Here is a 53,187-nt window from a genome sequence, read left to right on the forward strand (position 1 = left end):
CGCCCACAAAAAAGCCGATGCAGTGCATCGGCTTTTTGTTTTGCGGCATAGGCCGCAGGTAAAGCTTATACGTTGAAGCGGAAGTGCATCACGTCGCCATCCTTGACGATGTATTCCTTGCCTTCCAGGCGCCATTTACCGGCTTCCTTGGCACCGGCTTCACCCTTGAACTGGATGAAGTCGTTGTAGGCGATGACTTCGGCGCGGATAAAGCCTTTTTCGAAGTCGGTGTGGATCACGCCAGCCGCTTGCGGGGCAGTGGCACCGACCTTGACGGTCCAGGCGCGTACTTCTTCAACACCGGCGGTGAAGTAGGTCTGCAGGTGCAGCATTTCGTAGCCGGCACGGATCACGCGGTTCAGGCCAGGCTCTTCCAGGCCCAGGGCCTCGAGGAACATGTCTTTCTCTTCGCCGTCTTCCAGCTCGGCGATTTCCGCTTCGATCTTGTTGCACACCGGAACAACCATCGCGCCTTCTTCTTCGGCAATGGCCAGGACCACGTCGAGCAGCGGGTTGTTCTCGAAACCGTCTTCAGCCACGTTGGCGATGTACATCACCGGCTTGGTGGTCAGCAGGTGGAAGCCCTTGATCACAGCTTTCTCGTCGGCGCTCATGCTCTTCATCAGGCTGCGTGCCGGCTTGCCCAGGGTGAAGTGGGCAATCAACTGCTCCAGCAAGGCTTTCTGGACCACTGCGTCCTTGTCGCCGCCCTTGGCGTTACGCGTGACCTTTTGCAGTTGCTTCTCGCAGCTGTCGAGGTCGGCGAAGATCAGTTCCAGGTCGATGATCTCGATGTCGCGTTTCGGGTCGACGCTGTTGGAGACGTGAATCACGTTCTCATCCTCGAAGCAGCGGACCACGTGGGCGATGGCATCGGTCTCGCGGATGTTGGCGAGGAACTTGTTGCCAAGGCCTTCACCTTTCGAAGCGCCGGCTACCAGGCCCGCGATGTCGACGAACTCCATGGTGGTCGGCAGGATGCGCTTTGGATTCACGATGGCCGCCAGGGCGTCCAGGCGTGAATCGGGCATCGGCACGATACCGGTGTTCGGTTCGATGGTGCAGAAGGGGAAGTTCTCCGCCGCAATACCGGATTTGGTCAGGGCGTTGAACAGGGTGGACTTGCCGACGTTAGGTAGGCCGACGATGCCGCAATTGAATCCCATGGTGTTTCCCCTCGGGTAAAGAGTCAGGCCTTCTGGCTGTGCAGGTTTTTCATCGCACGGTTCCATTCACCGGCGAAGATATCCGGCAGCACGCCGAGGGCAAAATCGATGCTGGCATCGAGTTTTTCCTGTTCGGCGCGTGGCGCACGACCCAGGACGAAATTTGAAACCATACTGGCAACGCCCGGGTGGCCAATGCCAAGCCGCAAGCGGTAGAACGTATTCTGATTGCCCAACTGCGCGATGATGTCGCGCAGGCCATTATGCCCGCCATGGCCGCCGCCTTGCTTGAGCTTGGCAACGCCGGGTGGCAGGTCTAGTTCGTCATGGGCCACCAGGATTTCTTCGGGTTTGATCCGGAAGAAGCCCGCAAGCGCCGCGACAGCCTGGCCGCTGCGGTTCATGTAGGTGGTGGGAATCAACAGACGAACATCCTGACCCTGATGCGAAAAGCGTCCGGTCAGGCCGAAATATTTGCGATCGGCCACAAGATTGACGCCTTGGGCGTGGGCGATGCGCTCAACAAAAAGGGCCCCCGCGTTATGCCGGGTCTGTTCGTATTCGGCGCCTGGATTTCCCAGGCCAACGATCAGTTTAATGGCAGTCACGACAGGGGCCCTTCCTTTGGAGTTGTGGATAACATCGCCGTTGGTGCGGCGAAAGTGGACGACAAAAACTCATTAACCGTTAGAGGCCAACTTCGCATTCTCGCCCGCTTTCTCGCTACGTTCCGGTCCGCGATGTTTCCTCAAGCTCCGGCATTACAGAGTGAATTACTCTGCAGCGCCTTCTTCAGCTTCTGGTGCAACGCGTGGAGCGTGTACGTTTGCAACAGCTTTATCGTCACCGTGAGCCAGTGCAACGAACTCAACGCCTTTAGGAGCCTTGAGGTCGGACAGGTGAACGATTGCGCCGATTTCCAGAGCCGACAGGTCGACTTCGATGAACTCAGGCAGGTCTTTCGGCAGGCAGGTCACTTCGATCTCGGCGATAACGTGCGAAACTTCGCCGCCTTTCTTGACCGGAGCTTCTTCACCAACGAAGTGCACAGGCACGATAGCGGTCAGTTTCTGACCAGCTACTACGCGTACGAAGTCAGCGTGCAGCACGTGGCCTTTAGCTGGGTGACGTTGCAGTGCCTTGATGATGACGTTCTGCTTGGTGCCGCCAACGTTCAGCTCGATGATGTGGCTGTAAGCCGCGTCGTTTTCGAGCAGTTTGGCGATTTCTTTAGCCAGCATGCTGATGGATTCAGGGGCTTTTTCGCCACCGTAAACTACAGCTGGAACCAGGCTTGCGAGACGACGCAGGCGGCGGCTCGCACCTTTCCCCAGGTCGGAACGCAGTTCAGCATTCAAAGTAAAATCGTTCATGTTGTATCTCCAAAATAACCACATTCGCCCTAGCGTTTGCGACCAGCGCTAAAGGCGATATGGGCAAAAAAGCCCCGCCCCAACAGAATGCTGGGGCGGGGCGCTTTTCGTCAGGTTGATGCTGCTAAGGTTTGACCCTTAACGGAACATCGCGCTGATCGATTCTTCGTTGCTGATGCGGCGAACCGCTTCGGCAACTACCGGTGCGATATCCAGTTGACGGATACGCGAACAGGCTTGAGCGGCAGCGGACAACGGGATGGTGTTAGTCACCACCAGTTCGTCCAGCATTGAGTTCTCGATGTTCTCGATCGCTCGGCCCGACAGCACAGGGTGTGTGCAGTAGGCGAAGACTTTTGCTGCACCGTGCTCTTTCAAGGCTTTCGCCGCGTGGCACAGGGTGCCGGCGGTGTCGACCATGTCATCAACCAGAATACAGGTACGCCCTTCGACATCACCGATGATATGCATCACTTCAGAGTGATTGGCTTTCTCGCGGCGTTTGTCGATGATCCCGAGATCCACGCCCAGGGATTTGGCAACAGCCCGTGCACGCACGACGCCACCAATGTCCGGGGACACGATCATCAGGTTTTCAAAGCGCTGGTCTTCGATGTCATCCACCAGGACGGGGGAGCCGTAGATGTTATCTACCGGAATATCGAAGAACCCCTGGATTTGGTCAGCGTGCAGGTCAACCGTGAGAACACGGTCGATACCTACCACGGTCAGCATGTCAGCAACGACTTTCGCGCTGATAGCCACACGTGCGGAACGCGGACGGCGATCCTGACGGGCATAACCAAAGTAAGGGATTACAGCTGTGATTCGAGTCGCTGAGGAGCGGCGGAAGGCATCAGCCATCACGACGAGTTCCATCAGGTTATCGTTGGTCGGAGCGCAAGTCGGCTGAATAATGAAGACATCTTTACCGCGGACGTTTTCATTGATCTCGGCTGTAATTTCGCCGTCGGAGAATTTACCGACAGAGATGTCACCGAGAGGGATATGCAGCTGACGTACAACACGCCGAGCCAGATCGGGGTTAGCATTCCCCGTAAAGACCATCATCTTGGACACGCGCAGTACCTAGAGGCTGAGGGTAACCTGGATGAGTATAGAAAATGGCAGGGGCGGCTGGATTCGAACCAACGCATGGCAGGATCAAAACCTGCTGCCTTACCGCTTGGCGACGCCCCTGTATCTGTTGCAACGAGTACCCAGTACTCGGTTCCTTTAGAGCAGACTTTGCAGCTTGCGATGCAACATCGAAACGTTGCTTCCCTTTGCTACAAACCCTGTAAGGGTCTCTGTAAGAAGGGCCGAGACTTTATCAGCTTCAGCTTTGCTTGGGAAGCCCCCAAACACACAACTTCCAGTTCCGGTTAATTTTGCTTCGGTAAAATTACCTAACAAATTCAAAGCGTTACGTACATCTGGATAACGCCTTGCTACAACCGGTAAGCAGTCATTTCGACTGTTTCCCTTGGGAACGGGGCGCACTTTAATGGGAGGAGAGTTACGTGTCAACAGTGGATCTGAAAAAATTTCTGCTGTACTTACAGATACTTGCGGAACAAGCACGACATACCACGGCTCTTCGGGGTCTACAGGGGTGAGTTTCTCCCCCACGCCTTCGGCAAAAGCGGCGTGCCCACGCACGAAAACCGGGACGTCCGCGCCCAGTGTCAGGCCCAGCGCCGCCAGGCGATCGTGGTCCCAACCCAGTTGCCACAAGTGATTCAGGCCGAGCAATGTCGTTGCGGCATTTGAGCTGCCGCCACCGATGCCGCCGCCCATGGGCAGGATTTTTTCGATCCAGATGTCGATGCCCAGTGGGCAACCGGATTGTTCCTGGAGTTTTTTCGCGGCCTTCACAATCAGGTTGCTGTCGTGAGGCACGCCGTCGAATTCGGTGTGCAACTGGATCACGCCGTCATCGCGAACGGCGAAGGTCAGCTCATCGCCGTAGTCGAGAAATTGAAAAATCGTCTGCAACTCGTGATAGCCGTCTTCACGGCGACCGAGAATGTGCAGCATCAAATTCAGTTTGGCCGGGGAGGGCAGGGTCAGGCGTTGCTCGTTCATCTCACTGCCCCAGCTTGCGCGGTTGCCAGTCCTTGATCACCAGCGTGACGTCAAGGTCGGTGCCATGCAGCTTGATGCGCTCGGGCAGCCAGTAACCGTTCTGTTGCACATAGCTCAGGTATTCGACCTGCCAGCCATCCTGTTCCAGCGAAGCCAGGCGGCTGTCGCCATTGAGGCTCAGGCGGCTCTTGCTGTCTGGCGCAGGAAGACCGCGTACCCACCACACCAGGTGCGATACGGGGAGTTTCCAGCCCATCTGTTCTTCCAGCAGGGCTTCCGGCGTTGGCGCTTCATAGCGGCCCTGATTGGCCACTTCCAGGCTGACTTGCCCCGGCCGGCCGGTCAGGCGTGCCGCACCGCGGCCCAGCGGGCCAGACAGGCGAATGTCGTAATAGTCCTGGCGTTGCAGCCAGAACAAGGTGCCGCTGCCCGAATCTTTCGGGGCGCGAATGCCCACCTTGCCCTCGATCTGCCAGCCATCAAGGCTGCTCAGTTGATCCTTGTGCTGCTGCCACTGCGCCGGGTTGCCCGGGCCTTCGACAGATTCACGGGTGCCAAGACCGGAACAGCCGGCAAGCAGGGCAATAAAGCTGAAAACGATAACGTGGCGCAAAAACATAAAATTAAAGGGTCTCGGATCCGGTCAGGCGCTTGATGGTGCTGCGCAGGATTGGGCTTTCGGGCTGTTCCTTGAGGAACTTCTCCCAGATTTGTCGCGCTTCACGCTGCTTGCCATTGGCCCAGAGCACTTCGCCCAGGTGTGCGGCGACTTCCTGGTCGGGGAAGCGCTCCAGCGCCTGGCGCAGCAAGCGTTCGGCTTCGTCCAGGTTGCCCAGGCGGTAATTCACCCAGCCGAGGCTGTCGAGTACGGCCGGGTCTTCCGGGTTGAGCTGGTGAGCCTTTTCAATCAGCTCCTTGGCTTCGGCGTAGCGCGTTGTACGGTCGGACAAGGTGTAACCCAGGGCGTTCAGTGCCATGGCATTGTCCGGGTCGCGCTTGATGATCAGGCGCAGGTCTTTTTCCATCTGCGCCAGGTCATTGCGTTTTTCCGCCTGCATGGCGCGGGTGTACAGCAGGTTCAAGTCGTCCGGATATTGCAGCAAGGCTTGCTGGAGGATTTTCCAGGCGCGATCGCCCTGCTTGTTGGCCGACAGGGTCTCGGCCTGGATCAGGTACAGCTGGATCGCGTAGTCCGGTTCGGCATCCCGTGCGGCAGCCAGGCGTTTTTCCGCCTCGTCGGTGCGGCCGTTGTTCATCAGGATATCGGCCTGGCGCAGTTGCGCCGGCAGGTAGTCATTGCCGGCGCCGACCTGAGCGTATTCAAGCAATGCAGCCTGCGGGTCGTTACGCTCTTCAGCGATGCGGCCCAGGTTCAGGTGCGCCGAATCCACGTGGCTCTCGCGGGCGATCAGGTCTTCCAGGTAACCCTTGGCCTCATCCCAGGCCTTGGCTTCCAGGCACACCAGCGCCAGGGAGTAGCGCAATTCGTCATCGTCCGGGTATTGCTGCACGAGGTTGGCGAACTGCACCTTGGCGTCTTCCATGCGGTCCTGTTCAACCAGCATGCGGGCATAGGTCAGCAGCAGGCGCTTGTCGCCCGGGTACTTCTTGATGCTTTTTTCCAGCAGCGGAATCGCTTCCTTGCCGCGGTTGAGGTTTTGCAGCAGGCGGGCGCGCAGCAGGATCGGCGCGATCTCGCCCTCTTCCGGCGGGTGTTGCTCCAGCAGCTTCAGCGCAGCCTCGGGCTCATCATCCTGTTGCAACAACAGCGCCTTGCCGAAAATCAGCTGGCTGTTGTTCGGGTGTTTTTGCAGCAGGCGGTCGAAACTCTTCATCAGGCCGTTGCGGGTGTCCTGATCGGTGTCGGCGGCCGACAGCGCGAGGAAGTCGAAATGCGTGTCGCCCTTGCCCTGCAGGACCTTCTCCATATACACCATGGAGTCGTCATAGCGCCCGGCGCGGGCCAGTTGAATGGCCGCTGCCCGTTGTGCCTCGAGATCGTCCGGGGCGTTTTTCGCCCAGATCAGCGAGGAGTCCAGGGCCGCCTGATCGGCGCCCAGGTACTCGGCGATGCGAAACGCCCGCTCCGAAATCCCCGGATCCTGAGTATTGATGGCCTGGGTCACGTAGTTATCCAGGGCAATGTCGAAACGATTGCGCTGGCCGGCCAGCTCCGCGCTCAGCAGGCTGAAGATCGTCTCTTCACTGAACGAGGAATAAACCTTGGGCTTTTCAGGGGCGGGGGTGCTGTCTTCTACCGGCGGCGTACCGTCCGGCGACACGGGTGCCATGGCCTGGCAGCCGCTGAGAAAGACAAAAGCAAGGAGCAACGCGGAAGATCTATTCATATAGGAAGAGGACGACTAACCTGCGGTCGGATCATCATGACACAAGCCTTCGGCCAAACATAACCGTGTAGGAGCGAGCTTGCTCGCGAAGAACCAGAGGACAACGCGTTTTATCCCGTAAGCCAGCGTTATCGTTAACGACCATCGCGAGCAAGCTCGCTCCTACAGATGGCCTTTATAGGCGTAAGCTACTAGGACAATAGCCTACGGTGGTTGTTCTGAATCATTCGAAGTAGGACAATTGTCGGCTTCCCGACATCATCAGCGATATTGAATGGCCTTCCTTGCACTCGGTATTAACCACAAGACTGCTTCTGTAGACGTCCGCGAGCGCGTGGCTTTTACTCCCGAGCAGTTGGTTGAGGCCTTGCAGCAGCTCTGCCGGCTCACCGACAGTCGCGAAGCTGCGATCCTTTCGACCTGTAATCGCAGCGAGCTCTATATAGAGCAGGAACATCTTTCAGCGGATGTGGTGCTGCGCTGGCTGGCCGATTACCACCATTTGAGCCTCGATGAGCTGCGCCAAAGCTCATATGTGCACGAAGAAGATGCGGCAGTTCGTCACATGATGCGCGTCGCCTCCGGGCTGGATTCGCTGGTGTTGGGCGAACCGCAGATTCTCGGCCAGATGAAGTCCGCCTACGCCGTGGCCCGCGAGGCCGGCACCATCGGCCCGCTGCTGGGGCGCCTGTTCCAGGCCACCTTCAACTCCGCCAAGCAGGTGCGCACCGACACCGCCATCGGTGAAAACCCGGTGTCCGTGGCGTTTGCCGCCGTCAGCCTGGCCAAACAGATTTTCAGTGACTTGCAGCGCAGCCAGGCCCTGCTGATCGGCGCCGGCGAGACCATCACCCTGGTCGCCCGCCACCTGCACGAACTGGGCGTAAAGCGCATTGTCGTCGCCAACCGTACCCTGGAACGCGCCAGCATCCTGGCCGAGCAGTTCGGTGCCCACGCGGTGTTGCTTTCCGACATCCCGGCCGAGCTGGTGCGCAGCGACATCGTCATCAGCTCTACTGCCAGCCAGTTGCCGATCCTCGGCAAGGGCGCGGTGGAAAGCGCCCTGAAACTGCGCAAGCACAAGCCGATCTTCATGGTGGATATCGCCGTTCCCCGGGATATCGAGCCTGAAGTCGGCGAGTTGGACGACGTTTACCTCTACAGCGTCGACGACCTGCACGAAGTGGTCGCCGAAAACCTCAAGAGTCGCCAGGGCGCTGCCCAGGCTGCCGAGGAAATGGTCAGCACCGGTGCCGACGATTTCATGGTGCGCCTGCGTGAACTGGCGGCAGTGGACGTGCTCAAGGCCTACCGTCAGCAAGGCGAACGCCTGCGGGACGAGGAATTGATCAAGGCCCAGCGTATGCTCGCCAACGGCAGCAGCGCCGAAGACGTGCTGATGCAGTTGGCGCGCGGCCTGACCAACAAGTTGTTGCACGCTCCCAGTGTCCAGTTGAAAAAGCTTACCGCCGAAGGCCGCCTCGATGCGCTGGCCATGGCCCAGGAACTCTTTGCCCTCGGTGAGGGCGCGACAGAAAGCTCTTCGGATAAAAAACCGCAATGAAAGCGTCACTGCTCAATAAACTGGACGTCCTTCAGGACCGTTTCGAAGAACTGACCGCCTTGCTCGGCGATGGCGAGGTCATCTCCGATCAGACCAAGTTCCGCACCTATTCCAAGGAATACGCGGAAGTTGAACCGATCGTGGGCACCTATAAACAGTTGCTCAAGGTTCAGGCTGACCTCGAAGGCGCCCAGGCGCTGCTCAAGGACAGCGACCCGGACATGCGCGAAATGGCCGTTGAAGAAGTGCGAGAGGCCAAGGACAAGCTGATCGAACTGGAAGGCGACCTGCAACGCATGCTGTTGCCCAAGGACCCGAACGATGGGCGCAACGTGTTCCTTGAAATCCGCGCCGGCACCGGCGGTGACGAAGCGGCGATTTTCTCCGGCGACCTGTTCCGCATGTATTCGCGCTATGCCGAGCGTCGCGGCTGGCGTGTGGAGATCCTGTCCGAGAACGAAGGCGAACACGGCGGCTATAAAGAAGTCATCGCCCGGGTTGAGGGCGAGAATGTCTACGGCAAACTGAAGTTCGAATCCGGCGTGCACCGCGTGCAGCGTGTGCCGGCCACGGAATCCCAGGGCCGTATCCACACCTCGGCGTGCACCGTGGCCGTGTTGCCCGAGCCCGACGAGCAGGAAGCCATCGAGATCAACCCGGCAGACCTGCGGGTCGACACCTACCGCTCATCGGGCGCCGGTGGCCAGCACGTCAACAAGACCGACTCGGCGATCCGTATCACTCACTTGCCTTCGGGCATCGTGGTGGAGTGCCAGGAAGAACGTTCCCAGCACAAGAACCGTGCGCGGGCCATGTCCTGGCTGTCGGCCAAGCTGAATGACCAGCAGACCAGCGCCGCCGCCAATGCGATTGCCAGCGAACGTAAGCTGCTGGTGGGCTCGGGCGACCGTTCCGAGCGCATTCGTACCTACAACTTTGCCCAGGGCCGGGTCACCGACCACCGCGTCAACCTGACGCTGTACTCCCTGGATGAAATCCTCGCCGGTGGCGTCGATGCGGTAATCGAGCCATTGTTGGCTGAATACCAGGCCGACCAGCTTGCGGCGATAGGTGAATAAATGACCATTATTGCCAGTTTGTTACGCGCCGCCGACCTGCCGGACTCGCCGACTGCGCGCCTGGACGTGGAATTGTTGCTGGCCGCCGCCTTGGGCAAGTCCCGCAGCTACCTGCACACCTGGCCGGAAAAAATCGTCAGCAGTGAACACGCGCTGACCTTTGCCGACTACCTGCAACGCCGTCGTGCCGGCGAGCCCGTGGCCTACATCCTCGGCCAGCAAGGCTTCTGGAAGCTCGACCTGGAAGTGGCACCGCACACGCTGATCCCGCGTCCGGAAACCGAGATGCTGGTGGAAGCCGCCCTGGAATTGCTGCCTGCCACACCGGCCAAGGTCCTGGACCTGGGCACCGGCAGCGGCGCGATTGCCCTGGCCCTGGCCAGCGAACGCCCGGCCTGGCAAGTCACGGCGGTCGACCGCGTGCTGGAAGCCGTGGCCCTGGCCGAACGCAACCGCCAGCGCCTGCACCTGAACAACGCCACGGTGCTGAACAGCCATTGGTTCAGTGCCCTCGAAGGCCACACTTACAACCTGATCATCAGCAACCCACCTTATATAGCCGACACCGACCCGCACCTGGTGGCCGGTGACGTGCGCTTTGAACCGGCCAGCGCGCTGGTATCCGGGCATGACGGCCTGGACGACCTGCGGCTGATCATCGCCCAGGCGCCTGCGCACCTCGACGCCGCGGGTTGGTTGCTGCTGGAACACGGTTACGACCAGGCGCCCGCCGTGCGCGACCTGCTGCTGGGGGAAGGCTTTGAAGAAGTCCACAGTCGCATCGACCTGGGCGGCCACGAACGCATCACGTTGGGACGCCGCCCGTGATGAACGACCAGGAGCTGTTGCGCTATAGCCGGCAGATTCTGTTGCAGCATGTCGACATCGAAGGCCAGTTGCGCCTGAAAAACAGCCGCGCGCTGATCGTCGGCCTGGGTGGCCTCGGTTCGCCGGTGGCGCTGTACCTGGCGGCGGCGGGTGTGGGTGAGCTGCATTTGGCGGATTTCGACACTGTCGACCTGACCAACCTGCAACGCCAGATCATTCACGACACTGATAGCGTCGGCCTGAGCAAGGTCGACTCGGCGATTCGCCGCCTGAGCGCGATCAATCCTGAAATACAGCTGGTTGCCCATCGCAGCGCGCTGGATGAGGATTCCCTCGCGGCCGCCGTGGCGGCGGTCGATGTGGTACTGGACTGCAGCGACAACTTCTCCACCCGCGAAGCGGTCAACGCTGTGTGTGTCGCTGCCGGCAAGCCTTTGGTGAGCGGTGCGGCGATTCGCCTCGAAGGCCAGCTGTCGGTGTTCGACCCTCGTCGCGCCGAAAGCCCCTGCTACCACTGTTTATACGGGCACGGCAGCGACGCCGAACTGACCTGCAGCGAAGCCGGTGTCATCGGCCCGCTGGTGGGTTTGGTCGGCAGCCTGCAAGCCCTGGAAGCCTTGAAATTGCTGGCCGGTTTCGGCGAGCCGCTGGTGGGGCGGCTGTTGTTGATCGACGCCCTGACCACGCGTTTTCGCGAGTTGTGGGTCAAGCGCGATCCCGGTTGCAGCGTCTGCGGTAGCCAACATGGTTAAGGATGCGCCGATTGGTGTGTTCGACTCCGGTGTCGGCGGTCTGTCGGTGCTGGACGAAATCCAGCGTCTGCTGCCCCATGAGTCGCTGCTGTACGTGGCGGATGGCGGGAATATCCCCTACGGCGAGAAAACCCCGGCGTTCATCCTCGATCGTTCGCGACAGGTGGCGGCGTTCTTCCGTGAGAAGGGCGCCAAAGCGTTTGTGATTGCCTGCAACACGGCGACCGTTGCGGCGGTTGCCGATTTGCGCCAGGACTATCCCGACTGGCCATTGGTGGGCATGGAACCGGCAGTCAAACCCGCGGCTGCCGCGACCCGCAGTGGCGTCGTCGGCGTGCTGGCGACCACCGGCACCCTGCAAAGCGCCAAGTTCGCCGCCTTGCTCGACCGCTTCGCCACCGATGTGCGGGTGATCACCCAACCCTGCCCGGGGCTGGTGGAGCTGATCGAAACCGGCGACCTGGACAGCCCGGCCCTGCGCCTGCTGTTGCAAGGCTACGTGGAGCCGCTGATTGCGGCCGGTTGCGACACCATCATCCTTGGCTGCACCCACTACCCGTTCCTCAAGCCCCTGCTCGCCGAGATGCTCCCGCCGACGATCATTTTGATCGACACCGGGGCGGCAGTAGCGCGTCAATTGCAACGTCTTTTGAGTGATCGCGAACTGCTGGCCACTGGCAGTCCGCCGCCTGTACAGTTCTGGACCAGCGGCGATCCGCAGCATCTAAGAAATATCCTACCGACCCTATGGAAATCTCCCGGAGTTGTGCGTAGTTTTGGCGTGTGAAAAAAACGTGAAATAACGCCTTTATCCGCTGAACTTCTGGCTATACGGCAGCTTCTATAGCAAGTTAGCCGGTACAAAATCATACAACTTCGTTCGGAAGGGATGTTTCTCTATGAAGCGCTTGTTCTGTTTGGCTGCGATTGCGGCCGCAATGTTGGGGCACTCTTTTTCCGCACAGGCGGCAGGCCTGGAACTTGGGGTGGGAAGTACGAGCGATTCGACCATGACCTATCGGTTGGGGCTGACCTCGGACTGGGATAAAAGCTGGTGGCAGACCGATACGGGGCGCGTGACCGGGTACTGGAGCGGCGCCTACACCTACTGGGACGGTGACAAGCGCGCCAGTGTCAGCAGCCTGTCGTTCTCGCCCGTGTTTGTGTATGAGTTTGCCGGGGAGAGGGTGAAGCCGTACATCGAGGCCGGCGTGGGTGTGGCCGTGTTCTCCCGCACGCGGGTTGAAGACAACAATATCGGCCAGGCTTTCCAGTTTGAAGACCGGCTGGGCTTTGGCTTGCGCTTTGTCGGTGGCAGTGAAGTGGGCATTCGGGCCACCCATTACTCCAATGCCGGGATCAGCAGCAATAACGATGGTGTAGAGAGTTATTCGCTGCACTACACGCTGCCACTGTAGTTTTTTAAGAACACTGCAAAACCATTGTGGGAGCGGGCTTGCTCGCGAAAGCGGTATATCAGCCACGAATCAGTTGACTGACACACCGCTTTCGCGAGCAAGCCCGCTCCCACATTGGCTACTCATTGGTTCCGAAATCAGCGATACACCGTCGCAATCCCCTGGCGCTCATCGATGCACTCCGGCGCGCCCATCTCGAATTCCCGGCAGATCAGCGGCCGCTTCTCGTAAATCGTGCACATCATCGTGTCGCGATCCAGCGCCGCGCACCAGCCGTCATCCAGGCGCAGCATGACTTCGCCGCCCCAATCGTCGGTATCGATAAAGCGATCGGGCACGCCGGTATCAGTGATCAGCATGACTTCCAGCTGGCAGCAGCACGCGGCGCAGGTGGAGCAGGTGACGGCAGGTTCGGCGATTTGGGTATGGGGGATGTTGGTCATAGGCGCGCAGTGTAAGGCAAGCGGCTCATAGGTGTGTGAAAGGCCTGACGGACGTCAATGTGCCAACTGCCTGGCGACCCAATGCAACAACGGAAAAATCATCCCCCAGAGTAACGCCAGGCCGATGACGGTCGGCACGGTGCCATAGCCGAAACTCACCCCCGCCAGTTGGCTGCCCGCGTAATAGGACAGCGGCCCACCCACCGCCCCCAACAAACTCGCAAGCCACCAGGGCTGCGCGCTCCAGGCCAGGCAATGGCGTAGCGTGGTCGCTAGCAATGCCCACAACAGGATCAGCCACAATGGTGCCAACGGTCCGGGCAGGCTGAAATGAAACACGCCGAATGCTCGTAGCACGGTGTCGATCACGGTGCCCAACAAGGTGACGGCAAGAATCACCTGGCCTTCCGCTGACCACGAACTTATCCACAGCAGGTGGATTACCAGCACCGCCAACCCCACCAACAGCCACAGACTGTCGCCGCCCAGCACACAGGCAAACCAGCCGCACTGGAACAGCACGGCATTTGCCAGTGGTTTAAGCATCAAAGCGCCCGAGCAGTGGCTGGGTCAGCGCCGCCGGCTTGGCCAGCAGCATCTGCGCGGTGCCGATGGTGCGCTCCATAAAGCCGCCTTCGCAGTAGCACAGGTAAAACTCCCACAGCCGCAGGAAGTATTCGTCGTAGCCCATTTCCGTCAGGCGGCTGTGGGCGCGGCGAAAGTTCTCATGCCACAGGCGCAGGGTTCGCGCGTAGTGCAGGCCGAAGTCCTCCATGTGCAGCAGGTTCATGTCAGTGTCGCGGCTGACGACCTCCAGCATCTTCTGTACACAGGGCAGGGCGCCGCCGGGGAAGATATAGCGCTGGATAAAATCCACGCTGCTCTTGGCTTGTTCGTAGCGCTGCTCGCGAATGGTGATGGCTTGCAGCAACATCAGGCCGTTGCTCTTGAGCAACTGCGCGCACTGTTTGAAATAGGTCGGCAGGAAGCGGTGGCCCACGGCTTCGATCATCTCGATCGACACCAGCTTGTCGTACTGCCCGGTCAGGTCGCGGTAGTCCTCCAGCAGCAACGTCACCTGATTCTGCAAACCCAGGGCCTCGATGCGTTTTTCAGTGTAGGCAAACTGCTCTTTGGACAGGGTCGTGGTGGTGACCTTGCAGCCGTACTGCTGCGCGGCATAAATCGCCATGCTGCCCCAGCCGGTGCCGATTTCCAGCAGGTGGTCGGACGGTTTCAGCGCGAGCTTTTGGCAGATGCGTTCCAGCTTGTTCAGTTGTGCCTGTTCCAGTGTGTCATCGGCGGTGAGGAACTGCGCGGCCGAATACATCATGGTCGGATCGAGGAATTCCTCGAACAGGTCGTTGCCCAGGTCGTAGTGGGCGGCGATGTTTTTCTGCGAGCCCTTGCGCGTATTGCGGTTGAGCCAGTGCAGGCCCTGGGTGAAGGGCCGCGCCACTTTGGCCAGCCCACCTTCCAGCGCATCCAGCACGTCGAGGTTGCTGACCATCACCCGTACCACGGCGGTCAGGTCCGGGCTGCTCCAGTAACCATGGATAAATGCCTCGCCGGCGCCGATGGAGCCGTTGGCCGCCACCAGCCCCCACACGGCTGAATCGAGGATCTGGATCTCCCCCAGCAGGTGCGCTTCCCGTGCGCCGAAGACTTGCCGTTCGCCGTCCTCGATCACCACCAACTGGCCGTGGCGCAGTTGGCCGAGCTGGCGCAGCACGGCTTTGCGCAGCAGCGCGGCGGTCATGCCGTTGACGTTCAAGCGGTTGGATTTGACCGATAAGCTAGGGGATTTCATGGCGGCGATCCTTGGTGTAACCGACTGCGGTGCGAGAAGCGCCTTCGGCGGCGTGATGGGAAAAAATCGGCGTGCGTTTAAGCAAGAGGCGCAAGGCCTGCCAATAAATGGCCAGGCAGGTCTTGGCGGTCATCCACGGGAAGCGCCACAGGTAGCGGTGCAGGCTGGCGCGGTTCAGCGCTTCGCGTTGCAGGCTCAAGGTGGCGTCAAAGACTTTCAGTTCGCCCTGCCAGTCGGCCATGTGCACGCCGAGCCTGGCGGCGGGCGGGCTGAAGCTCATGCGGTATTCCAGGTCCCGGGGCAAGAACGGCGAGACATGAAACGCCTTGGCCACGGCGAAGTGCTGATGCTCACCGGCAGGCAGCGCCTGGGCTGGCAGCACGTAGTGATAGCGCTCGCGCCACGGGGTGTTGGTCACTTCACAAAGGATCGCGGCCAGCGTTCCGTCGGCCTCGAAGCAGTAGAAGAAACTCACCGGGTTAAAGGCCAGGCCCCAACTGCGGGCCTGGGTCAGCAGGCAGATAACGCCCGAGGGGATGCGCCCCAGGGCCTTGCCGACTTCTTGGCGTACGGCATCGGTCAAGCTCATGCCGTGACGGGTAAATTCACGCAGGTAATCCTGCTGGCGAAACGCGAACGGCGCCCAGCGCTCGCCCGCCAATGGCGACAAGCCGAACACTTCGTCCTGTTCGCTGAGGTCCAGGTACAGCAGGCCAATCCGATAACGGAAGGCGTGGCCCTTGGGCGTAAATCGCCGATGGGCAATCCAGCCGCTATACAGTGCGCTGTTCACAGCGCTTCCCCAAACGCTTTGGCCACGCGCAACGCGCTGACCACACCGTCTTCGTGAAAGCCGTTGGCCCAGTAGGCGCCGCAGTAATAGGTGTGCTGCGTGCCGTGCAATTCTTCCCAGCGCGCTTGGGCGGCCACGGCGGCCAGGCTGTATTGCGGGTGGGCGTAGGTGTAGCGGGCGAGGACTTTGAGCGGGTTGATCAGCGCCGTTTGATTGAGGCTCACGCAAAAGGTGGTGGTGCTGTCGATGCCTTGCAGGATGTTCATGTCGTAGGTCACCGCCGCCTGTTTTTGCGCGCGGCCATCCAGGCGGTAATTCCAGCTGGCCCAGGCCAGTTTGCGCTCGGGCAGCAGACGGGTATCGGTGTGCAGGACGACGTCATTGTCGGCGTAGGGCAGGGCGCCAAGGATCTGTTGCTCGGCCAGGCTCGCATCCCCCAGCAACGCCAGGGCCTGGTCGCTGTGGCAGGCGAACACCACCTTGTCGAATGCCTCGCTGCCGGCGGCGCTGTGGATAACTGCGCCGATGGCTGAGCGCTCAACCCGGGTGACCGGGCAATTGAGGCGGATATTTTCGCGGAAGGACTGGGTCAGCGGCTCGATATAGCGGCTGGAACCGCCTTCGATCACGCACCACTGCGGCCGGTTGCTCACCGACAACAAGCCATGGTTCTTGAAGAACCGCACGAAGAATTGCAGGGGAAACCCGAGCATGTCAGCCAGGGACATCGACCAGATCGCCGCGCCCATCGGCACGATGTAGTGCTGGATAAATCGCTGGCCGTAGCCGCCCGCTTGCAGGTACTCGCCCAGGGTCATCTCGGCGCTGATGCGTTGCTCTTGCAGGTCCAGGGGCGCCTGGCGGTTGAAGCGCAGGATATCGCGCAACATGCCCCAGAACCCCGGCGACAGAATATTCCGGCGCTGGGCAAACAGGCTGTTGAGATTGTTGCCGTTGTACTCGAACCCGGCGTTCGGGTCGCACACCGAAAAGCTCATCTCGGTGGGTTTGTACGTCACGCCAATCTGCCCCAGCAGCTTGATGAAGTTGGGATAGGTCCAGTCGTTGAACACGATAAAGCCGGTGTCCACCGCATGGCTTTTGCCTTCCACTGTGACATTCACCGTGTGAGTGTGCCCGCCGATGCGGTCGCCCGCTTCGAACAGGGTGATGTCGTGGCGGCGACTGAGCAGGTAGGCGCTGGTCAGCCCGGCAATGCCGCTGCCGATAATGGCGATCTTCACAGGTCGTCCTTTCTCGGCGGCGGGCTGCGCAGCATGCGTTTGCCAATGATCAACTGGACGCGGTTCGGCAGTTTCGACAGTGGCCACAAGGCGGCAATAAACAGGGCAGGGAAGGCAATTTCCAATGGGCGGTTTTGCAGCTTGGCGAAGATATGTCGCGCGGCCTTGTCCGCCGGCCAGCTCAGGGGCATCGGGAAATCATTGCGGGCGGTCAGAGGCGTGTCGACAAACCCCGGGCTGACCACGGTGACGTCGATCCCTTCAGGTGACAGGTCGATACGCAGGGACTCGAACAGGTAACGCAGGCCTGCCTTCGACGCACCATAGGCTTCCGCCCTGGGCATCGGCAGGTAGGTCACCGCACTGGCCACACCGACCAGGTGCGGTGTATGACCGGCACGCAACAGCGGCAGCGCGGCCTCGATGCAGTAACTGCTGGCCAGCAGGTTGGTGCGCACCACGTGCTCGATGATCGAGGCGTCGAACTGCCTGGCATCCACGTATTCGCAGGTGCCGGCATTCAGGATCACCGTATCCAGCGAACCCCAGGCCACTGCGATGTGTTCACCGATCTCGCGCACGGTCTGGCTGTTGGTCAGGTCGCCGGCCACCACCAGCACTTGCCCGGGGTATTGCTGGGCAAGCTGTTCCAGGGGCGCCTTGGAGCGGGAACTGAGGGCCACATGGGCACCGCTTTCGAGCAGCGTCTTCGCCAGTTCGGCACCGATGCCACTGCTGGCACCGGTCAACCAGTAACGACGTGGAAGGTTAACGCTCATCCCATTCTCCTTTTCAGCCAGCTGACCACACCGCCAAGGACCGGCACGTGTTCATACAGCAACTGTCCAGCGTCAAAATAATCCCGGTGGCGATACACCTTGTCGCGCCACAGCAGGTGCGAGCAGCCTTCCACACGAATCACTTCGCCCTTGGCCAGGCGCGGGTGGCAGAAGCTCATTGTCCAGCGCAGGTAGCCTTCGCCTTCCGCTACTTGATCAAAGCCATGGAAGTCAAAGCGCAATTGGGTCACGTTGTCGTACAGCTCGGCGAAGTAGCGGTGCAACGCCGGTAGCCCGTGCACCTCGTGCAGTGGGTCGGTGAAACTGATGTCCTGGCTGTACAGGCCGTCGAGCAGGTGCAGGTTGTGCTTGTCCACACTGGCGAACACCTGGGCGAAGCGGCGCAGGAAATCACTCATAAGCACCTCCGACCGCCTGGCGTGAAGGCAGGCTGCGGAAAGCGGCGAGGGCGCGCTCGCGGGATTTTTTCAAATCGACGATAGGACGAGGATAGTCGGCCACACCAAACAGGCCGCCCACGGCGTCGGGGTTGTGCACTTCCTTTTTGTTCAGCGCCGCCAGTTGCGGCAGCCAGTGCTTGATAAATACACCTTCGCCGTCGAATTTTTCCGATTGGCTCAAGGGGCTGAAAATCCGGAAGTACGGGGCCGAGTCGGTGCCGGTGGACGAGCTCCACTGCCAGCCACCGTTGTTGGCTGCCAGGTCGCCGTCGATCAGGTGACGCATGAAAAAGCGCTCGCCTTCGCGCCAGTCGATCAGCAGGTTTTTGGTCAGGAACATCGCCACCACCATGCGCAGGCGATTGTGCATCCAGCCGGTTTCCAGCAGCTGGCGCATGGCGGCGTCGATGATCGGCAGGCCGGTGCGTGCTTCCTGCCACGCTTTCAAGTCTTCCGGGCTGTTGCGCCAGGCCACAGCTTCGGTCTCCGGGCGGAATGCGCGGTGGCGCGAGACCCGTGGGTAGCCCACCAGAATATGTTTGTAGAACTCGCGCCACAGCAGCTCGTTGATCCAGGTAATCGCGCCGATGTCGCCGCTTTCGAATTCACCCTGGTTGCTTTGCAGCGCGGCATGCAGGCACTGGCGCGGTGAAACCACGCCCGCTGCAAGGTAGGCCGAAAGCTGGCTGGTACCGGGTTTGGCCGGGAAGTCGCGTTCGTCCTTGTAGTAGCTGATTTGTGCGTCGGCGAACTGGTCGAGACGGCGCCGGGCTTCGGCTTCGCCGGCAGGCCACAGGGCGCGCAAGGCTTCGCTCGGGGTAGCGAAGCCCTCGACGTGATCCGGAACCTCGTCGCTTTTGAGTGTGAGCGGCGCCTGCGCCTTGGGAGTGGCGACCAAACGCGGCAAGGCGCCATGCAGGCGGCTGTAGCAGACCTTGCGGAACTGGCTGAACACCTGGAAGTAGGTGCCGGTCTTGGTCAGCACGCTGCCGGGCTGGAAAAACAACTGGTCCAGATAGGTGTGGAACGTGATGCCTTGAGCTTCGAGGGCCTTGGCCACGGCGGCGTCGCGGCGCTCTTCGTGGATGCCGTATTCGTCATTGACGTGCACCGACTCCACCGACAGTTCCTGGCACAGGCCTGCCAAAACTTCAGGTGCTTGATCCCAAGTGTCGGCATGGCGGATCAATAACGGAATGTTCAACTCGCTCAGTGCCGAGCTCAAGCGCTGCAGGTTGCGCAGCCAGAAATCGACCTTGCACGGCGCGTCATCGTGGGCCAGCCATTGCCCGGGGCTGATCAGGTAGACGGCCGCTGTCGGGCCACGCTGTGCGGCGGCGGCGAGGGCGGTGTTGTCATGTAGGCGCAGGTCGGTGCGCAGCCAGATCAAGTGCATTTAAATAAGTCCACGCTGGATCAGTACCTGATGGGCCGACAGCGGGTCTTCGGCCAGGAGCAATTCAGGAATCTCTTGGGTTAATACGGACAGCTCCGCCTGGTGGATGCATACCGTTGGTCCGGTTATCAGTTTTGGGCAACTGAAGCCGCTCAACAGTTTGCCCAGCACCGAGGTATGGAGTGCCTTGCTCGAATACAGCAGTACCGCGCGGGGTTGCAGATGCTCGACGGCCAGGGCCAGTTCGCCCACCGGCAATGGCCAGTCGAAAACTTCCACCGGGCAATCGGCGCTGCTGGCGAGCCAGGCGGTGAGCCACAGGTGCGGCTCCAGCGGCAGGTCGGAATGGTTGATCAGCAGCAGGGGGGCGCCGTTGAGCTGGCGGTTGTTGTGATACATCCGCGCACCGAATTTGCTGCGCAGCCAGGAATAGAAAAATACCCGTTCCATTTGCGCGCCGAACTGGCCTTGCCAGCGCAGTTCGAGCTCCTTGAGCAACGGCAATAACAGTTGCTCGCACAAGGTGCGCGGCGGGTACAGCGCCATGGCCTGGTTGAAGGCATCATCCACCCGGCGCTCGGCCAGTTCGCTGATGGCCTGCACCAGGTGCTGGCGGCGGTTGTGCCATTCGTTTTCCACCCGCGGTTCGCTGGTGGCTTGCGCGGTGTCGATCAGGCTCTTGACCTGGCTGACCGGCACACCGCGGTTGAGCCAGGTCAGGATGGTATGGATGCGTTGCACGTGCTCGGCACTGAACAGGCGGTGCCCCTTGGGCGTGCGCTGGGGCACGATCAGCCCGTAGCGCCGCTCCCAGGCGCGCAAGGTCACGGCGTTGACGCCGGTCTGGCGCGCCACTTCGCGGATCGGCAGCCAGCCTTGTTCGATGGCCTCGGCGATGTCTTCGCCAGGTTCTTGCAGGGGAAAAGTCATAGGTTAAATCGCATTACGCAGGCTGAGGTTTTCCGGGTGCGGTTGCAGGTAGGCCTGCTGCGCGATATAGCGGTCCGGATGCTGGCGAAAGTGGTGCTTGAGCAGCGTCAGCGGTACCACCAGCGGCACGATGCCCTGGCGGTATTGGCTGATGATGGTCTGCATTTCCTGTTTGTCTTCGGCGCTGATGGCTTGCTTGAGGTAGCCGCTGATGTGTTGCAGCACGTTGGTGTGGGTGCCGCGTGTGGCGCACTGGGACAGGGCGCTCATCAGTTCGCTGAAGTAGCCGGCGGCCAAGGCGCCCAGGTCGACGTCCCTGGGCATGCTGCCCAGCAGGTTGCCGAGGCTTTTGTAATGCACCGGGCTGTGGGCCATCAGCAGGTATTTGTAGCGCGAGTGAAATTCCAGCAGGCGGTGACGGGTCAGGCCTTCGGCGAGCAGTTGCTGCCAGGTGGCGTAGACGAACACCCGGGTCAGGAAGTTTTCCCGCAGCACCGGGTCATTCAGCCGACCGTCTTCTTCCACCGGCAGGTTGGGGTGGCGCGCACAAAACGCCTGGGCGTAGATGCCGCGCCCGCCGCCGTCGATGGGCATGCCGTTGTCCTGATAGACCTTGACCCGCTCCAGGCCGCAGGACGGGGATTTCTGCATGAAGATGTAACCGCAGAGGTCGGTGTGTTCAGCAGCCATTTGCTGGCCGTAATCGTCCAGCGGCTGGGTCACGTTAAGTTCGCGGTTTACGGTGCCAACGGCCTGGGGATTGAGCGGGTCGCCCACCAGGCGAATCGGCTCGCGGGGGATGCCCAGGCCAATGGCGACTTCAGGACACAGCGGCACGAAGTCGAAATAATCGGCCAGGGTCTGGCTACACAGCTGGGATTGTTTATGCCCGCCGTTGAAGCGCACGTTCTCGCCCAACAGGCAGGCGCTGATGGCGATTTTCGGTTTGCCGGTGGCGGGCAGGGTGCTGGACATGGCCAAACCTCGATGAAATTCCTGTACAGAGTTAAATTTCTGTACAACTTAATCTCATCATAGGTTTGAAGCTGTACAAGTCAAATAATTTGTACAGGTATTTGCGGAATGGCTATTTCCAGCCGATTTTCCAGTCTTCGGCGTTTTGCAGGGTTTGCCAGGCCAGGCGCTGCACGCGATGGCTCATCACGGCTTCCAGCTCGATTTCCTGCACATCGCCTTCGTCATCACGCAGCAGTTTGGTCACCAGAAAATGTTTTTCCTTGTACTGGGGGCGGGCTGCTGTCCACTTCGACAGCAGCAACTTGGCGGGATTGATGCGGTTCATCGCAGGTGCTCGATCAACCGCCGCGCCGCCTCCTGGCCGCTGAGCCACGCACCTTCCACGCGGCCTGACAGGCACCAGTCGCCACATACATACAGGCCCAGGTCGGCGTCGGCCAGCACGCCAAATTCATGGCTGGTGGACGGCCGCGCGTACAGCCAGCGGTGGGCGAGGGTGAAGGAAGGCGCCGGCATGGCGCTGTGCAGCAGTTCGGCGAAGGCGCCGTGCAGGTGTTCGATCACGGCTTCCTTGGACAGGTCCAGGTGTTGCTTGCTCCAGGTGCTGGTGGCGTGCAAAACCCAGGTGTCGAGGGTGGTGTCGCGCCCCGGTTTGCTGCGGTTGCGCGCCAGCCAGTCCAGCGGGCTGTCCTGGACGAAGCAGCCTTCCATGGGCGTATCCAGCGGCTTGTCGAAGGCCAGGGCAATGGCCCAGGTCGGGTCCATCTTGACCCCGGCGGCGACACTCGCCAGCTTGGGCGCAGCGGCCAGCAAGGCAGTGGCCTGGGGCGCCGGGGTGGCGATGATCACGTGGCTGAACGGGCCGTGGCTTTCGCCGTCGGCGTCCAGCAGGTTCCAGTGATGTTTACCCTGGAACACTTCGGTGATGCGGCAACCGAACTGCACCGGCAAGTCATCGAGCAGGGCGCGGGTGATCGCACTCATGCGCGGCGTGCCGACCCAGCGGATCTGTTCATCGGGGGAGGGCGTCAGTTGGCCGGACTTGAAGTTGTACAGCTGTGGCTTCCATTGCTCGGCGCAACCATTGGCCTGCCAGCGTTGCACCTCGTTGACGAAGCGCCGGTCGCGGGCGGTGAAGTACTGTGCGCCCATGTCCAGCGAGCCCGCATCGCTGCGCTTGCTGGACATGCGACCGCCACTGCCGCGGCTTTTATCGAAGAGTTGTACAACGTGCCCCGCGTCTTTCAACGCTCGGGCGGCGGAGAGACCGGCGATGCCGGTGCCAATGATCGCGATGGGAACAGTCATGGGAGGCCTCGTTTTACCGTTGGGTACAGACTACGCCGACACCAATAGCTGTACAATATTGTTTTTTGGTATAAGTTTTGGCGTACCTGATCGTTTGGCGTGACCTATGGTTAAACCTGAAGGTTTAACCAGCGTTGCGCCCGATTAAAACATCCCTGTTTATAAAATAGACTAACGGTGGTCGGCGAACGTTACACGAGGAACAACTCATGCACATTTTGCTGACCGGCGGTACCGGTTTGATCGGCCGTCAACTTTGCCAATACTGGCTTGCCCAGGGCCATCGCCTCACGGTCTGGAGCCGCCATCCCGAACAAGTGGCTAAATTGTGCGGCGCCCAGGTGCGTGGCGTCGCCCGCCTGCAGGACATAAACGAGGCGGTGGACGCGGTGGTCAACCTGGCCGGCGCGCCGATTGCCGACCGGCCCTGGACGCATAAACGCAAGGCGCTGTTGTGGAGCAGCCGTATCGGCCTCACCGAAACGCTGCTGGCCTGGCTTGAGGGCCTTGAACACAAACCGGCGGTGTTGATCTCCGGTTCCGCGGTGGGCTGGTACGGCGACGGTGGTGAGCGCGAGCTGACCGAAGACAGCGGCCCGGTGCAGGACGATTTCGGCAGCCAGTTATCCATTGCCTGGGAAGAAACCGCCCAGCGTGCCGAGGCATTGGGCATCCGCGTGGTGCTGGTGCGTACCGGGCTGGTGCTGGCGGCGGAGGGCGGCTTTTTGTCGCGGCTGTTGCTGCCGTTCAAACTGGCGCTGGGCGGGCCTATCGGCAATGGTCGGCAGTGGATGCCATGGGTCCATATAAAGGATCAAATCGCCCTGATTGATTTTCTTCTGCACAAGACCGATGCCAGCGGTCCTTATAATGCCTGCGCGCCACACCCGGTACGCAACCTGGAGTTCGCCAAGACCCTGGGCAAGGTGCTGCACCGCCCGGCGTTCATGCCCATGCCGGCGTTTGCCTTGCGTATCGGCCTGGGCGAGTTGTCCGGTTTGTTGCTGGGTGGCCAGCGGGCTTTGCCGCAGCGGCTGTTGGCGGCCGGTTTCACTTTCCAGTTCACTGAGTTGCATGCGGCCCTGGACGACTTGTCCAGCCGCCTCTAGAGATAGGATGTTGCATGACGGATCACGCGTTGTTACTGGTCAACCTGGGTTCACCGGCGTCCACTTCGGTGGCGGATGTGCGCAGCTACCTCAATCAGTTCCTGATGGACCCTTACGTCATTGACCTGCCATGGCCGGTTCGGCGTTTGCTGGTGTCGCTGATCCTGATCAAGCGCCCGGAGCAATCGGCCCATGCCTACGCCTCGATCTGGTGGGACGAAGGCTCGCCGCTGGTAGTTCTTAGCCGTCGCTTGCAACAACAGATGACTGCACAGTGGACCCAGGGGCCGGTGGAGTTGGCCATGCGCTATGGCGAGCCGTCGATTGAAAGCGTACTGACCCGGCTGGCGTCCCAAGGCATCAAGAAAGTGACCCTGGCGCCGTTGTACCCGCAGTTTGCCGACAGCACCGTGACCACGGTAATCGAAGAGGCCCGGCGCGTGGTGCGGCACAAAAAGCTGGCGATCGAGTTTTCGATTCTGCAGCCGTTCTACGATGAACCGGAGTACCTGGACGCCTTGGCCAACAGCGCCAGAGCCTATGTGGAAACGGATTTCGATCACCTCCTGCTGAGCTTTCATGGGTTGCCCGAGCGCCACCTGAAAAAGCTCGACCCTACCGGGCAACACTGCTTCAAGGACGCCAACTGCTGCCAGAACGCCTCTCCCGAGGTGCTTGCCACGTGCTATCGCGCGCAGTGTTTCAGCGTTGCGCGGGATTTTGCCGAGCGCCTTGGCTTGCCGGATGGCAAATGGTCGGTGGCGTTCCAGTCGCGGCTGGGCCGGGCCAAGTGGATCGAACCGTACACCGAGGCACGCCTTGAAGCGTTGGCTCAACAGGGCGTGAAGAAGCTGCTGGTGATGTGCCCGGCGTTTGTTGCGGACTGCATCGAGACACTGGAGGAAATTGGTGATCGCGGCCTGGAGCAATTCCGCGAAGCGGGGGGCGAAGAGTTGGTGTTGGTGCCGTGCCTGAACGATGACCCGCAGTGGGCGGCGGCGCTCAATACCCTGTGTGAAAGAGCGCCGGTCGCGCTGTAGTCAAGCCGGGTGAGGCCTGAATGTGGGAGCGGGCTTGCTCGCGAAGGCGGTGGGTCAGTTAATGAAGATGGCGACTGACACACCGCCTTCGCGAGCAAGCCCGCTCCCACATTGACTGTGCCCACTTTGGATTTGCGGGGTTACTCGTGATGCGGCTCGCCCAGGAAGGTCAGGGAACTGGAAAGAGCGCCGGTTGCACTGTAATCAAGCCGAGTGAGGACTAAATGTGGGAGCGGGCTTGCTCGCGAAGACGGTGGGTCAGTTAATGAAGATAGCGACTGAAACACCGCTTTCGCGAGCAAGCCCGCTCCCACATTGACTGTGCCCACTCTGGATTTGCGGGGTTACTCGTGATGCGGCTCGCCCTGAAAGCTCAGGGAACTGGAAAGAGCGCCGGTCGCGCTGTAATCATGCCGAGTGAGGACTAAATGTGGGAGCGGGCTTGCTCGCGAAGACGGTGGGTCAGTTAATGAAGATAGCGACTGAAACACCGCTTTCGCGAGCAAGCCCGCTCCCACATTGACTGTGCCCACTTTGGATTTGCGGGGTTACTCGTGATGCGGCTCGCCCAGGAAAGTCAGGGAACTGAACAGTCCGCGAGTCGCGACATCAGCATTGTCTTTGAGCGGGATTTCCACCTGCGCCGCAATCACATTCAATCCTTCATTTCTCACCAGCACCTGGGCGCGACCGTCTTTATCGGTCTCGGTGCTCAGGGTGTTCGGTGCGTTGCGATAGTCTCCGATCAGCTTGACCCCAGCCGCCGGCTTGCCATCCAGCAGCACCCGTACCGGCAGTGATTTACCCGGGCCGACCGTCAGCGGATCAACTTCCGGCAAGATCAGTAGCTTGATCTGATCCAGCTTCGGCAACTTCGCCCCCGGCTGGTAGATCGCCAGGCTGTACTTGAGGGTCTGGGTCGACTCAATCGCCCCCGGCACCTTGCTGCGGCCCTCGTTGATCCACTTCTTGTCAGGCGTCTGTGACCACATCCCGTTATCCAGGGCGACCGCCAGTACAGCCGGCGATTTGAGCGGCTTCAGGCGCGCATGGTCGGGCAGACGTTCCACGGTCACCGGGATCATTTTGCCGCTGGCGTCGTAGGCCCAGGCGCCGCTGATTTTCTGCGCCTTGAACGCGTTGTCTTCGGCGCCGTGGCCGTAGATCACTTCGATATTGCCGCGCCGTTGTTCGGTCCACAGTCCGTGGGCCGAGACTTGGGTGGCAAACAGCAGGCCGAGCACGGCCAGGGATTTGAAGGCTTGCATGGAGACGTCCTTTTACAGGTTGAGGGTCAGGCTGACGGTGAATTTGCGCGGCTCGCCGGGATTGACCCAGTAATTGCTGTAGGAGCGCTCGTAGTACTTTTCATCGAACAGGTTGTTGAGGTTCAGGCCCACGGTGACGTTGTCGCTGGCCTTGTAATGGGCCAGTAAATCGACGGTGTGGTAGGCCGGTAATTCAAAGCTTTTGCCGGCTTCACCGGAGCGATCGCCGACGTAGGTAAAGGCCGCGCCGAGGTCGGAGCCGCGCAGCAAGCCGTCCTGGAATTCATACACTCCGAGCAAGCTGGCGCTGCGTTTGGCTACGCCGAGAATCCGGCTGCCAGTGGGGATGGCTTTGTCGCCTTTGGTCACTTCGGCGTCGATGTAGGCAAAGGCGCCGATCACCCGTACGGCGTCAGTCACCTGGCCGGTCAGTTGCAGGTCAAAACCCTGGCTGCGGGCCTTGCCCATGGCGCGCTGTGTGTCGGTAGCCGGGTCCAGGGCCAGGACATTTTCTTTCTCGATATGGAAGGCGGCGAGGGTGGTGCTCAGGCGGTCGTCGAACAGCTCGCTCTTGATCCCGATTTCATACCCCACGCCTTCTTCCGGCTTGAAGGATTTGCCGTCGGCGTCCAGGCCATTGTTGGGTTTGAACGAGGTGGAGGCGTTGGCGAACAGGCCCACTTCAGGCGTCAGTTGGTAGAGCAGGCCGGCGCGTTGGGTCAGGGCGTCGTGGGTCTGCCGGCTTTTGGCATGGTTGCGGCTGAAGTCGTCGGTGCGCTGCTCGAAGTGTTCGAACCGCGCGCCGATCATCCCGCGCAGGCGGTCGGTGAAGATGATCTGGTCCTGCAGGTTCAGCGCCTGGCTTTTCACCTGTTCGAAAAAGTCAGTGCCGGAGCGCTTGCCGTTCGGTTTGGGCTGGCCATAGACCGGGTCATAGATGTCGATGGCGTAATCGCCGCCGGCGATGGCGGTCACCCGTTCTTTCTTGCGGTAGTCCTCGTACTCGGTGCCGATCAGCAATTCGTGCTGCCAACTGCCGATGTCGAACCGACCGCGCAGTTCGAGCTGGGTGATGCTGTCATGCCAACCGGTGGAGCGCTCGCGGTAGCGGCGGCTGAGGGTGTGGCCATCGGCATCCAGCGCGCGGTTTTCCGAGGCGTTGCCCCACAGGCTGCCTTGTTTGTAATGGCTGGCCAGGCGCAGTTGCCAGGCATCGTTGAGGTGATGCTCGAGGCTGGCTTGCAGGCGGTTGTTGTGGTTGCGGATATCGCCGTCGTCGGGCTCGCCGAGAAAGGTCGAGCGGGAGACGCCGCTCCAGCGGTTGTTGGGCGCGACGATGCCGCGGTCGAAAGTGGAGCGGTGACGCACGAATTCACTTTCCACCAGCAGGTGTGTGTCCGGGTCCAGTTGCCAACTGATGGAGGGCGCGACGAAGACCCGTTTGGCCTCAACGTGGTTGCGGAAGCTGTGGTTGTCTTCCACCGCCAGGTTGACCCGCGATAACACGTTGCCCTCGCTGTCCAGCGGCGTGTTCACGTCCAGCGCGGTGCGATAGCGGTCCCAACTGCCGGCGCTGGTCTGCAGTGTGGTGAAGGCCTCGGGCTGCGGCTTTTTGCTGACGATATTCACCGTGCCGCCTGGGTCACCACGGCCATACAGGCTGGCGGCGGGGCCCTTGAGCACCTCGATGCGCTCGATATTCGCCGCGTCCGGCGTGCTCGGGTAACCGCGGTTGGCGCTGAAACCGTCCACGTAAAACTCTGACGTGGTGAAGCCGCGAACGCTGTATTCGTAGAGCGTCAGGCCGCCGAAGTTGTTCTGTTTGGACACGCCGCCGGCAAACTCAAGGGCACGCTCGACGTTGGTGCTGCCCAGGTCGTTGAGTACCGAAGCGGGAATCACGCTGATGGATTGTGGGATATCCCGCAAGGCGGTGTCGGTTTTTGTGGCGCTGGCGGAGCGGGTGGCGCGATAGCCCTTGACCGGGCCGGTGGCTGATTCGTACGCCTCGCTGGTGATGCGGGTGGCTTCCAGTTCAACGGGGGCGGTGTCTTCGGCGTAGGCCGGGTCCACCAGCAAACCCAGGGCGATTCCCGCCAGCGGGGCAAATCTTCGAGACGGCATGATAGAGCGTTCCAATAGCGATATTGAAACAATATAACATGACTAATGAGAATGAATTTCTTTTGAAATATTAGGTAACAGGAGCCCGCGAACGGGCTCCCGAAGCCGTTATTCCTCTTCTTTCACCGGTGCAGGCGGCGGACGCAGGCCGATTTCCGCCGACAGCTTGATTTCCTTGCCATTGCGCATCACCTGGATCGCCACCTTGTCGGTGGGTTTGATCCGCGCCACCTGGTTCATCGACTTGCGACCATCCCCGGCCGGCTCGCCGTCGATGCTGAGGATCACATCCCCCAGTTGCAGGCCGGCTTTCTGCGCCGGGCCGTCGCGGAAGATCCCGGCGACCACGATGCCAGGGCGTCCGGTCAGGCCAAACGACTCGGCCAGTTCCTTGGTCAGCGGCTGGACTTCAATCCCCAGCCAGCCACGAATCACCTGGCCATGCTCGATGATCGACTTCATCACTTCAGTGGCCAGCTTCACCGGAATCGCGAAACCGATGCCCTGGGAGCCGCCGGACTTGGAGAAGATCGCGGTGTTGATGCCGGTCAGGTTGCCGTTGGCATCCACCAGCGCGCCGCCGGAGTTGCCCGGGTTGATCGCCGCGTCGGTCTGGATGAAGTCTTCGTAGCTGTTGAGGCCCAACTGGTTACGCCCGGTGGCGCTGATGATGCCCATGGTCACGGTCTGGCCGACGCCGAACGGGTTGCCGATGGCCAGCGCCACGTCACCTACGCGCAGCCCTTCGGAGCGCCCGATGGTGATCGAGGGCAGGCCTTTCAAATCGATTTTCAGCACCGCGAGGTCGGTTTCCGGGTCGCTGCCGACCACGCGGGCCAGGGTTTCCCGGCCATCACGCAGGGCCACCACAATCTGGTCGGCGCCGGTGGTCACGTGGTTGTTGGTGAGGATGTAGCCTTCCGGGCTCATGATCACGCCGGAGCCGAGGCTGGACTCCATGCGCCGCTGCTTGGGCGAGTTGTCGCCGAAATAGCGACGAAACTGTGGGTCTTCAAACAGCGGGTGCGCCGGTTTGTTGATGACCTTGGTGGTGTACAGGTTGACTACGGCGGGGGCGGCGATCACCACCGCATCGGCGTAAGTCACCGGGCCTTGTACCACCGCGCTGGTTTGCGGTGCCTGTTGCAGGTTGACATCAAGGGTCGGCAGGCCGACCAGTTGTGGATAACGCTGAATAATCAGCATCGCGATCAGCACGCCAGCCAACAATGGCCATCCAAAAAAACGCAGTGCCTTGAGCATTAAGAAAAATCCTGACAGGTTGCAGGGGGCGGGAGAGCGCCCATAATGTCGCGCATTATACGAGGCCGTGAGCGCCTCTGAACGGGATATTTAGGAGTCTTTTATGGCCGTTGCCCTGAGCACCTTAGTCGAGGAAGCGGACCGCTACCTTAATAGTGCCAAAATCGCCGATTACTGCCCCAACGGCCTGCAGGTCGAGGGCCGTCCGCAAGTGCTGCGCATCGTCAGCGGCGTGACCGCCAGCCAGGCATTGCTGGACGCGGCGGTCGAAGCCCAGGCCGACCTGGTGCTGGTGCACCACGGTTATTTCTGGAAAGGCGAAAGCCCGTGCATCACCGGCATGAAGCAGCGCCGCCTGAAAACCCTGCTCAAGCACGACATCAGCCTGCTGGCCTATCACTTGCCGCTGGACCTGCACCCTGAGGTCGGCAACAACGTGCAACTGGCCCGGCAACTGGACATCACCGTCGAAGGCCCGCTGGACCCGGACAACCTCAAGGTCGTCGGCCTGGTGGGTTCCCTGGCCGAGCCGGCGTCGCCCCGTGATTTTGCCCGCCGCGTGCAGGAAGCCATGGGCCGCGAGCCGCTGCTGATCGAAGGCAGCGAGATGATCCGCCGCGTGGGCTGGTGCACCGGTGGTGGCCAGGGCTATATCGACCAGGCGGTGCTCGCCGGGGTTGACCTGTACCTGAGCGGCGAAGCCTCGGAGCAGACCTTCCACAGCGCCCGGGAAAACGACATCAGCTTCATAGCGGCCGGGCATCACGCCACCGAACGGTATGGTGTACAGGCGTTGGGTGATTACCTGGCGCGACGTTTCGCCCTCGAACACCTCTTCATCGATTGCCCAAACCCGATCTAACGAACACCACCGGACACATGTGGGAGCGGGCTTGCTCGCGAATGCGGTGCATCAGTCGCCATATGCATTGACTGACACACCGCATTCGCGAGCAAGCCCGCTCCCACATTTGATCGAGTTGAGCCAAACCGGGCGGTATATTGATATACCGTTTCGATCTAGCCAGCCCCCTCAATAGAATCAGGCGCTGTGCTAGCATGCCCCGCTCGAACACGGCCCGCTGGCCGTCCATAAGATCGTTTTTCCGTGAGTAACCATGGTCGACAAACTGACGCATCTGAAACAGCTGGAGGCGGAAAGCATCCACATCATCCGCGAGGTCGCCGCCGAGTTCGATAACCCGGTGATGCTCTACTCGATCGGTAAAGACTCCGCCGTGATGCTGCACCTGGCACGCAAGGCTTTTTTTCCGGGCAAGCTGCCGTTTCCGGTGATGCACGTCGACACCCGCTGGAAATTCCAGGAGATGTACAAGTTCCGCGACAAGATGGTCGAAGAGCTTGGTCTTGAGTTGATCACTCACGTCAACCCGGACGGTGTGGCGCAGGGCATCAACCCGTTCACCCACGGCAGCGCCAAGCACACTGACATCATGAAGACCGAGGGCCTGAAACAGGCGCTCGACAAGTATGGTTTCGACGCTGCATTCGGCGGTGCCCGTCGCGATGAAGAGAAATCCCGTGCCAAAGAGCGCGTGTACTCGTTCCGCGACAGCAAGCACCGCTGGGACCCGAAAAACCAGCGCCCGGAGCTGTGGAACGTCTACAACGGCAACGTCAACAAAGGCGAGTCGATCCGTGTGTTCCCGCTGTCCAACTGGACCGAGCTGGATATCTGGCAGTACATCTACCTGGAAGGCATCCCGATCGTCCCGCTGTACTTCGCCGCCGAACGCGACGTGATCGAGAAGAACGGCACGTTGATCATGATCGACGACGACCGCATCCTCGAGCACCTGTCCGACGAAGACAAAGCCCGAATCGTCAAAAAGAAAGTACGTTTCCGTACCCTTGGCTGCTACCCGTTGACGGGCGCGGTGGAGTCCGAAGCCGAGACGCTGACGGACATCATTCAGGAAATGCTCCTGACGCGAACTTCCGAGCGCCAGGGCCGTGTCATCGACCACGATGGTGCAGGCTCGATGGAAGATAAAAAACGTCAAGGCTATTTCTAAGGGGCTGTCATGTCGCATCAATCTGATTTGATCAGCGAGGACATCCTCGCCTACCTGGGCCAGCACGAGCGCAAGGAAATGTTGCGCTTCCTGACCTGTGGCAACGTCGACGACGGCAAGAGCACCCTGATCGGGCGCCTGCTGCACGACTCCAAGATGATCTACGAGGATCACCTGGAAGCCATCACCCGCGATTCGAAAAAATCCGGCACCACCGGTGACGACATCGACCTGGCGTTGCTGGTCGACGGCCTGCAGGCCGAGCGTGAGCAGGGCATCACCATCGACGTTGCCTACCGCTACTTCTCCACCGCCAAGCGCAAATTCATCATCGCCGACACCCCCGGCCATGAGCAGTACACCCGCAACATGGCCACCGGTGCCTCCACCTGTGACCTGGCGATCATCCTGATCGACGCCCGCTACGGCGTGCAGACCCAGACCCGTCGCCACAGCTTCATCGCCTCGTTGTTGGGCATCAAGCACATCGTGGTGGCCGTCAACAAGATGGACATCAATGGCTTTGACCAAAGCGTATTCGAGTCGATCAAGGCTGATTACCTGAAGTTTGCCGACGGTATCGCGTTCAAGCCGAGCACCCTGGCCTTCGTGCCGATGTCGGCGCTCAAGGGCGACAACGTGGTGAACAAGAGCGAGCGTTCGCCCTGGTACACCGGGCAGTCGCTGATGGAGATCCTCGAGACCGTCGAGATCGCCAATGACCGCAACTACACCGACCTGCGTTTCCCGGTGCAGTACGTCAACCGTCCGAACCTGAACTTCCGTGGTTTTGCCGGCACCCTGGCCAGCGGCATCGTGCACAAGGGCGACGAAGTCGTGGTGCTGCCGTCGGGCAAGAGCAGCCGCGTCAAATCCATCGTCACCTTTGAAGGTGAACTGGAAAACGCAGGTCCCGGCCAGGCCGTGACCCTGACCATGGAAGACGAAATCGACATCTCCCGTGGCGACCTGCTGGTGCATGCCGACAACGTGCCGCAAGTGACCGACGCTTTCGACGCCATGCTGGTGTGGATGGCTGAAGAACCGATGCTGCCGGGCAAGAAATACGACATCAAGCGCGCCACCAGCTACGTGCCGGGTTCTATCACCAGCATTGTGCATCGCGTGGATGTGAACACCCTGGAAGAAGGCCCGGCGAGCGCCTTGCAGTTGAACGAGATTGGCCGGGTCAAGGTCAGCCTCGACACGGTCATCGCCCTGGACGGTTACGCGAGCAACCGCACCACCGGTTCGTTCATCGTCATCGACCGTTTGACCAACGGCACCGTGGCTGCGGGCATGATCATCGCGCCGCCGGTGACCCATGGCAGCGCGGCGCAGCACGGCAAACTGGCTCACGTGGCCACCGAAGAGCGCGCCCAGCGCTTCGGCCAGCAACCGGCGACCGTGTTGTTCAGCGGCTTGTCGGGCGCCGGCAAAAGCACCCTGGCCTACGCGGTTGAACGCAAGCTGTTCGACATGGGCCGTGCGGTGTTTGTGCTGGACGGCCAGAACCTGCGCCACGACCTGAACAAGGGCTTGCCGCAGGACCGTGCCGGGCGTACCGAGAACTGGCGTCGTGCCGCGCACGTGGCGCGTCAGTTCAACGAAGCCGGCTTGCTGACGTTGGCGGCGTTTGTTGCCCCGGATGCTGAAGGGCGTGAACAGGCCAAGGCGCTGATCGGCGGTGATCGTTTGCTGACCGTGTACGTGCAGGCTTCGCCGCTGGTGTGTGCCGAGCGTGATCCGCAAGGTTTGTACGCGGCGGGCGGCGATAACATCCCGGGTGAGTCGTTCCCGTATGACGTACCGTTGAATGCGGACCTGGTGATCGACACCCAGGCGTTGTCGCTGGAAGACAGCGTCAAGCAAGTGCTGGAACTTCTGCGCCAGCGCGGCGCGATCTAAGCTTCACGCGCGCAAAAAAGCCCGCCATGTTGGCGGGCTTTTTTTATGGGGCCTTGGAAACAACTCGGTCAAATGGGGGAGCGGGCTTGCTCGCGAAAGCAGAGTGTCAGCCGCCACATGTATAGGCTGGCACACCGCATTCGCGAGTAAGCCCGCTCCCACATTTTGATCAGTGACTGGCGGGATAATCTGTGTGCAATTTGGCGAGCAACACATCCTTCTCTTCCCACAACCGGTTGATCCAGCCCTGGAACGCCAACCGATACTCCCCATCCTGCTCATAATTCTTGCCGATAAACTCGGCCGGAATCTGCACCTCTTCAAACTGCACGACAACGTCCTTCACATTCCCGCACAGCAAATCCCAATAACCGGGGCGCCCACCAGGATAGTGAATGGTCACGTTCACCAGCGACTTCAGCTGTTCACCCATGGCATCCAGCACAAAGGCAATGCCGCCGGCCTTGGGCTTGAGCAGGTAGCGAAACGGTGACTGTTGCTGTGCATGCTTGCCCGGGGTAAACCGCGTGCCTTCGGCAAAGTTGAAAATGCCCACCGGGTTGTGGCGAAACTTCGCGCAGGTCTTGCGGGTGGTTTCCAGGTCCTTGCCTTTCTTCTCCGGGTGCTTTTCCAGGTACGCCTTGGTGTAGCGCTTCATGAACGGGAAGCCCAGTGTCCACCACGCCAAGCCAATCACCGGGACCCAGATCAGCTCCTGCTTGAGGAAGAACTTCAGCGGGCGAATGCGCCGGTTGAGCACGTATTGCAGCACCATGATATCGACCCAGCTCTGGTGGTTACTGGTCACCAGATATGAGTGTTCATAGTCCAGGCCTTCCAGGCCCTTCAGGTGCCAACGGGTGCGACACACCAGGTTCATCCAGGCCTTGTTGTTGCTGATCCAGGCCTCGTGGGTCTGGTTCATCAACCATTCACTGAAGCGCTTGGCAAACGGCAGCGCCTTGAACAGCGCCACGATAAACAGGAACGAGCACAGCAAAATCGTATTCAACGCCAGCAACAGCGAGGCGATCACCCCGCGCACGGCGGCAGGTAGAAAATCCAGCATTTAGACATCCATAGGTCGGTTGGCGGCTTGAATCGCGGTCAATGCGATCGTGTACACGATGTCGTCCACCTGCGCCCCGCGGGGCAGGTCGTTCACCGGTTTGCGCAGGCCTTGCAGCATTGGGCCCAGGCTGACGCAATCGGCACTGCGCTGCACGGCCTTGTGGGTGGTGTTGCCGGTGTTGAGATCCGGGAACACGAACACCGTGGCCTTGCCCGCCACCAGGCTGTTGGGCGCCAGTTGCCGGGCCACGCTTTCGTTGGCGGCGGCGTCGTACTGCAACGGGCCGTCGATCAGCAGCGAGCTTTGGGCTTCGTGGGCCAGCAGGGTGGCTTCGCGGACCTTCTCGACTTCTTCTCCCGTGGCCGAATCACCGCTGGAGTAACTGATCATCGCCACCCGTGGCGTGATACCGAATGCGGCGGCCGAGTCGGCGCTTTGCAGGGCGATTTCCGCCAGCTCCGCCGCGCTGGGGTGCGGGTTCATCACGCAGTCGCCGTATACCAGCACTTGCTCGGGGAACAGCATGAAAAACACCGACGAGACCAGGGTGCAGCCCGGCGCGGTCTTGATCAGTTGCAAGGCCGGGCGAATGGTATTGGCAGTGGAGTGGATGACGCCGGAGACCAGGCCGTCCACTTCATCCAGGGCGAGCATCATGGTGGCGATCACCACGGTGTCTTCCAGTTGCTGCTCGGCCATCGGCGCGTTGAGGCTTTTGGTTTTGCGCAGGGCCACCATCGGCTCCACGTAGCGCTGGCGAATCAAGTCCGGGTCGAGAATCTCCAGGCCTTCGGGCAACTCGATGCCATGGGCGCGGGCCACCGCTTCCACGTCCGCTGGCTTGGCCAGCAGCACGCAACGGGCAATCCCGCGCGCCTGGCAGATGGCCGCAGCCTGTACGGTCAGCGGCTCGCTGCCTTCGGGCAACACGATGCGCTTGTTGGCGGCCTGGGCGCGCTGGATCAGTTGATAGCGGAACACCGCCGGCGACAGGCGCATCTCCCGCGGCGTGCCGCAGCGCTGGTGCAGCCAGCGGGCGTCGAGGTGGCTGGCGACGAAATCGGTGATGATCTCCGCACGTTCGCGGTCATCAATCGGGATTTCCTTGTTCAGGCTGTTGAGCTGGTTGGCGGTGTCGTAGGAGCCAGTGCTCACCGACAGCACCGGCAAACCGGCCTGGAACGCGCCCCGGCACAGGTCCATGATCCGTGGGTCGGGCAGGGTGTCACTGGTCAGCAGCAGGCCGGCCAACGGCACGCCGTTGATGGCGGCCAGGCTGACAGCGAGGATGATGTCGTCGCGGTCGCCGGGGGTCACCACCAATACGCCGGGCTTGAGCAGCTCCACAGTGTTACGCATGGTGCGGGCGCAGATGATGATTTTGGTCATGCGCCGGGTTTCGTAGTCACCGGCGTTGAGGATCTGCGCGCCCATCAGGTCGGCCACGTCGCGGGTGCGCGGGGCGTTGAGTTCCGGCTGGTAGGGGATGCAGCCCAACAGGCGGAAATCGCCGCTGCGCAACAACGGCGAATGCTCTTTGAGCCGTGCCGAGAACGCCTCCATGCTTTCGTCGGTGCGCACTTTGTTGAGGATCACGCCCAACACTTTTGGATCTTTCGGGCCGCCGAACAGCTGGGCCTGCAATTCCACGCGGCCGGAGAGTTCGGTCAGCACTTCGTTTTCCGGGGCCGAGACCAGGATCACCTCTGCGTCCAGGCTCTTGGCCAGGTGCAGGTTGACCCGGGCCGCATAGCTGGCACTGCGGGTCGGCACCATGCCTTCGACGATCAGCACGTCCTTGCCCACGGCGGCTTGCTGGTAAAGGGTGATGATTTCTTCCAGCAGCTCGTCGAGCTGGCCGTCGCCGAGCATCCGTTCGACATGGGCCAGGCCCAGAGGCTGGGGCGGTTTCAGGCCGTGGGTGCGGGCCACCAGCTCGGTAGAGCGCTCGGGGCCGGTGTCGCCGGGGTGCGGCTGGGCAATCGGTTTGAAGAAGCCGACTTTCAGCCCGGCCCGTTCAAGGGTGCGCACCAGCCCAAGGCTGATGGAGGTCAGACCCACACCAAAATCGGTGGGCGCGATAAAAAAAGTCTGCATGCGAATTCTCTGGAGGTGCATGGCTTCGGTGGCGGCCTATGGCTGGCTGCCTACCGGGAATCAGGTGCCAAGGTTATCTTTATCTGAGCCTTGCGCACACCAGCCGCACGTAAAGGGCTTGTCTATTTTTTCAAGGCGTTGCGCCGGGTCCGTGACCCAGGCCCGGGATTGCCAGGGTGGCTGGTGGCGCAGGTGCTGGGTGTGGCCGCAGGAAAGCTCGACGACCCAGTGCCGGTCTTCGTCCTGGTGAAATCCGACGACCGTCGGGTCAGTTGTTCGACCCCGTCCGTCCGGGTTGTGTTCGCTTTCGGGCAAATCCTTGTTTAGACTTGTCCGTTCTTCATTCTTCTGCAAAAGGTCTCGCCCCATGCCGATCGCCGCCAATAAGGCTGTCTCCATTGACTATACCCTGACCAACGACGCTGGTGAGGTCATCGACAGTTCTGCCGGCGGCGCGCCGCTGGTCTACCTGCAAGGTGCAGGTAACATCATCCCGGGCCTGGAAAAGGCCCTGGAAGGCAAAGAGGTCGGTGACGAACTGACCGTTGCCGTAGAACCTGAAGATGCCTACGGCGAATACGCTGCCGAACTGGTCAGCACCCTGAGCCGCAGCATGTTCGAAGGTGTCGACGAGCTGGAAGTGGGCATGCAGTTCCACGCTTCCGCTCCGGACGGCCAGATGCAAATCGTCACCATCCGTGACCTGGACGGCGACGACGTGACCGTCGACGGCAACCACCCGCTGGCTGGCCAGCGCCTGAACTTCCAGGTGAAGATCGTCGCTATCCGTGACGCTTCCCAGGAAGAAGTGGCCCACGGCCACGTGCACGGCGAAGGTGGTCACCACCATTAATTGACTGAGCGCCGCTCTGTCAGTTGGAAAAAGGCGCCTTCGGGCGCCTTTTTCATTTGGCGGCTATTCTTGCCGACTTGGCGGCTGTAATCTCGAATGGCCGTTAAGAAGAACATGGGATATCTGGAGTTCGTCATGAGTGCTTTCCACGACCTTAAACTCAAAGCCCTGGATGGTCAGGAGCTGCCTCTGGCGCCCTTCAAGGGGCAAGTCGTGCTGGTGGTCAACGTCGCCTCCAAATGTGGGTTGACCCCACAGTACGCCGCGCTGGAAAACCTCTATCAGCAATACAAAGACCAGGGTTTCACCGTACTCGGGCTGCCGTGCAATCAATTTGCCGGGCAGGAACCGGGTACTGAAGAAGAAATCCAGGAATTCTGCAGCCTCAACTACGGCGTGACCTTTCCCCTGGGCAGCAAGCTTGAGGTGAATGGCCACGATCGCCACCAGCTGTATCGATTGCTGGCGGGCGAGGGCGCCGAATTTCCCGGGGACATCACCTGGAACTTCGAGAAATTCCTGTTGGGCAAGGACGGCCGGGTGCTGGCGCGTTTCTCGCCGCGTACACCGCCGGATGACCCCTCCATTATTCAGGCGATCGAAAAAGCATTGAGCTGATACTTTCAGCATTATCGAGTGAGTTTCTGTGGCAAGGGAGCTTSCTGTGGCGAGGGAGCTTGCTCCCGTTGGGCTGCGAAGCAGCCCCATGCCCTCCCGCTTTTACCCCTTAATCACCCCAATCAATAGTGCTATCCAACACGCTGCACACTCCATATTATCCACATCATAAATTCCTTTCCGATGGAGTGCTCCCATGCCTGTCCAAGCTTTGTTCAAACCGTTCCAGCTCGGTGCACTGCAACTGCCGAGTCGCGTGGTCATGGCACCGATGACCCGTTCCTTTTCTCCGGGTGGCGTGCCCAACTCCAAAGTGATCGAGTACTACCGCCGCCGCGCCGCCGCCGGTGTAGGCCTGATCATCACCGAAGGCACCGTGGTCGGCCACCCGGCTTCCAACGGCTACCCGAACGTCCCGCACTTCTACGGTGAAGCCGCCCTGGCCGGCTGGAAGAAAGTAGTCGACGCGGTACATGCAGAAGGCGGCAAGATCGTTCCGCAACTGTGGCATGTGGGCAGCGTACGGCGCATCGGCACCGAGCCGGATGCCAGCGTGCCGGCTTACGGCCCCACCGAAAAACTCAAGGACGGCAACGTCGTCGTCCACGGCATGACCGTGCAAGACATCAAGGACGTGATCGCCGCGTTCGCCCAGGCTGCCAAGGATGCCCAGAGCATCGGCATGGACGGCGTTGAAATCCACGGCGCCCATGGCTACCTGGTGGACCAGTTCTTCTGGGAAGGCACCAACCAGCGCACCGACGAATACGGCGGCAGCCTGGCCAACCGTTCGCGTTTCGCCATCGAATTGATCCAGGCCGTCCGCGCCGCCGTTGGGCCGGACTTCCCGATCATCCTGCGTTTCTCCCAGTGGAAGCAGCAGGACTACACCGCGCGCCTGGTGCAAACCCCGGAAGCCTTGGGTGAATTCCTCAAGCCGCTGTCTGACGCCGGCGTGGATATTTTCCACTGCTCCACCCGCCGTTTCTGGGAGCCGGAATTCGAAGGCTCCGAGCTGAACCTGGCCGGCTGGACCCGCAAGCTCACCGGCAAGCCGACCATCACCGTGGGCAGCGTCGGCCTGGACGGCGAGTTCCTGCAGTTCATGGTCAACACCGACAAAGTGGCGCAACCCGCCAGCCTGGAAAAACTGCTGGAGCGCCTGAACAACGACGAGTTCGACCTGGTCGCTGTGGGTCGTGCGCTGCTGGTGGATCCGGATTGGGCACTGAAGGTTCGCGAAGGCCGTGAAGGCGACATCCTGCCGTTCAGTCGTGAGGCGTTGACGACGTTGGTGTAAGGGGCGACAGGGCGGGCACCGGTTGCTCGTCCTCGCACACCCCGCGTAATTGGCGCTCAAACTGCTCGATAATCGCCGGCCAACCCTGACGGCTGGCGTGTTGCCGGGCATTGAGCCGCACCCGGCGCAAGCTCTCGCGCTCTTCCAGCAGCCAATTGGCCGCATCGCAAAACGCTTCTTCATCCCCCGGCATCGCCAGCACGCCGCTGTAGCCATGGCGAATGTGCTGGGTTGCGGCCGCCTGGTCGTATGCCACCACGCCCAACCCTGAAGCCATGGCCTCCAGCACCACGTTGCCGAAGGTTTCGGTCAGGCTGGGAAACAGGAACACATCCCCGGACGCGTAATGCCGGGCCAGTTCCTCACCGCGCAAGGTGCCGCAGAAAATCGCCTCCGGCAGTTCCTTTTCCAGCATCGCCCGTTGCGGGCCATCGCCGACGATGATCAGTTTCATCTGGCGCAGTGGATACGTGTCCTGCAGCGTCTCGAAACAGCGCTTGAGTAACCCGAGGTTTTTTTCCTGGGCCAGGCGGCCGACATGCAGCACGGCAGTTTGCTCACTGGTCAGTGCCCAGCTTTCACGCAACGCATTGTCGCGTTTGGCCGGGTGAAACAGCTGGCTGTCGACACCGCGCGCGAGCATGCCCAGGCGCTCGAAATGGCGGCGCTCCAGCTCCAGTCGCTGGCTGGCGCTGGGCACCAGGGTCAGGGTCGAGCGGTTATGGAACCAGCGCAGATAGTGGGTCAGCACCCGGCTCAGCATGCCCAGGCCGTACTGGTTGGAATACTGCTGGAAGTTGGTGTGGAAGCCACTCACTACGCTGATCCCCAGGCGCCGCGCCGCCCGCAACGCCGACAAACCCAGCGGCCCTTCGGTGGCGATATACAACACATCCGGGCGCTGGCGGGTCCAGCGCCGCAACAGCTTGTGCATCGACGACTGGCCCCATTGCAGCCCCGGATAACCCGGCAAAGGCCAGCCGCGGCAAAGCATCAGGCCATCGTCACTGGGCCGGCTCTGGTCGCTGCCCTGGCGCGGGCGAACCAGTTCGACTTGATGCCCACGCGCGCGCAAACCGTCACACAGGCGGCCAAGGGTATTGGCCACCCCGTTGATCTCTGGCGGGAAGGTTTCGGTGATCAGGGTGATGTGGAGCGAAGCTGTCGTCATGACCCACAGTGTCGGCGTGGGCCGTGTCGTCATTGTGTCTTTTGGATGATGGATTTGTGACGGCTCAGGCCTTTTTAATGGCCATGGCCTCGGCGCCCTGCTCACGCACCCAGAACAACGTCGCCCCGGCCACCGCTGCCGGCATCATTAGCAGGTTGACCACCGGCACCAGCAACACCAGGTAGACGATGCCGCCAAAACTCATGCTCTGCCAGCGCTTCTGGCGCAGCCAGGCGAGCATTTCGTTCCAGCCCAGCTTGTGGTTGTCGGCCGGGTAGTCGATGTACTGGATCGCCATCATCCACACACCAAACAGCAGCCACAGCGGTGCTGCCACCAGATTGACCACCGGGATGAACGACAGGATAAACAGGCCGATGGCCCGGGGCAGGAAGTAACCCAGTTTGCGCATTTCCCGGGCCAGGGTGCGGGGGACCATGGCCGCCAGTTCGCCCCAGCTGAACGCCGGGAAATCATCGGTGCCGCGCACCACCACTTCAACCTTTTCCGACAGAAAGCCGTTGAACGGCGCGGCGATGATGTTGGCAAGCATGGTGAAGGTGAAAAACACCATCAGCACCACCAGCACCACGAACAAAGGCCACAACAGGTAATTGAGGAAGCTCAGCCAGCTCGGCAGGGTCGGCATGAGTGTGTCGACCCACAGGCTGAACTGATGGCCGGCGAAGTAGATCAATCCGACGAACAGGATCAGGTTGATTGCCAGCGGCAGCAGCACAAACAGCCGCAGGCCGGGGCTGAGTACCAGTTTGAGACCTTCGCGCAGGTACTGTGGGCCTGAAAGAACGGGGGCGGGCATGGATAACTCCGGGCAATAGGGGCGAACGCGCCGACCTTACCGGCTTTGGGAGTACCGGGAAAGCACGGCCCGCATCGCGACATTAACGGTAACAAAGGTGTCGATTAATAGAGGGCATGGGATAGAGACCACCTATGAGCTGGATTGTTAATCCGTATTTCCTTAATCTTGCCTCCCTCTATACGCTGCACCCATTATTTTCAGGATCTGCGAGTTCAAGCCTTCCCCAAGTGCTTCGCGGTCCTTTTTTATTCCAGCCGTTCTGTAGTCCGGGCGGTCGATAGGAGTGAGTCATGTCTGATACCCGTCATTCGCGAGTGATTATTCTCGGTTCCGGCCCTGCCGGTTACAGCGCTGCCGTCTACGCTGCCCGGGCCAACCTCAAGCCGTTGCTGATCACCGGCATGCAAGCGGGCGGTCAGTTGACCACCACCACTGAAGTCGACAACTGGCCGGGCGACGTCCACGGCCTGACCGGCCCGGTGCTGATGGAGCGCATGAAAGAGCACGCCGAGCGTTTCGAAACCGAGATCGTGTTTGATCACATCAACAAGGTCGACTTCTCCAAGAAGCCTTACAGCCTGACCGGCGACAGCGGCGTGTACACCTGTGACGCGCTGATCATCGCCACCGGCGCCAGCGCTCGGTACCTGGGCCTGCCGTCGGAAGAAGCGTTCATGGGCAAGGGCGTTTCCGCCTGCGCGACCTGCGACGGTTTCTTCTACCGCAACAAGCCAGTGGCTGTGGTCGGTGGCGGCAACACCGCGGTGGAAGAGGCGCTGTACCTGGCCAATATCGCCAGCACCGTGACCCTGGTTCACCGTCGCGAGACCTTCCGCGCCGAGAAGATCCTGATCGACAAGCTGCATGCCCGCGTGGCCGAAGGCAAGATCATCCTCAAGCTCAACGCCACCCTGGATGAAGTCCTGGGCGACAACATGGGCGTGACCGGTGCTCGCCTGAAGAACAACGACGGCAGCTTCGACGAGCTGAAAGTCGACGGCGTGTTCATCGCCATCGGCCACACTCCGAACACCTCGTTGTTCGAAGGCGTGCTGGATGCCAAAGACGGTTACCTGATCGTGCAGGGCGGCCGTGAAGGTAATGCGACTGCCACCAACATCGAAGGTATCTTCGCTGCCGGTGACGTGGCCGACCACGTGTACCGCCAGGCGATCACCTCCGCCGGCGCCGGTTGCATGGCGGCACTGGATGCCGAGCGTTACCTCGACGGTTTGAAGGACGCTTCGTTCTAAACCGTAGAAACAAAAAAACCGGCTGCGAGGCCGGTTTTTTTATGCACGGGATTTGATGATCACCGCAGTCCAAATGTGGGAGCGGGCTTGCTCGCGAAAGCGGTGTGTCAGTCACCCGATGTATTGACTGACACTCTGCTTTCGCGAGCAAGCCCGCTCCCACATTTTGATCTATGTCTGACTCAGGATTTGCGGGTCAGTGGCTGTGCGGCAAACTTCACACCCGCCAACCCATGCTCGATCAGCGCACGAATGTTGCCATGGTCACTGCCTTCAGGCGTGGCCAGCACCGAACGGTAATGCTCGCCAAACGCCAACAGCGCTTCCTGGTCGCTCAAGCCTTCCAGCAGCGCCAGGCCCAGGGTCTTGCACGAACCTTCGTTCTGCCCGGCGGCGTTTTCCACGCTGCCATTGATGAACGCTTGTGGCTGGTAGTCGTAACCGGCAGCTACAAAGGCCAGCGTATCGGCAAAAACATTTTTGCCACTGTTGAGGCTGGCGCGCAGGGTGTTCAGGTCAGTCATGGGGTTTTCCTTTGGCGAATGCCGCTTGCTGTTCGGCACTGGCTTCTTGCTGGTATTGGGCTTTCCACTCGGCGTACGGCATGCCGTACACCACTTCACGGGCGTCATCGAGGCTCAGCTCGATCTGGCGCTCGTCGGCCTCGGCCTTGTACCACTTGGACAAGCAGTTGCGACAGAAGCCCGAGAGGTTCATCAGGTCGATGTTCTGCACATCCTTGCGGCTGTCCAGGTGGGCCACCAGCCGGCGGAAGGCGGCGGCTTCGAGTTCGAGGCGTTGTTGATCGTTCATGATGCTCACTGCAAAGGTAAGGGTTAGCGACTGGCCGCCAGGGTGATCGACACCGATTCGGCAAAACGCAACGCATGGGGTTTGTCGACTTCGACTTCGGCGTACAGCACCGATGTATTGCTCATCACCAGGTCGAGGATCTCCTGGGTCAGGCGCTCCAGCAGGGCAAAGCGGTTGCCTTCCACATGGGCGATGATCGCCTTGGTGATGGTGCGGTAGTTCAGCGCGTGGTCGATGTCGTTGTCGCGCACGGCTTCCTGGGCGGCATACAGGATGGTCAGGTTGATCAACACATCCTGCTTGTTGAGGATTTCATCCTCGTTGATCCCGATAAACGTGCGCAGGCACAGGTCCTTGACCCGGATGCGCGCCATGCCTGGCTGAAGTTGTGGCATTGCTACTTGCTCCGTCCAATCAGTTGCAGGAACTCCATGCGCGTGGTGTTCGACTCGCGGAAGGCGCCGAGCATCACCGAGGTGTTCATGGTTGAATTCTGTTTTTCGACACCGCGCATCATCATGCACATGTGCCTGGCTTCGATCACCACCGCCACGCCGGCGGCCTGGGTCACCGTCTGGATGGCGTCGGCAATTTCGCGCGTGAGGTTTTCCTGGATCTGCAGGCGACGGGCGAACATGTCGACGATACGCGCCAGCTTCGACAGGCCGAGCACCTTGCCGGTCGGAATATAGGCCACATGGGCCTTGCCGATAAAGGGCAGCAGGTGATGCTCGCACAGCGAATACAGCTCGATGTCCTTGAGGATCACCATCTCGTCGTTGTCGGAGGAAAACAGCGCACCGTTGACGATTTCTTCCAGGTTCTGCTCGTAGCCGTGACACAGGTACTGCATGGCCTTGGCGGCACGCTTTGGCGTGTCGAGCAAACCCTCGCGCTCGGGGTCTTCACCCAGGCCCTTGAGGATCTCGCGGTAGTGGTGGGGCAGGGACAAAGTCATACAACATCCTCGCAAACGGCTTACTTGATATGCCGCCCGCCGTTGACGGTCAGGGTGGTACCGGTGACATAAGGGTTATCCAGCAGGTAGCGCACGCTCTGGTAAATCACCTCGGGGCCGGGCTCGATGCCCAGTGCCGCCTTGGCCAGGACCTTGGCGCGGTAGGCCGCGTCGTCGCCCTCGTTGAACATCACCATTGCCGGGGCAATGCCGTTCACCTTGATATCCGGTGCAAGCTGCGCGGCAAACGACAAGGTCAGGCTGTCGAGCCCGGCCTTGGTGGCGCAGTAGGCAATGTGCTGGCGGCTACCCTTGCGGGTCACGTCATCGCTGATGTGCACGATATCCGCAGGCGTGGAGCGTTGCAGCAGGTAAGCACAATGCAGGTTGATCAGGTACGGCGCAAGCATGTGCACGCTGAACATGTCGGTAAAGGCGCGGCTCTCGTCGCCGGGCGCTTCCGCCACCCAGGCCGAGGCATTATGAATGATCGCCCGCAGGCTTTGGGTGTGCGTCTTCAGTTCGTCGATGAAGGCGAGAATACCGGTCTCGTTGGAGAAGTCGGCAAACACACCGATCGCACCGCGTTCGCGCAAGGCTTGCACGCCGGGACGTTCGCTGCGGTAGCTGAAAATCACTGGCTGCCCTTCGTCCAGCAGGCGCTGGGCGCAATGCAGGCCGACGCGCTGGCCGGCACCGGTGATCAGGATCGGGGCGGGTGTTGAAGACATGGGAGGCTCGAATCGCTGGCAGGCTAAAACTATACCAGCGAGCGGCCTCCCTTGTACTCAAGCAGCGGCTTCGGTGGCCTTTACCCGGGCTGGCGCCGGATGCAGCCAGCCGGCCAGCAGGTGGGTCGACAACGGGATAAAGAAGTAAACCATCAATGGCGTGAGCGCGAGGGTGCTGACCAGCACACGGCTCAACAACCCCAACTCGCTGAGCAGCGGCTCAAGGCCGAAGTTGAACAGCAGCGACACCGGGAAAAATGCCAGCCAGATGGCCACGGCCTGCTTCCAGCGCGGCGGACGTGCGGCGGCGGCGCCAAACCAGCCGTCGATACCGCGTACGCGATGCTCCGACGGCGCAGCAAACAGCTCACTGCCACGCCCGAGCCATGCACCACGGGAGGCGGAAAACTCCCACGCATGCAGGTTTTTTTCGTCGGCGAAGCGGAAAATAATCTGGAACTCGTCATCGTTGGGCGGCGGTGCAAGCACGCCTGAACCCAGGTAACCGGGGAAGTCCGTGGCCAATTGCTCGCCTTCGCGCAGCCAGGCCATCAACTCTTCATAGCGACCCTTGGCCACGCGGCGCGCAACCATCAGGGTGACGGGGGAGGTAGACATTGTGTATCTCCATAAGGATCAGGTGCACTGGGCCGGGTAGGCGGCGCACGAACGAAGCTGCGGGGTAAGCAGGCACGTTGAAAAAACAGGCAAGGATTATTCCTGTTTTGCAGAAATACACCAGCGACATTGGTCGGCTTGTCGAAGACCTTGAATCGGACAGCTGTATGGGCGTTAAATGGGATCCAAGTTCCTGACAGTATATTGATGCCCTGATGTCTGTAATGACTGCTCCACGTCCCGACATGGCCCTTGGCAACCCTGCCGATTCCGATGAGCTGTTTCCGATTCGCGAAGTCGCGAGATTGACAGGCATCAACCCTGTCACCTTGCGTGCCTGGGAACGGCGTTACGGGCTGATCCACCCGGTTCGCACCGAAAGTGGGCACCGCCTGTATTCGCGCACCGATATCGAGACCGTTCATCGCATTCTTGACTGGATCGAGCGTGGCGTGGCCGTGAGCAAAGTCGGCAAGATCCTCGCCCGCGACGATCATCAAGTCGAAGCGGCGGCTGCTTCGCCGGCAGGTGCAGAGCATGAATGGGCCCAATGGCAGGCGCAGTTGCGAACGGCCGTCGGTGCCTTCGACGACCGGCAACTGGACCGGTTGTATGGCCAGATTTTCGCTGCCTACCCGGTCGCGGTGGTGTTCCAGGACATCCTGATGCCCCTCTGGCAGCAACTGTTGCGACATCAGGGGTTGTTTGGCCAAACCAGTGAATGGCTGTTTTTTGATGGATTTCTGCGCAGCCGAACCTGGAAACGCCTGCAGATAGGCTGTGCCTCAGCGGCGCCGCGGGTATTGCTGGCGGCCATTGCGGGGGAGTGCCGAGAGCTGGAGTTGTTGGTCGCAGGCCTGTTGATGAGCGGTGACGAGTTGGCGGTCAAGGTCCTGGCTGTGGGCCAGCCGATGGATGAATTGACCCTTGTCTGTGAAAAAACCAGGCCACAAGCCCTTGTGGTGTTCTCCAATCACTCGCCGGCCAATGGCTTGCCTCGGCGCCTTGAACGGCTGGCCTTGACCCTGGATTGCCCGCTTTTGCTGGCCGGCGATGCGGCGGAGTTGGCGCAGAAACAACTGGCGGGTTCATCCGTCGGCTGCCTGGGTAACGAAGGGCGATTGATGCAGCGCCGCTTGCAGCAGTTTCTGCGCGGTAACCTGGATACCTGACTTCAGGCGTGGACTTCGGGGTGAAAAAGGCGATGTTGCTGCAGGATAAACTGGCGCAGGCGCTCGGTCTCATCCACATCGTTCTGGCTCAGGCGGTAGGCGAACAATCCTCGGGCAGTTTCCCGTTCCAGCGTGCCCCGCACCGAAATGCGCTCGTACCCGGACGGACTGAACCACAGCGAAAAGGTTCTTGGCGCCTTGATCCGCCCGCGAATTTCCACCAGCAATCCCTTGAATGACACCTCATGCACCCACAGCGCACCGGGCTGGCCCTTGATGTTTTCCAGCGGCACCGGCTCTTCGAGCGCCAGGCGCCACGGGCGGATCATCGGCCCGTCTTCGAAAATACTCGGTACACCCAGCCGCAGATGCACGGCATGAAACTCGTCTTCCACCAATTGCAGCGGAAACGTCATTTGCTGGTTGTCGAATTGGGCCTGGAGGGTGACATGGTCATGGGCGGCCAGGCGGGTGAGCAGATCACGAATCTGCGCACCGCCATTGACCGTCAGGCTCGACGACGCGTCCCGCACATTGAGTTGCGGGTTATGGTGCATGGTCTGAATAAAATCCAGCTCGTCCTGCGTCAAAAGCGCGTCGCGTTGCATTGATCTTGCTCAAGGGAGGGGTATTAAAACGCCATTATCTCTCTAAAGACCGCGTTTTCTAGTTTTTGTTAGATCCGCTCGTCGCCTTGAGTGCCGCAAGCTCCGCCTTGAGGTCAGCCAACTGGGCTTCCAGTTGCGCGACACGCTGCTGGGCCTTGACCTGAACGGTCACATCCTTCTGCACGCCGACAATGTAGGTCTGCTTGTCTGCCGAATTGTAAACCGTCGATAACGACAGCTCGTTCCAGAAATGTGTGCCGTCCTTGCGGTAATTGCGCAGGATTTCCCGGCAGGCGCCGCCACTCTCCAGGGCTTCGCGAATCGCCATCAGGCCCGGCTGGTCACGGTCACCCGATTGCAGGAAGCGGCAATCCTGATAGAGGATTTCGTCGAGGGTGTAGCCGGTCATGCGCTCGAACGCCGGGTTTACGTAAATCAGTGGCATATCCTTGCCTTCGCGCTCGGCGATAACGATGCCGTCGTTGGAAGCGTTGATCACCAGTTGCATCAGCTTGGCGTTAATCATTGAGCGGTCCATGGCTTGTCTTGGGAATTCGAAGTTTAAGACATGCCGGCAGCCTGTCCACTGGCCCCAGCTGTTAATATCCCAGGCTTTTAGTCAGCTACAGGATCAGATTGATGAAAGTCGCCATCCTTTCCGGCTCGGTGTACGGCACGGCCGAAGAAGTCGCCCGTCATGCTGCAAGCATCCTCAGCGCTGCCGGCTTCGACGCCTGGCACAACCCGCGGGCAACCCTCGCCGATGTACAGGGCTTTGCTCCGGAAGCCTTCCTGGCCGTGACGTCCACCACCGGCATGGGCGAATTGCCCGACAACCTGCAGCCGCTGTACTCGACCATTCGCGACCAACTGCCGGCCGCCTGGCGAGGCTTGCCCGGCGCGGTGATCGGCCTGGGCGACGCCAGCTATGGCGACACCTTCTGCGGCGGCGGCGAGCAAATGCGCGAGCTGTTTGCCGAGTTGGGCGTGCACGAAGTGCTGCCGATGCTGCGCCTGGACGCCAGCGAAAGCGTGACCCCGGAAGCCGACGCCGAGCCGTGGCTGGCCGAGTTGGTCACTGCACTGCGCGGTTGACCGGGAACTCGCGCAACAACGCCAGCCAGGCCTGGGCGGCTTTCGACAGGTAGGCACCCTCACGCCAGATAAAGGCAATGTCCCAGCGCAGGTAGTCCGGCGCCTTGAGTGTCAGGCGCACCACCCCGGGCCGCACCAGGCCCCGGGCCACCACGCTGGGCAGCAACACCACGCCTTGGCCGGCGGCCACCAGGGCCGCAAGGAAATCCGCCTGGCCGCTGCGACCACTTTCCTTCGGGGTGAAGCCCAGTTGCTGACAGGCCTGTAGTAGGCGGTCGTTCAACACAAAACTGCGCTGATACATCAGGAACGGCGTGTCAGCCAACTCCTCCAGGCGGATCTGCGCGTTATCGGCCAATGGATGGTCCATCGGCAGCAGGGCGTCCAGCGGTTCATCGCAGAATGCCTGCCAGGCGAATGCCGGGTCGCTGGGCATCAGGCTGCCGCCCACTTCCAGCTCTCCGCTCAAGATCGCCTGCTCGATATTGCGGCTGCCGCCTTCCAGCAACTGGATGGTGACGTTCGGATAACGCCGGCGGTATTCGGCAAACAGTCCGGCGAACAACGTGTCGCCGCCCAACTGCGGCAGGCCCATGCGCAACTCGCCACGGGTCAACTGATTCAAGTCATCCAGCTCACTGAGCAACTCGGTTTGCTGGCGCAGCATGGCCTCCGCCCGCTGCAGCACCACTTGTCCGGCAGCCGTCAGGCGAATCTGCGAACCCAGGCGATCCAGCAGCGGCGTGCCGAGGCTTTGCTCCAGTTGTGCCACCTGCTTGCTGACGGCGGACTGGCTGATGTGCAGGGTTTTCCCGGCCTGGGTAAAGCCGCCGCGGTGTATCACTTCGACAAAACTGCGCAGTTGTTTAAATTCCATCGACATGATTCCAGTTTGGAATAGCTTGCAGTCTAACAATTCGCTGTGGGGATGCCAGGGGCCTCTTTAAAATGGGAGCCCTGCGAGGACCCAAAGCTCATGAAACGTTTCACCTTCAAAGTCGTCGGTCGGTTATTGACTGAACTGATTGTGCTGCTGGCCATATATTTTCTGGGCTGCCAATTGGCCGCCTGGCTGAGCTGGCCTATTCCCGGTGGTGTGATCGGCCTGGGCCTGTTGTTGCTGACCTTCGCCACCGGCCTGGTAAAGCCGGCGGCCCTGCAACTGGGCGCCGGTGTGCTGATGGCGGAGATGCTGCTGTTCTTTATTCCTGCCTTGATGAGCCTTTTGGACTACGGTGGCCTGGTAAAGCACGACGGCTGGCGGATCATGTTGGTGATCGGCTTCAGCACCTTGTCGGTGATGCTGGTGACTGCGTTTACCGTGGAATTCGTCTGCCGCTGGAAGCTGCGCCATGAAGCTTGAGCTGATGCCGATGTTCTGGCTGGCGCTGACCCTCGGTGCCTACGGCTTCAGCCGCTGGATCTACCGGCGCACCGGGCGCTACCTGCTGTCGCCGCTGATCCTGGTGCCGGCGCTGCTGCTGGCGGTGGCCGTGCCGATGAAAACCGCCTATGCCGAATACGCCACCGACACCCACTGGCTGATGCTGGTGCTGGGCCCGGTGACCGTGGCGTTCGCGATTCCGATCTGGCAACAGCGCCAATTGCTGATGCGCCACTGGTCAGCGTTATTGCTGGGGATGGTCGCGGGCAGCGCGGCGTCAATCGCCACTTCGTATGGCCTGGCCAAGGCCCTCGCTCTCGACAGCTCGGTGACGATGTCGTTGGTGCCCCGTTCGATCACCACCCCGTTCGCGATGCCGGTGTCTTCCGACCTGGGCGGCGTGCCGGAACTGACGGCGGTGTTCGTGATGTTCACCGGGGTGTTTGGCGCCATGCTCGGCGGCGTACTGCTCAAGTGGTTGCCGTTGCGCACGCCATTGGCTCGTGGCGCATTGTTTGGTGTGGGCGCTCATGGCGCGGGTGTCAGCCGGGCTCATGAGGTGGGCGGCGAGGAAGGCTCCGTGGCGGGGCTGGTGATGGTGCTGACCGGGTTGCTCAACCTGTTTGCCGCGCCTTTATTGGCGTCGCTTCTCTGACACGCGTAGAACAAAATCGAACTATCCTCAGGACTGACCCGTTCGGTCATCAAGCTGGCTGCCAATGCAACTACGGCGGCCTCGAGGTCTGACTAGACTGCCTCTTCACTCAAAAAAACAATAATAAGCGCGCCAAGGAGGTCATTGCCGTGAGCCTAGCCACTGTTCAATCGACACACAGTGTAAAAGACCAGGTCAGCGCGGCCGAATGGCAGGCCCGCGTCGACCTCGCCGCGTGCTATCGCCTGGTGGCGATGCATGGTTGGGACGACCTGATTTTCACCCACATCTCGGCCAAGGTGCCGGGCACCGAAGACTTCCTGATCAACCCCTACGGGCTGATGTTCCACGAGATCACCGCGTCGAGCCTGGTGAAGGTCGACCAGGCCGGCAACAAACTGATGGACAGTCCCTACGAGGTCAACCCGGCGGGCTACACCATCCACAGTGCGGTGCACGAAGTACGGCACGATGTGGTCTGCGTGCTGCACACCCACACCGCTTCCGGCATTGCCGTCTCCGCGCAGAAACAGGGCGTGCTGCCCATCAGCCAGCAATCGTTGTTCGTGCTGTCCAGCCTGGCCTATCACGCCTACGAAGGTGTGGCGCTGAACCACGAGGAAAAGGCCCGTTTGCAGGCCGACCTTGGCGAAAACAATTTCCTGATGCTGCACAACCACGGTCTGCTGACCTGTGGCGGCAGCATCGCCGATACGTTCCTGATGATGTTCATCTTCCAGCGCACCTGCGATATCCAGGTGATGGCGCAGAACGGTGGCGCTGAACTGATCAGCATTGCGCCGCAGATATTGGCCGGTGCCCGGGCGATGATCGCTGGGGTCACCAAAAGCGCTCAGGGCATGGGCGGCGCGCTGGCGTGGCCGGCGTTGCTGCGCAAACTCGATGCACTCGACCCCGGGTATAAAAGCTGATGCCACTCGCCGAGATCCCGCTGCGCATCTGGCGCCAGCGTGCCCAGAGCTTTGAGTTTCGCGGCCGCACCATTCGGTACTGGGTGGCGGGGCAGGGCGAGCCGTTGCTGCTGATCCATGGTTTTCCCACGGCCAGTTGGGATTGGCATTACCTCTGGCAGCCGTTGGCCCAGCGCTATCAAGTGATTGCCTGCGACATGCTGGGGTTTGGCGATTCGGCCAAGCCGCTGGACCACACCTATTGCCTGCTGGAGCAGGCGGACTTGCAACAGGCGTTGCTGGAGCATCTTTGGGTGCAGCAGCCGGTGCATGTGCTGGCCCATGATTACGGTGACAGTGTTGCGCAGGAGTTGTTGGCGCGGCATTACGAAGGCCGGTTTCGGATGGGCAGTTGTGTGTTTCTCAACGGTGGGTTGTTTCCGGAGACGCATCGTCCGGCGTTGGTGCAGAAGCTGTTGCTGAGCCCATTGGGTTGGATGATCGGGCGGGCGTTTGGGCGTAATGCCCTTGCTAACAGTTTTGGGCAGATTTTCGGGCCGGCGACTCGGCCCAGTGAGAGTGCGCTGGATGATTTCTGGAGCTTGATCGAGAGCCAGGATGGGCCGCGGATTTTGCACAAGTTGATTGCGTATATTCCTCAGCGTCGGCGGCAGCGGGATCGCTGGGTGGCGGCCATGCAGCGGGGGGAGGTGCCGTTGCGGGTGATCGATGGGGAGGTTGATCCGATTTCCGGGGGGCATATGGTTCAGCGTTATCGTGAGCTGGTGCCGCACGCGGATACGGTGTTGCTGGCGAATATTGGGCACTACCCGCAGATTGAGGCGCCGGTGCAGGTGTTGAAGCATTATTTGGCGTTTCGGGAGGGGCTTGGGGTTGGGGCTGCTCGGGTGGCTTATTCTTGATTGGGGGGGAGTACATATCCGTTTCTGCGGTAACGGCTGCTTATGGTTCCGCTCTTACAGCGGGTCACTTTTGAAAAGCGTGTACGGACCGGACACATGGTGGACACATGTGCGGGGACATGGTTGACACATTATGAACCGTAATCAGGCTGTTTCACGTCGATCGTTCGCAAAAAATGATGGCAGAAATAGACGTCAAATAGCCCGTCACTCTCAGTGTTGGGACGTAGTGCGATGTGATGTCCGGCCAGGCCTTTGGCGATCCTGAAATAGCGCTTCTGAAACTTAAATCGGCTGTGATAAACCTTGGCCTTTAAATCGTCCGGCCCGTACTCAAACGCCAAAAGCGTCTCCGGATAAGCCCAGGGGCTTTCTCGGTATCGGTCCATTGGAACCTTGTAACCCAGAGCTTGATGAGGGCGTTGATGGTTATAAACCTCTCGCCATTGATCAAGATTTGTTTGCGCTTCTGCAAGCGTCCGAAAATGGCGGCCGTTGAGCACTTCAGCCTTGAGTGACCGATGAAATCGTTCGATTTTCCCATTGGTTTGAGGGTGGAAAGGCCGACTGAAACTTACTCTGATACCTAGGCGAACGAGCCAGATACTCAGTTCCGTGATCTCCCC

The 53,187-nt window shown here is 60.7% G+C and carries 58 protein-coding genes and 1 tRNA gene; 21 read left to right on the plus strand and 38 right to left on the minus strand.

Annotated elements, in window-relative coordinates; genetic code table 11:
• Positions 1–65: 65 nt before the first annotated feature.
• From ychF to JV201_RS04135, 8 genes are all read right to left on the minus strand, one after another.
• The gene (ychF, locus tag JV201_RS04100) at positions 66–1,166 is read right to left on the minus strand and encodes a redox-regulated ATPase YchF (protein WP_219406549.1); all 1,101 of its coding nucleotides are present in this window, start codon (positions 1,164–1,166) and stop codon (positions 66–68) included.
• A gap of 23 nt (positions 1,167–1,189) precedes the next feature.
• Entirely contained in the window at positions 1,190–1,774 is a 585-nt protein-coding gene (gene pth / locus JV201_RS04105) for an aminoacyl-tRNA hydrolase (RefSeq protein ID WP_003208389.1), read from the minus strand.
• Positions 1,775–1,939: 165 nt separating this feature from the next.
• On the minus strand, positions 1,940–2,539 hold the full coding sequence (locus tag JV201_RS04110; protein ID WP_003208391.1) for a 50S ribosomal protein L25/general stress protein Ctc: 600 nt from the start codon (positions 2,537–2,539) through the stop codon (positions 1,940–1,942).
• Between the two features lie 138 nt (positions 2,540–2,677).
• Positions 2,678–3,619 (minus strand): ribose-phosphate pyrophosphokinase, encoded by a 942-nt coding sequence (locus JV201_RS04115; RefSeq protein WP_003208392.1) that lies wholly within the window; start codon positions 3,617–3,619, stop codon positions 2,678–2,680.
• 45 nt (positions 3,620–3,664) lie between these two features.
• Positions 3,665–3,739, minus strand: a tRNA-Gln gene (locus JV201_RS04120).
• A gap of 36 nt (positions 3,740–3,775) precedes the next feature.
• The gene (gene ispE / locus JV201_RS04125; RefSeq protein WP_003208395.1) at positions 3,776–4,627 is read right to left on the minus strand and encodes a 4-(cytidine 5'-diphospho)-2-C-methyl-D-erythritol kinase; all 852 of its coding nucleotides are present in this window, start codon (positions 4,625–4,627) and stop codon (positions 3,776–3,778) included.
• A 1-nt stretch (position 4,628) separates the two neighbouring features.
• The gene (gene lolB / locus JV201_RS04130) at positions 4,629–5,246 is read right to left on the minus strand and encodes a lipoprotein insertase outer membrane protein LolB (protein WP_008432261.1); all 618 of its coding nucleotides are present in this window, start codon (positions 5,244–5,246) and stop codon (positions 4,629–4,631) included.
• A 4-nt stretch (positions 5,247–5,250) separates the two neighbouring features.
• On the minus strand, positions 5,251–6,975 hold the full coding sequence (locus tag JV201_RS04135; protein WP_008432263.1) for a tetratricopeptide repeat protein: 1,725 nt from the start codon (positions 6,973–6,975) through the stop codon (positions 5,251–5,253).
• Between the two features lie 274 nt (positions 6,976–7,249).
• Here JV201_RS04135 and hemA point away from each other — a divergent pair, with 274 nt between their 5' ends.
• From hemA to JV201_RS04165, 6 genes are all read left to right on the plus strand, one after another.
• On the plus strand, positions 7,250–8,539 hold the full coding sequence (gene hemA / locus JV201_RS04140; protein ID WP_008432265.1) for a glutamyl-tRNA reductase: 1,290 nt from the start codon (positions 7,250–7,252) through the stop codon (positions 8,537–8,539).
• Positions 8,536–9,618: a peptide chain release factor 1 gene (prfA, locus tag JV201_RS04145; protein WP_003208405.1), complete on the plus strand. Its 1,083-nt coding sequence runs from the start codon at positions 8,536–8,538 to the stop codon at positions 9,616–9,618. The genes hemA and prfA overlap by 4 nt, the downstream gene beginning before the upstream one ends.
• Positions 9,619–10,446, plus strand: a complete 828-nt coding sequence (gene prmC, locus JV201_RS04150) for a peptide chain release factor N(5)-glutamine methyltransferase (protein ID WP_003208408.1) — start codon at positions 9,619–9,621, stop codon at positions 10,444–10,446.
• A complete protein-coding gene (locus tag JV201_RS04155) occupies positions 10,443–11,198 on the plus strand; it encodes a molybdopterin-synthase adenylyltransferase MoeB (protein ID WP_219406550.1) in 756 nt (251 codons plus the stop codon). The genes prmC and JV201_RS04155 overlap by 4 nt, the downstream gene beginning before the upstream one ends.
• Positions 11,191–11,985 (plus strand): glutamate racemase, encoded by a 795-nt coding sequence (gene murI / locus JV201_RS04160; protein ID WP_219406551.1) that lies wholly within the window; start codon positions 11,191–11,193, stop codon positions 11,983–11,985. Before JV201_RS04155 ends, murI begins: the two co-directional genes overlap by 8 nt.
• Positions 11,986–12,097: 112 nt before the next feature.
• Positions 12,098–12,616, plus strand: a complete 519-nt coding sequence (locus tag JV201_RS04165; protein WP_003208415.1) for an acyloxyacyl hydrolase — start codon at positions 12,098–12,100, stop codon at positions 12,614–12,616.
• 137 nt (positions 12,617–12,753) lie between these two features.
• On the opposite strand, the gene JV201_RS04170 is transcribed toward JV201_RS04165, so the two are convergent.
• From JV201_RS04170 to JV201_RS04225, 12 genes are all read right to left on the minus strand, one after another.
• The gene (locus tag JV201_RS04170) at positions 12,754–13,059 is read right to left on the minus strand and encodes a YkgJ family cysteine cluster protein (protein ID WP_003208416.1); all 306 of its coding nucleotides are present in this window, start codon (positions 13,057–13,059) and stop codon (positions 12,754–12,756) included.
• Between the two features lie 54 nt (positions 13,060–13,113).
• On the minus strand, positions 13,114–13,605 hold the full coding sequence (locus tag JV201_RS04175; protein WP_219406552.1) for a DUF2878 domain-containing protein: 492 nt from the start codon (positions 13,603–13,605) through the stop codon (positions 13,114–13,116).
• A complete protein-coding gene (locus tag JV201_RS04180) occupies positions 13,598–14,869 on the minus strand; it encodes a cyclopropane-fatty-acyl-phospholipid synthase family protein (RefSeq protein ID WP_219406553.1) in 1,272 nt (423 codons plus the stop codon). The genes JV201_RS04175 and JV201_RS04180 overlap by 8 nt, the downstream gene beginning before the upstream one ends.
• Positions 14,856–15,662, minus strand: a complete 807-nt coding sequence (locus tag JV201_RS04185) for a DUF1365 domain-containing protein (RefSeq protein WP_003208422.1) — start codon at positions 15,660–15,662, stop codon at positions 14,856–14,858. The genes JV201_RS04180 and JV201_RS04185 overlap by 14 nt, the downstream gene beginning before the upstream one ends.
• Positions 15,659–16,906: an NAD(P)/FAD-dependent oxidoreductase gene (locus JV201_RS04190; RefSeq protein WP_003208423.1), complete on the minus strand. Its 1,248-nt coding sequence runs from the start codon at positions 16,904–16,906 to the stop codon at positions 15,659–15,661. Before JV201_RS04190 ends, JV201_RS04185 begins: the two co-directional genes overlap by 4 nt.
• Entirely contained in the window at positions 16,903–17,685 is a 783-nt protein-coding gene (locus JV201_RS04195) for an SDR family oxidoreductase (RefSeq protein ID WP_177070177.1), read from the minus strand. Before JV201_RS04195 ends, JV201_RS04190 begins: the two co-directional genes overlap by 4 nt.
• The gene (locus JV201_RS04200) at positions 17,682–18,104 is read right to left on the minus strand and encodes a nuclear transport factor 2 family protein (protein WP_008432282.1); all 423 of its coding nucleotides are present in this window, start codon (positions 18,102–18,104) and stop codon (positions 17,682–17,684) included. The genes JV201_RS04195 and JV201_RS04200 overlap by 4 nt, the downstream gene beginning before the upstream one ends.
• The gene (phrB, locus tag JV201_RS04205) at positions 18,097–19,542 is read right to left on the minus strand and encodes a deoxyribodipyrimidine photo-lyase (RefSeq protein ID WP_102368131.1); all 1,446 of its coding nucleotides are present in this window, start codon (positions 19,540–19,542) and stop codon (positions 18,097–18,099) included. Before phrB ends, JV201_RS04200 begins: the two co-directional genes overlap by 8 nt.
• On the minus strand, positions 19,543–20,472 hold the full coding sequence (locus JV201_RS04210) for a MerR family transcriptional regulator (RefSeq protein ID WP_219406554.1): 930 nt from the start codon (positions 20,470–20,472) through the stop codon (positions 19,543–19,545).
• 3 nt (positions 20,473–20,475) lie between these two features.
• On the minus strand, positions 20,476–21,447 hold the full coding sequence (locus JV201_RS04215; protein ID WP_257903288.1) for a DUF523 and DUF1722 domain-containing protein: 972 nt from the start codon (positions 21,445–21,447) through the stop codon (positions 20,476–20,478).
• Positions 21,448–21,559: 112 nt separating this feature from the next.
• Positions 21,560–21,775: a TIGR02450 family Trp-rich protein gene (locus JV201_RS04220; RefSeq protein ID WP_008432289.1), complete on the minus strand. Its 216-nt coding sequence runs from the start codon at positions 21,773–21,775 to the stop codon at positions 21,560–21,562.
• Entirely contained in the window at positions 21,772–22,758 is a 987-nt protein-coding gene (locus JV201_RS04225; protein ID WP_003208434.1) for an NAD(P)/FAD-dependent oxidoreductase, read from the minus strand. The genes JV201_RS04220 and JV201_RS04225 overlap by 4 nt, the downstream gene beginning before the upstream one ends.
• Before the next feature lie 209 nt (positions 22,759–22,967).
• On the opposite strand from JV201_RS04225, the gene JV201_RS04230 reads away from it, so the two are divergent.
• Both JV201_RS04230 and hemH read left to right on the plus strand, forming a co-directional pair.
• Positions 22,968–23,867, plus strand: a complete 900-nt coding sequence (locus JV201_RS04230; RefSeq protein WP_003208436.1) for a TIGR01777 family oxidoreductase — start codon at positions 22,968–22,970, stop codon at positions 23,865–23,867.
• Positions 23,868–23,881: 14 nt separating this feature from the next.
• Positions 23,882–24,907, plus strand: coding sequence for a ferrochelatase (hemH, locus tag JV201_RS04235; RefSeq protein WP_219406555.1), 1,026 nt, complete (start codon positions 23,882–23,884; stop codon positions 24,905–24,907).
• Positions 24,908–25,455: 548 nt separating this feature from the next.
• Here the strand turns inward: hemH and JV201_RS04240 are convergent.
• The 3 genes from JV201_RS04240 to algW all read right to left on the minus strand — a co-directional run bounded on the left by JV201_RS04240 (position 25,456) and on the right by algW (position 29,562).
• Positions 25,456–26,175, minus strand: coding sequence for a DUF4198 domain-containing protein (locus JV201_RS04240; RefSeq protein ID WP_003208440.1), 720 nt, complete (start codon positions 26,173–26,175; stop codon positions 25,456–25,458).
• Between the two features lie 12 nt (positions 26,176–26,187).
• A complete protein-coding gene (locus JV201_RS04245; protein ID WP_219406556.1) occupies positions 26,188–28,299 on the minus strand; it encodes a TonB-dependent siderophore receptor in 2,112 nt (703 codons plus the stop codon).
• Positions 28,300–28,407: 108 nt separating this feature from the next.
• Positions 28,408–29,562 (minus strand): Do family serine endopeptidase AlgW, encoded by a 1,155-nt coding sequence (gene algW / locus JV201_RS04250; RefSeq protein ID WP_003208442.1) that lies wholly within the window; start codon positions 29,560–29,562, stop codon positions 28,408–28,410.
• Positions 29,563–29,665: 103 nt separating this feature from the next.
• On the opposite strand from algW, the gene JV201_RS04255 reads away from it, so the two are divergent.
• From JV201_RS04255 to cysN, 3 genes are all read left to right on the plus strand, one after another.
• Positions 29,666–30,424 carry a Nif3-like dinuclear metal center hexameric protein gene (locus tag JV201_RS04255; RefSeq protein ID WP_003208444.1) on the plus strand — a complete coding sequence of 253 codons (759 nt, stop codon included), beginning with the start codon at positions 29,666–29,668 and terminating at the stop codon, positions 30,422–30,424.
• 256 nt (positions 30,425–30,680) lie between these two features.
• Entirely contained in the window at positions 30,681–31,598 is a 918-nt protein-coding gene (gene cysD, locus JV201_RS04260) for a sulfate adenylyltransferase subunit CysD (RefSeq protein ID WP_219406557.1), read from the plus strand.
• 9 nt (positions 31,599–31,607) lie between these two features.
• Complete coding sequence (gene cysN, locus JV201_RS04265; protein WP_008432291.1) at positions 31,608–33,506, plus strand: sulfate adenylyltransferase subunit CysN; 1,899 nt, start codon at positions 31,608–31,610, stop codon at positions 33,504–33,506.
• A gap of 169 nt (positions 33,507–33,675) precedes the next feature.
• Here cysN and JV201_RS04270 read toward each other — a convergent pair whose 3' ends face one another.
• The 3 genes from JV201_RS04270 to JV201_RS04280 are packed head-to-tail and all read right to left on the minus strand — an operon-like array spanning position 33,676 to position 37,074.
• Entirely contained in the window at positions 33,676–34,575 is a 900-nt protein-coding gene (locus tag JV201_RS04270) for an acyltransferase (protein WP_008432292.1), read from the minus strand.
• On the minus strand, positions 34,576–36,675 hold the full coding sequence (gene pta / locus JV201_RS04275; RefSeq protein WP_003208454.1) for a phosphate acetyltransferase: 2,100 nt from the start codon (positions 36,673–36,675) through the stop codon (positions 34,576–34,578). It abuts the gene before it with no gap.
• A 60-nt stretch (positions 36,676–36,735) separates the two neighbouring features.
• Positions 36,736–37,074 carry a DUF3565 domain-containing protein gene (locus JV201_RS04280; RefSeq protein ID WP_003208456.1) on the minus strand — a complete coding sequence of 113 codons (339 nt, stop codon included), beginning with the start codon at positions 37,072–37,074 and terminating at the stop codon, positions 36,736–36,738.
• Between JV201_RS04280 and JV201_RS04285 the strand changes: the two genes are divergently transcribed.
• The 3 genes from JV201_RS04285 to JV201_RS04295 all read left to right on the plus strand — a co-directional run bounded on the left by JV201_RS04285 (position 37,043) and on the right by JV201_RS04295 (position 39,446).
• Positions 37,043–37,528 carry a peptidylprolyl isomerase gene (locus tag JV201_RS04285; protein WP_003208457.1) on the plus strand — a complete coding sequence of 162 codons (486 nt, stop codon included), beginning with the start codon at positions 37,043–37,045 and terminating at the stop codon, positions 37,526–37,528. The two genes, JV201_RS04280 and JV201_RS04285, sit on opposite strands and share 32 nt — an antisense overlap.
• Before the next feature lie 135 nt (positions 37,529–37,663).
• On the plus strand, positions 37,664–38,146 hold the full coding sequence (locus tag JV201_RS04290; protein WP_003208462.1) for a glutathione peroxidase: 483 nt from the start codon (positions 37,664–37,666) through the stop codon (positions 38,144–38,146).
• A 196-nt stretch (positions 38,147–38,342) separates the two neighbouring features.
• Positions 38,343–39,446 (plus strand): NADH:flavin oxidoreductase, encoded by a 1,104-nt coding sequence (locus tag JV201_RS04295; protein ID WP_003208465.1) that lies wholly within the window; start codon positions 38,343–38,345, stop codon positions 39,444–39,446.
• On the opposite strand, the gene JV201_RS04300 is transcribed toward JV201_RS04295, so the two are convergent.
• Positions 39,415–40,617 carry a glycosyltransferase family 1 protein gene (locus JV201_RS04300; RefSeq protein ID WP_008432296.1) on the minus strand — a complete coding sequence of 401 codons (1,203 nt, stop codon included), beginning with the start codon at positions 40,615–40,617 and terminating at the stop codon, positions 39,415–39,417. The genes JV201_RS04295 and JV201_RS04300 overlap by 32 nt on opposite strands.
• Before the next feature lie 64 nt (positions 40,618–40,681).
• Entirely contained in the window at positions 40,682–41,437 is a 756-nt protein-coding gene (gene cysZ, locus JV201_RS04305) for a sulfate transporter CysZ (protein ID WP_003208468.1), read from the minus strand.
• A gap of 293 nt (positions 41,438–41,730) precedes the next feature.
• Here cysZ and trxB point away from each other — a divergent pair, with 293 nt between their 5' ends.
• Positions 41,731–42,693, plus strand: coding sequence for a thioredoxin-disulfide reductase (gene trxB / locus JV201_RS04310; RefSeq protein ID WP_003208470.1), 963 nt, complete (start codon positions 41,731–41,733; stop codon positions 42,691–42,693).
• Positions 42,694–42,875: 182 nt separating this feature from the next.
• Here the strand turns inward: trxB and JV201_RS04315 are convergent, their stop codons facing one another.
• From JV201_RS04315 to JV201_RS04340, 6 genes are read right to left on the minus strand one after another with little or no spacing between them, the layout of a single operon-like run.
• Positions 42,876–43,217, minus strand: coding sequence for a HopJ type III effector protein (locus JV201_RS04315; RefSeq protein WP_219406558.1), 342 nt, complete (start codon positions 43,215–43,217; stop codon positions 42,876–42,878).
• Positions 43,210–43,506 carry a DUF1244 domain-containing protein gene (locus JV201_RS04320; RefSeq protein ID WP_003208473.1) on the minus strand — a complete coding sequence of 99 codons (297 nt, stop codon included), beginning with the start codon at positions 43,504–43,506 and terminating at the stop codon, positions 43,210–43,212. Before JV201_RS04320 ends, JV201_RS04315 begins: the two co-directional genes overlap by 8 nt.
• A gap of 23 nt (positions 43,507–43,529) precedes the next feature.
• Positions 43,530–43,901: a dihydroneopterin triphosphate 2'-epimerase gene (gene folX, locus JV201_RS04325; RefSeq protein ID WP_003208474.1), complete on the minus strand. Its 372-nt coding sequence runs from the start codon at positions 43,899–43,901 to the stop codon at positions 43,530–43,532.
• Positions 43,902–43,903: 2 nt separating this feature from the next.
• Positions 43,904–44,464, minus strand: a complete 561-nt coding sequence (gene folE / locus JV201_RS04330; RefSeq protein ID WP_003208476.1) for a GTP cyclohydrolase I FolE — start codon at positions 44,462–44,464, stop codon at positions 43,904–43,906.
• A 20-nt stretch (positions 44,465–44,484) separates the two neighbouring features.
• The gene (folM, locus tag JV201_RS04335; protein ID WP_003208477.1) at positions 44,485–45,195 is read right to left on the minus strand and encodes a dihydromonapterin reductase; all 711 of its coding nucleotides are present in this window, start codon (positions 45,193–45,195) and stop codon (positions 44,485–44,487) included.
• A gap of 57 nt (positions 45,196–45,252) precedes the next feature.
• Complete coding sequence (locus tag JV201_RS04340) at positions 45,253–45,813, minus strand: antibiotic biosynthesis monooxygenase (RefSeq protein ID WP_219406559.1); 561 nt, start codon at positions 45,811–45,813, stop codon at positions 45,253–45,255.
• A gap of 215 nt (positions 45,814–46,028) precedes the next feature.
• Here JV201_RS04340 and JV201_RS04345 point away from each other — a divergent pair, with 215 nt between their 5' ends.
• Positions 46,029–46,985 (plus strand): MerR family transcriptional regulator, encoded by a 957-nt coding sequence (locus JV201_RS04345; RefSeq protein ID WP_374707359.1) that lies wholly within the window; start codon positions 46,029–46,031, stop codon positions 46,983–46,985.
• Between the two features lie 2 nt (positions 46,986–46,987).
• Here JV201_RS04345 and JV201_RS04350 read toward each other — a convergent pair whose 3' ends face one another.
• Entirely contained in the window at positions 46,988–47,593 is a 606-nt protein-coding gene (locus tag JV201_RS04350; RefSeq protein ID WP_003208483.1) for a hypothetical protein, read from the minus strand.
• 58 nt (positions 47,594–47,651) lie between these two features.
• Complete coding sequence (locus tag JV201_RS04355; protein ID WP_219406560.1) at positions 47,652–48,119, minus strand: PAS domain-containing protein; 468 nt, start codon at positions 48,117–48,119, stop codon at positions 47,652–47,654.
• A gap of 113 nt (positions 48,120–48,232) precedes the next feature.
• Here JV201_RS04355 and JV201_RS04360 point away from each other — a divergent pair, with 113 nt between their 5' ends.
• Positions 48,233–48,688, plus strand: coding sequence for a flavodoxin (locus JV201_RS04360; protein ID WP_219406561.1), 456 nt, complete (start codon positions 48,233–48,235; stop codon positions 48,686–48,688).
• On the opposite strand, the gene JV201_RS04365 is transcribed toward JV201_RS04360, so the two are convergent.
• On the minus strand, positions 48,669–49,565 hold the full coding sequence (locus tag JV201_RS04365; protein WP_177051799.1) for a LysR family transcriptional regulator: 897 nt from the start codon (positions 49,563–49,565) through the stop codon (positions 48,669–48,671). The genes JV201_RS04360 and JV201_RS04365 overlap by 20 nt on opposite strands.
• A gap of 99 nt (positions 49,566–49,664) precedes the next feature.
• On the opposite strand from JV201_RS04365, the gene JV201_RS04370 reads away from it, so the two are divergent.
• From JV201_RS04370 to JV201_RS04385, 4 genes are all read left to right on the plus strand, one after another.
• Positions 49,665–50,051 (plus strand): CidA/LrgA family protein, encoded by a 387-nt coding sequence (locus JV201_RS04370; protein ID WP_008432321.1) that lies wholly within the window; start codon positions 49,665–49,667, stop codon positions 50,049–50,051.
• Positions 50,041–50,727 carry an LrgB family protein gene (locus JV201_RS04375; RefSeq protein ID WP_102368140.1) on the plus strand — a complete coding sequence of 229 codons (687 nt, stop codon included), beginning with the start codon at positions 50,041–50,043 and terminating at the stop codon, positions 50,725–50,727. Before JV201_RS04370 ends, JV201_RS04375 begins: the two co-directional genes overlap by 11 nt.
• 149 nt (positions 50,728–50,876) lie before the next feature.
• Positions 50,877–51,659, plus strand: a complete 783-nt coding sequence (locus JV201_RS04380; RefSeq protein ID WP_003208491.1) for a class II aldolase/adducin family protein — start codon at positions 50,877–50,879, stop codon at positions 51,657–51,659.
• Complete coding sequence (locus JV201_RS04385; protein ID WP_102368142.1) at positions 51,659–52,561, plus strand: alpha/beta fold hydrolase; 903 nt, start codon at positions 51,659–51,661, stop codon at positions 52,559–52,561. Before JV201_RS04380 ends, JV201_RS04385 begins: the two co-directional genes overlap by 1 nt.
• 131 nt (positions 52,562–52,692) lie before the next feature.
• Here the strand turns inward: JV201_RS04385 and JV201_RS29560 are convergent.
• Positions 52,693–53,187 (minus strand): integrase core domain-containing protein (locus JV201_RS29560; RefSeq protein ID WP_257903239.1); only part of this gene is annotated, 495 nt, incomplete at its 5' end.

The organism is Pseudomonas sp. Colony2 (assembly GCF_019382755.1).
Classification (GTDB): Bacteria; Pseudomonadota; Gammaproteobacteria; order Pseudomonadales; family Pseudomonadaceae; genus Aquipseudomonas.

Excerpts from the sequence above, each read along its gene's own strand:
- hemH (WP_219406555.1), top strand. The coding sequence starts at position 23,882 with ATGACGGATCACGCGTTGTTACTGGTCAACCTGGGTTCACCGGCGTCC.
- JV201_RS04300 (WP_008432296.1), bottom strand. The coding sequence starts at position 40,617 with ATGACGACAGCTTCGCTCCACATCACCCTGATCACCGAAACCTTCCCG.
- JV201_RS04370 (WP_008432321.1), top strand. The coding sequence starts at position 49,665 with ATGAAACGTTTCACCTTCAAAGTCGTCGGTCGGTTATTGACTGAACTG.
- lolB (WP_008432261.1), bottom strand. The coding sequence starts at position 5,246 with ATGTTTTTGCGCCACGTTATCGTTTTCAGCTTTATTGCCCTGCTTGCC.
- JV201_RS04210 (WP_219406554.1), bottom strand. The coding sequence starts at position 20,472 with ATGACTTTTCCCCTGCAAGAACCTGGCGAAGACATCGCCGAGGCCATC.
- prmC (WP_003208408.1), top strand. The coding sequence starts at position 9,619 with ATGACCATTATTGCCAGTTTGTTACGCGCCGCCGACCTGCCGGACTCG.
- JV201_RS04215 (WP_257903288.1), bottom strand. The coding sequence starts at position 21,447 with ATGTCCAGCACCCTGCCCGCCACCGGCAAACCGAAAATCGCCATCAGC.
- JV201_RS04240 (WP_003208440.1), bottom strand. The coding sequence starts at position 26,175 with ATGCAAGCCTTCAAATCCCTGGCCGTGCTCGGCCTGCTGTTTGCCACC.
- JV201_RS04165 (WP_003208415.1), top strand. The coding sequence starts at position 12,098 with ATGAAGCGCTTGTTCTGTTTGGCTGCGATTGCGGCCGCAATGTTGGGG.
- JV201_RS04295 (WP_003208465.1), top strand. The coding sequence starts at position 38,343 with ATGCCTGTCCAAGCTTTGTTCAAACCGTTCCAGCTCGGTGCACTGCAA.
- folM (WP_003208477.1), bottom strand. The coding sequence starts at position 45,195 with ATGTCTTCAACACCCGCCCCGATCCTGATCACCGGTGCCGGCCAGCGC.
- JV201_RS04200 (WP_008432282.1), bottom strand. The coding sequence starts at position 18,104 with ATGAGTGATTTCCTGCGCCGCTTCGCCCAGGTGTTCGCCAGTGTGGAC.
- JV201_RS04255 (WP_003208444.1), top strand. The coding sequence starts at position 29,666 with ATGGCCGTTGCCCTGAGCACCTTAGTCGAGGAAGCGGACCGCTACCTT.
- JV201_RS04245 (WP_219406556.1), bottom strand. The coding sequence starts at position 28,299 with ATGCCGTCTCGAAGATTTGCCCCGCTGGCGGGAATCGCCCTGGGTTTG.
- cysZ (WP_003208468.1), bottom strand. The coding sequence starts at position 41,437 with ATGCCCGCCCCCGTTCTTTCAGGCCCACAGTACCTGCGCGAAGGTCTC.
- JV201_RS04225 (WP_003208434.1), bottom strand. The coding sequence starts at position 22,758 with ATGACTGTTCCCATCGCGATCATTGGCACCGGCATCGCCGGTCTCTCC.
- trxB (WP_003208470.1), top strand. The coding sequence starts at position 41,731 with ATGTCTGATACCCGTCATTCGCGAGTGATTATTCTCGGTTCCGGCCCT.
- prfA (WP_003208405.1), top strand. The coding sequence starts at position 8,536 with ATGAAAGCGTCACTGCTCAATAAACTGGACGTCCTTCAGGACCGTTTC.
- JV201_RS04180 (WP_219406553.1), bottom strand. The coding sequence starts at position 14,869 with ATGAAATCCCCTAGCTTATCGGTCAAATCCAACCGCTTGAACGTCAAC.
- JV201_RS04230 (WP_003208436.1), top strand. The coding sequence starts at position 22,968 with ATGCACATTTTGCTGACCGGCGGTACCGGTTTGATCGGCCGTCAACTT.
- JV201_RS04315 (WP_219406558.1), bottom strand. The coding sequence starts at position 43,217 with ATGACTGACCTGAACACCCTGCGCGCCAGCCTCAACAGTGGCAAAAAT.
- JV201_RS04270 (WP_008432292.1), bottom strand. The coding sequence starts at position 34,575 with ATGCTGGATTTTCTACCTGCCGCCGTGCGCGGGGTGATCGCCTCGCTG.
- murI (WP_219406551.1), top strand. The coding sequence starts at position 11,191 with ATGGTTAAGGATGCGCCGATTGGTGTGTTCGACTCCGGTGTCGGCGGT.
- JV201_RS04175 (WP_219406552.1), bottom strand. The coding sequence starts at position 13,605 with ATGCTTAAACCACTGGCAAATGCCGTGCTGTTCCAGTGCGGCTGGTTT.
- JV201_RS04385 (WP_102368142.1), top strand. The coding sequence starts at position 51,659 with ATGCCACTCGCCGAGATCCCGCTGCGCATCTGGCGCCAGCGTGCCCAG.
- JV201_RS04355 (WP_219406560.1), bottom strand. The coding sequence starts at position 48,119 with ATGATTAACGCCAAGCTGATGCAACTGGTGATCAACGCTTCCAACGAC.
- JV201_RS04220 (WP_008432289.1), bottom strand. The coding sequence starts at position 21,775 with ATGAACCGCATCAATCCCGCCAAGTTGCTGCTGTCGAAGTGGACAGCA.
- JV201_RS04360 (WP_219406561.1), top strand. The coding sequence starts at position 48,233 with ATGAAAGTCGCCATCCTTTCCGGCTCGGTGTACGGCACGGCCGAAGAA.
- algW (WP_003208442.1), bottom strand. The coding sequence starts at position 29,562 with ATGCTCAAGGCACTGCGTTTTTTTGGATGGCCATTGTTGGCTGGCGTG.
- JV201_RS04340 (WP_219406559.1), bottom strand. The coding sequence starts at position 45,813 with ATGTCTACCTCCCCCGTCACCCTGATGGTTGCGCGCCGCGTGGCCAAG.
- JV201_RS04365 (WP_177051799.1), bottom strand. The coding sequence starts at position 49,565 with ATGGAATTTAAACAACTGCGCAGTTTTGTCGAAGTGATACACCGCGGC.
- hemA (WP_008432265.1), top strand. The coding sequence starts at position 7,250 with ATGGCCTTCCTTGCACTCGGTATTAACCACAAGACTGCTTCTGTAGAC.
- JV201_RS04290 (WP_003208462.1), top strand. The coding sequence starts at position 37,664 with ATGAGTGCTTTCCACGACCTTAAACTCAAAGCCCTGGATGGTCAGGAG.
- phrB (WP_102368131.1), bottom strand. The coding sequence starts at position 19,542 with ATGCACTTGATCTGGCTGCGCACCGACCTGCGCCTACATGACAACACC.
- JV201_RS04350 (WP_003208483.1), bottom strand. The coding sequence starts at position 47,593 with ATGCAACGCGACGCGCTTTTGACGCAGGACGAGCTGGATTTTATTCAG.
- cysN (WP_008432291.1), top strand. The coding sequence starts at position 31,608 with ATGTCGCATCAATCTGATTTGATCAGCGAGGACATCCTCGCCTACCTG.
- JV201_RS04170 (WP_003208416.1), bottom strand. The coding sequence starts at position 13,059 with ATGACCAACATCCCCCATACCCAAATCGCCGAACCTGCCGTCACCTGC.
- JV201_RS04320 (WP_003208473.1), bottom strand. The coding sequence starts at position 43,506 with ATGAACGATCAACAACGCCTCGAACTCGAAGCCGCCGCCTTCCGCCGG.
- JV201_RS04345 (WP_374707359.1), top strand. The coding sequence starts at position 46,029 with ATGTCTGTAATGACTGCTCCACGTCCCGACATGGCCCTTGGCAACCCT.
- ispE (WP_003208395.1), bottom strand. The coding sequence starts at position 4,627 with ATGAACGAGCAACGCCTGACCCTGCCCTCCCCGGCCAAACTGAATTTG.
- folX (WP_003208474.1), bottom strand. The coding sequence starts at position 43,901 with ATGCCACAACTTCAGCCAGGCATGGCGCGCATCCGGGTCAAGGACCTG.
- JV201_RS04280 (WP_003208456.1), bottom strand. The coding sequence starts at position 37,074 with ATGGAGACAGCCTTATTGGCGGCGATCGGCATGGGGCGAGACCTTTTG.
- JV201_RS04375 (WP_102368140.1), top strand. The coding sequence starts at position 50,041 with ATGAAGCTTGAGCTGATGCCGATGTTCTGGCTGGCGCTGACCCTCGGT.
- JV201_RS04110 (WP_003208391.1), bottom strand. The coding sequence starts at position 2,539 with ATGAACGATTTTACTTTGAATGCTGAACTGCGTTCCGACCTGGGGAAA.
- folE (WP_003208476.1), bottom strand. The coding sequence starts at position 44,464 with ATGACTTTGTCCCTGCCCCACCACTACCGCGAGATCCTCAAGGGCCTG.
- cysD (WP_219406557.1), top strand. The coding sequence starts at position 30,681 with ATGGTCGACAAACTGACGCATCTGAAACAGCTGGAGGCGGAAAGCATC.
- JV201_RS04135 (WP_008432263.1), bottom strand. The coding sequence starts at position 6,975 with ATGAATAGATCTTCCGCGTTGCTCCTTGCTTTTGTCTTTCTCAGCGGC.
- ychF (WP_219406549.1), bottom strand. The coding sequence starts at position 1,166 with ATGGGATTCAATTGCGGCATCGTCGGCCTACCTAACGTCGGCAAGTCC.
- pta (WP_003208454.1), bottom strand. The coding sequence starts at position 36,675 with ATGCAGACTTTTTTTATCGCGCCCACCGATTTTGGTGTGGGTCTGACC.
- JV201_RS04195 (WP_177070177.1), bottom strand. The coding sequence starts at position 17,685 with ATGAGCGTTAACCTTCCACGTCGTTACTGGTTGACCGGTGCCAGCAGT.
- JV201_RS04285 (WP_003208457.1), top strand. The coding sequence starts at position 37,043 with ATGCCGATCGCCGCCAATAAGGCTGTCTCCATTGACTATACCCTGACC.